58 protein-coding genes are annotated in these 57,671 nt (G+C 45.2%); 7 read left to right on the forward strand and 51 right to left on the reverse strand.

Features of this window, described 5'->3' with window-relative positions; genetic code table 11:
* Positions 1-53: 53 nt before the first annotated feature.
* The 8 genes from FC83_RS02510 to FC83_RS02545 form a co-directional block, all read right to left on the reverse strand.
* Positions 54-665, reverse strand: coding sequence for a hypothetical protein (locus FC83_RS02510; protein WP_035455728.1), 612 nt, complete (start codon positions 663-665; stop codon positions 54-56).
* Entirely contained in the window at positions 662-1,534 is an 873-nt protein-coding gene (locus tag FC83_RS02515; RefSeq protein ID WP_035455725.1) for an ATP-binding cassette domain-containing protein, read from the reverse strand. Before FC83_RS02515 ends, FC83_RS02510 begins: the two co-directional genes overlap by 4 nt.
* Before the next feature lie 106 nt (positions 1,535-1,640).
* A complete protein-coding gene (locus FC83_RS02520; RefSeq protein WP_035455722.1) occupies positions 1,641-2,513 on the reverse strand; it encodes a DUF4097 family beta strand repeat-containing protein in 873 nt (290 codons plus the stop codon).
* Positions 2,510-3,148 (reverse strand): DUF1700 domain-containing protein, encoded by a 639-nt coding sequence (locus FC83_RS02525; protein ID WP_035455720.1) that lies wholly within the window; start codon positions 3,146-3,148, stop codon positions 2,510-2,512. Before FC83_RS02525 ends, FC83_RS02520 begins: the two co-directional genes overlap by 4 nt.
* Positions 3,149-3,152: 4 nt before the next feature.
* Positions 3,153-3,479 (reverse strand): PadR family transcriptional regulator, encoded by a 327-nt coding sequence (locus FC83_RS02530; RefSeq protein ID WP_057002352.1) that lies wholly within the window; start codon positions 3,477-3,479, stop codon positions 3,153-3,155.
* A gap of 137 nt (positions 3,480-3,616) precedes the next feature.
* Entirely contained in the window at positions 3,617-3,991 is a 375-nt protein-coding gene (locus tag FC83_RS02535; RefSeq protein WP_161633823.1) for a PTS sugar transporter subunit IIA, read from the reverse strand.
* A gap of 144 nt (positions 3,992-4,135) precedes the next feature.
* On the reverse strand, positions 4,136-5,089 hold the full coding sequence (locus tag FC83_RS02540; RefSeq protein ID WP_035455716.1) for a LacI family DNA-binding transcriptional regulator: 954 nt from the start codon (positions 5,087-5,089) through the stop codon (positions 4,136-4,138).
* 157 nt (positions 5,090-5,246) lie between these two features.
* Entirely contained in the window at positions 5,247-6,329 is a 1,083-nt protein-coding gene (locus FC83_RS02545; protein WP_057002353.1) for a S66 family peptidase, read from the reverse strand.
* 156 nt (positions 6,330-6,485) lie between these two features.
* On the opposite strand from FC83_RS02545, the gene FC83_RS02550 reads away from it, so the two are divergent.
* Positions 6,486-7,262 (forward strand): CPBP family intramembrane glutamic endopeptidase, encoded by a 777-nt coding sequence (locus FC83_RS02550; protein WP_035455714.1) that lies wholly within the window; start codon positions 6,486-6,488, stop codon positions 7,260-7,262.
* Between the two features lie 80 nt (positions 7,263-7,342).
* Here FC83_RS02550 and FC83_RS02555 read toward each other — a convergent pair whose 3' ends face one another.
* Together FC83_RS02555 and FC83_RS02560 are read right to left on the reverse strand one after the other, a co-directional pair.
* Positions 7,343-7,837 (reverse strand): GNAT family N-acetyltransferase, encoded by a 495-nt coding sequence (locus FC83_RS02555; protein WP_235184382.1) that lies wholly within the window; start codon positions 7,835-7,837, stop codon positions 7,343-7,345.
* A 129-nt stretch (positions 7,838-7,966) separates the two neighbouring features.
* The gene (locus tag FC83_RS02560; protein ID WP_035455712.1) at positions 7,967-8,539 is read right to left on the reverse strand and encodes a TetR/AcrR family transcriptional regulator; all 573 of its coding nucleotides are present in this window, start codon (positions 8,537-8,539) and stop codon (positions 7,967-7,969) included.
* A 261-nt stretch (positions 8,540-8,800) separates the two neighbouring features.
* Between FC83_RS02560 and FC83_RS02565 the strand changes: the two genes are divergently transcribed.
* Positions 8,801-9,550: a sulfite exporter TauE/SafE family protein gene (locus FC83_RS02565; RefSeq protein WP_057002354.1), complete on the forward strand. Its 750-nt coding sequence runs from the start codon at positions 8,801-8,803 to the stop codon at positions 9,548-9,550.
* 86 nt (positions 9,551-9,636) lie between these two features.
* Here FC83_RS02565 and FC83_RS02570 read toward each other — a convergent pair whose 3' ends face one another.
* The 6 genes from FC83_RS02570 to FC83_RS02595 form a co-directional block, all read right to left on the reverse strand.
* Positions 9,637-10,371: a sulfite exporter TauE/SafE family protein gene (locus FC83_RS02570; RefSeq protein WP_035455708.1), complete on the reverse strand. Its 735-nt coding sequence runs from the start codon at positions 10,369-10,371 to the stop codon at positions 9,637-9,639.
* Between the two features lie 137 nt (positions 10,372-10,508).
* Entirely contained in the window at positions 10,509-11,006 is a 498-nt protein-coding gene (locus tag FC83_RS02575) for a GNAT family N-acetyltransferase (protein WP_081763206.1), read from the reverse strand.
* A 127-nt stretch (positions 11,007-11,133) separates the two neighbouring features.
* Positions 11,134-12,597 carry a glycoside hydrolase family 1 protein gene (locus FC83_RS02580; protein ID WP_035455707.1) on the reverse strand — a complete coding sequence of 488 codons (1,464 nt, stop codon included), beginning with the start codon at positions 12,595-12,597 and terminating at the stop codon, positions 11,134-11,136.
* A gap of 18 nt (positions 12,598-12,615) precedes the next feature.
* Entirely contained in the window at positions 12,616-13,554 is a 939-nt protein-coding gene (locus FC83_RS02585; protein WP_035455706.1) for an ROK family protein, read from the reverse strand.
* A gap of 38 nt (positions 13,555-13,592) precedes the next feature.
* The gene (locus tag FC83_RS02590) at positions 13,593-15,176 is read right to left on the reverse strand and encodes an alpha-L-rhamnosidase-related protein (RefSeq protein ID WP_057002355.1); all 1,584 of its coding nucleotides are present in this window, start codon (positions 15,174-15,176) and stop codon (positions 13,593-13,595) included.
* A 13-nt stretch (positions 15,177-15,189) separates the two neighbouring features.
* Positions 15,190-16,419, reverse strand: coding sequence for an MFS transporter (locus FC83_RS02595; protein WP_081763205.1), 1,230 nt, complete (start codon positions 16,417-16,419; stop codon positions 15,190-15,192).
* Between the two features lie 123 nt (positions 16,420-16,542).
* On the opposite strand from FC83_RS02595, the gene FC83_RS02600 reads away from it, so the two are divergent.
* Positions 16,543-17,676, forward strand: coding sequence for an AraC family transcriptional regulator (locus tag FC83_RS02600; RefSeq protein WP_035455705.1), 1,134 nt, complete (start codon positions 16,543-16,545; stop codon positions 17,674-17,676).
* A gap of 63 nt (positions 17,677-17,739) precedes the next feature.
* Here the strand turns inward: FC83_RS02600 and hcp are convergent, their stop codons facing one another.
* Complete coding sequence (hcp, locus tag FC83_RS02605; RefSeq protein ID WP_235184381.1) at positions 17,740-19,305, reverse strand: hydroxylamine reductase; 1,566 nt, start codon at positions 19,303-19,305, stop codon at positions 17,740-17,742.
* Between the two features lie 110 nt (positions 19,306-19,415).
* On the opposite strand from hcp, the gene FC83_RS02610 reads away from it, so the two are divergent.
* A complete protein-coding gene (locus tag FC83_RS02610; RefSeq protein WP_035455704.1) occupies positions 19,416-20,069 on the forward strand; it encodes a Crp/Fnr family transcriptional regulator in 654 nt (217 codons plus the stop codon).
* Here the strand turns inward: FC83_RS02610 and FC83_RS02615 are convergent, their stop codons facing one another.
* Positions 20,070-20,501 (reverse strand): RrF2 family transcriptional regulator, encoded by a 432-nt coding sequence (locus FC83_RS02615; protein WP_035455702.1) that lies wholly within the window; start codon positions 20,499-20,501, stop codon positions 20,070-20,072.
* A 61-nt stretch (positions 20,502-20,562) separates the two neighbouring features.
* Positions 20,563-21,936 carry an MFS transporter gene (locus FC83_RS02620; protein ID WP_052005066.1) on the reverse strand — a complete coding sequence of 458 codons (1,374 nt, stop codon included), beginning with the start codon at positions 21,934-21,936 and terminating at the stop codon, positions 20,563-20,565.
* A 255-nt stretch (positions 21,937-22,191) separates the two neighbouring features.
* On the opposite strand from FC83_RS02620, the gene FC83_RS02625 reads away from it, so the two are divergent.
* Positions 22,192-23,190: an agmatine deiminase family protein gene (locus FC83_RS02625; RefSeq protein ID WP_081763168.1), complete on the forward strand. Its 999-nt coding sequence runs from the start codon at positions 22,192-22,194 to the stop codon at positions 23,188-23,190.
* 54 nt (positions 23,191-23,244) lie between these two features.
* Positions 23,245-24,171 carry a carbon-nitrogen hydrolase family protein gene (locus FC83_RS02630; protein WP_057002356.1) on the forward strand — a complete coding sequence of 309 codons (927 nt, stop codon included), beginning with the start codon at positions 23,245-23,247 and terminating at the stop codon, positions 24,169-24,171.
* Between the two features lie 95 nt (positions 24,172-24,266).
* On the opposite strand, the gene FC83_RS02635 is transcribed toward FC83_RS02630, so the two are convergent.
* The 18 genes from FC83_RS02635 to FC83_RS02720 form a co-directional block, all read right to left on the reverse strand.
* Positions 24,267-25,544 (reverse strand): ferric reductase-like transmembrane domain-containing protein, encoded by a 1,278-nt coding sequence (locus FC83_RS02635; protein WP_057002357.1) that lies wholly within the window; start codon positions 25,542-25,544, stop codon positions 24,267-24,269.
* Positions 25,528-26,304, reverse strand: a complete 777-nt coding sequence (locus tag FC83_RS02640; RefSeq protein WP_057002358.1) for an FAD:protein FMN transferase — start codon at positions 26,302-26,304, stop codon at positions 25,528-25,530. The genes FC83_RS02635 and FC83_RS02640 overlap by 17 nt, the downstream gene beginning before the upstream one ends.
* 3 nt (positions 26,305-26,307) lie before the next feature.
* Positions 26,308-26,772: an FMN-binding protein gene (locus FC83_RS02645; RefSeq protein WP_057002359.1), complete on the reverse strand. Its 465-nt coding sequence runs from the start codon at positions 26,770-26,772 to the stop codon at positions 26,308-26,310.
* Positions 26,773-26,918: 146 nt separating this feature from the next.
* On the reverse strand, positions 26,919-27,617 hold the full coding sequence (locus FC83_RS02650) for a plasmid pRiA4b ORF-3 family protein (protein WP_035455149.1): 699 nt from the start codon (positions 27,615-27,617) through the stop codon (positions 26,919-26,921).
* Positions 27,618-27,716: 99 nt separating this feature from the next.
* Positions 27,717-28,328 (reverse strand): CadD family cadmium resistance transporter, encoded by a 612-nt coding sequence (locus tag FC83_RS02655; protein ID WP_035455151.1) that lies wholly within the window; start codon positions 28,326-28,328, stop codon positions 27,717-27,719.
* Between the two features lie 278 nt (positions 28,329-28,606).
* Positions 28,607-29,977, reverse strand: coding sequence for a 23S rRNA (uracil(1939)-C(5))-methyltransferase RlmD (gene rlmD, locus FC83_RS02660; RefSeq protein ID WP_035455154.1), 1,371 nt, complete (start codon positions 29,975-29,977; stop codon positions 28,607-28,609).
* Between the two features lie 88 nt (positions 29,978-30,065).
* Positions 30,066-31,121: a diacylglycerol kinase gene (locus tag FC83_RS02665; protein WP_081763170.1), complete on the reverse strand. Its 1,056-nt coding sequence runs from the start codon at positions 31,119-31,121 to the stop codon at positions 30,066-30,068.
* 30 nt (positions 31,122-31,151) lie between these two features.
* Entirely contained in the window at positions 31,152-32,582 is a 1,431-nt protein-coding gene (gene gatB / locus FC83_RS02670) for an Asp-tRNA(Asn)/Glu-tRNA(Gln) amidotransferase subunit GatB (protein WP_035455156.1), read from the reverse strand.
* Positions 32,582-34,051: an Asp-tRNA(Asn)/Glu-tRNA(Gln) amidotransferase subunit GatA gene (gene gatA / locus FC83_RS02675; protein ID WP_035455192.1), complete on the reverse strand. Its 1,470-nt coding sequence runs from the start codon at positions 34,049-34,051 to the stop codon at positions 32,582-32,584. Before gatA ends, gatB begins: the two co-directional genes overlap by 1 nt.
* Before the next feature lie 3 nt (positions 34,052-34,054).
* On the reverse strand, positions 34,055-34,351 hold the full coding sequence (gene gatC / locus FC83_RS02680) for an Asp-tRNA(Asn)/Glu-tRNA(Gln) amidotransferase subunit GatC (RefSeq protein ID WP_035455158.1): 297 nt from the start codon (positions 34,349-34,351) through the stop codon (positions 34,055-34,057).
* Between the two features lie 99 nt (positions 34,352-34,450).
* A complete protein-coding gene (locus FC83_RS02685; protein WP_420805616.1) occupies positions 34,451-35,629 on the reverse strand; it encodes a CamS family sex pheromone protein in 1,179 nt (392 codons plus the stop codon).
* Positions 35,630-35,643: 14 nt separating this feature from the next.
* Complete coding sequence (gene ligA / locus FC83_RS02690; protein WP_057002361.1) at positions 35,644-37,677, reverse strand: NAD-dependent DNA ligase LigA; 2,034 nt, start codon at positions 37,675-37,677, stop codon at positions 35,644-35,646.
* A 16-nt stretch (positions 37,678-37,693) separates the two neighbouring features.
* The gene (gene pcrA / locus FC83_RS02695) at positions 37,694-39,934 is read right to left on the reverse strand and encodes a DNA helicase PcrA (RefSeq protein ID WP_035455160.1); all 2,241 of its coding nucleotides are present in this window, start codon (positions 39,932-39,934) and stop codon (positions 37,694-37,696) included.
* A 469-nt stretch (positions 39,935-40,403) separates the two neighbouring features.
* On the reverse strand, positions 40,404-41,093 hold the full coding sequence (locus FC83_RS02700) for a hypothetical protein (RefSeq protein ID WP_035455162.1): 690 nt from the start codon (positions 41,091-41,093) through the stop codon (positions 40,404-40,406).
* 35 nt (positions 41,094-41,128) lie between these two features.
* Positions 41,129-41,836 (reverse strand): ABC transporter ATP-binding protein, encoded by a 708-nt coding sequence (locus tag FC83_RS02705; protein ID WP_035455164.1) that lies wholly within the window; start codon positions 41,834-41,836, stop codon positions 41,129-41,131.
* Positions 41,820-42,581: a hypothetical protein gene (locus FC83_RS02710; protein WP_035455167.1), complete on the reverse strand. Its 762-nt coding sequence runs from the start codon at positions 42,579-42,581 to the stop codon at positions 41,820-41,822. Before FC83_RS02710 ends, FC83_RS02705 begins: the two co-directional genes overlap by 17 nt.
* 30 nt (positions 42,582-42,611) lie before the next feature.
* Entirely contained in the window at positions 42,612-43,364 is a 753-nt protein-coding gene (locus FC83_RS02715; protein ID WP_035455169.1) for a hypothetical protein, read from the reverse strand.
* A gap of 77 nt (positions 43,365-43,441) precedes the next feature.
* Positions 43,442-44,008: a hypothetical protein gene (locus FC83_RS02720; protein WP_057002362.1), complete on the reverse strand. Its 567-nt coding sequence runs from the start codon at positions 44,006-44,008 to the stop codon at positions 43,442-43,444.
* Between the two features lie 138 nt (positions 44,009-44,146).
* Between FC83_RS02720 and FC83_RS02725 the strand changes: the two genes are divergently transcribed.
* Positions 44,147-44,488: a hypothetical protein gene (locus FC83_RS02725; RefSeq protein WP_057002363.1), complete on the forward strand. Its 342-nt coding sequence runs from the start codon at positions 44,147-44,149 to the stop codon at positions 44,486-44,488.
* An 82-nt stretch (positions 44,489-44,570) separates the two neighbouring features.
* Here FC83_RS02725 and FC83_RS02730 read toward each other — a convergent pair whose 3' ends face one another.
* From FC83_RS02730 to FC83_RS02795, 14 genes are all read right to left on the reverse strand, one after another.
* Positions 44,571-45,716 carry an NRAMP family divalent metal transporter gene (locus FC83_RS02730; RefSeq protein ID WP_420805617.1) on the reverse strand — a complete coding sequence of 382 codons (1,146 nt, stop codon included), beginning with the start codon at positions 45,714-45,716 and terminating at the stop codon, positions 44,571-44,573.
* A 144-nt stretch (positions 45,717-45,860) separates the two neighbouring features.
* Entirely contained in the window at positions 45,861-46,613 is a 753-nt protein-coding gene (locus FC83_RS02735; RefSeq protein ID WP_057002364.1) for a LamB/YcsF family protein, read from the reverse strand.
* Between the two features lie 24 nt (positions 46,614-46,637).
* A complete protein-coding gene (locus FC83_RS02740; RefSeq protein WP_057002365.1) occupies positions 46,638-47,432 on the reverse strand; it encodes a putative hydro-lyase in 795 nt (264 codons plus the stop codon).
* 14 nt (positions 47,433-47,446) lie between these two features.
* Entirely contained in the window at positions 47,447-48,772 is a 1,326-nt protein-coding gene (locus tag FC83_RS02745) for an acetyl-CoA carboxylase biotin carboxylase subunit (RefSeq protein ID WP_035455195.1), read from the reverse strand.
* A gap of 5 nt (positions 48,773-48,777) precedes the next feature.
* The gene (locus tag FC83_RS02750) at positions 48,778-49,794 is read right to left on the reverse strand and encodes a 5-oxoprolinase subunit C family protein (RefSeq protein ID WP_152537779.1); all 1,017 of its coding nucleotides are present in this window, start codon (positions 49,792-49,794) and stop codon (positions 48,778-48,780) included.
* 1 nt (position 49,795) lies between these two features.
* Positions 49,796-50,533, reverse strand: a complete 738-nt coding sequence (gene pxpB / locus FC83_RS02755) for a 5-oxoprolinase subunit PxpB (RefSeq protein ID WP_035455175.1) — start codon at positions 50,531-50,533, stop codon at positions 49,796-49,798.
* A 206-nt stretch (positions 50,534-50,739) separates the two neighbouring features.
* Positions 50,740-52,038: an adenylosuccinate lyase gene (purB, locus tag FC83_RS02760; RefSeq protein WP_035455177.1), complete on the reverse strand. Its 1,299-nt coding sequence runs from the start codon at positions 52,036-52,038 to the stop codon at positions 50,740-50,742.
* 39 nt (positions 52,039-52,077) lie between these two features.
* Positions 52,078-53,196 (reverse strand): ATP-grasp domain-containing protein, encoded by a 1,119-nt coding sequence (locus FC83_RS02765; protein WP_161633816.1) that lies wholly within the window; start codon positions 53,194-53,196, stop codon positions 52,078-52,080.
* 91 nt (positions 53,197-53,287) lie between these two features.
* On the reverse strand, positions 53,288-54,622 hold the full coding sequence (locus FC83_RS02770; protein WP_035455179.1) for a nucleobase:cation symporter-2 family protein: 1,335 nt from the start codon (positions 54,620-54,622) through the stop codon (positions 53,288-53,290).
* Entirely contained in the window at positions 54,609-55,211 is a 603-nt protein-coding gene (locus tag FC83_RS02775) for a xanthine phosphoribosyltransferase (protein ID WP_035455180.1), read from the reverse strand. Before FC83_RS02775 ends, FC83_RS02770 begins: the two co-directional genes overlap by 14 nt.
* A gap of 175 nt (positions 55,212-55,386) precedes the next feature.
* A complete protein-coding gene (locus FC83_RS02780) occupies positions 55,387-56,073 on the reverse strand; it encodes a beta/alpha barrel domain-containing protein (RefSeq protein WP_035455181.1) in 687 nt (228 codons plus the stop codon).
* 33 nt (positions 56,074-56,106) lie between these two features.
* A complete protein-coding gene (locus tag FC83_RS02785) occupies positions 56,107-56,760 on the reverse strand; it encodes a glycoside hydrolase family 73 protein (protein WP_035455182.1) in 654 nt (217 codons plus the stop codon).
* A 29-nt stretch (positions 56,761-56,789) separates the two neighbouring features.
* A complete protein-coding gene (locus FC83_RS02790) occupies positions 56,790-57,302 on the reverse strand; it encodes a hypothetical protein (RefSeq protein ID WP_052004941.1) in 513 nt (170 codons plus the stop codon).
* 152 nt (positions 57,303-57,454) lie between these two features.
* Positions 57,455-57,655, reverse strand: coding sequence for a cold-shock protein (locus FC83_RS02795; RefSeq protein ID WP_035455184.1), 201 nt, complete (start codon positions 57,653-57,655; stop codon positions 57,455-57,457).
* Between the last annotated feature and the right edge of the window lie 16 nt (positions 57,656-57,671).

Genomic DNA, 57,671 nt, shown 5'->3' on the forward strand with positions numbered 1-57,671 from the left:
ATTAGAATTTCTGAGATTTTTGTTTTTCATCGGTGCACTTGACAGGGACCCTATCAAACCATAAAACTGGCAGTTTTTGTTGTTGTTTCTAAAATATAAAGTGTCAGCAGTACCAGGATGCCTAACACTGTGCCCCCAGTCTTTCTAAAAATACCAATTGTATCTACTAATAGCGCAAAAGCTGCCGTTAAAAGCAGGCCCGGTATAAGCACTAGAAATGGTGTGATAAATCCGGTAAATGTTAGGCTTTGCCCGGGAAATCGTAACAGCATCATCCCCAGTGTGCCGATAATCGCCACGACCCACATACCTACTAATAATGTGACATTAGCCAAAAATTTACCTAGGGTATAATTTAAGCTTGCGAATTTACTAGTTTTAATAATACTTATGACATTTGTTTGCACATCCAGCCCTACTGCGTCTCTAACATAGGTAAACCCAATTAACGGCAGCATCATCCCAAAGATCAGTGCTGTCCCGATTGGTAGCCAAGTTGGATTGTTGGCTTGATAATACAAACCTGGTTCAATCGTTAACGTTTTAACCGCACCCTGGGCTTGGGGTGTTCCGACAACCGTCATAAATAAAGTGAAAATCAGCAATGTTATAAACGACAAACTGTTCATCTTTTCAAAGAGCCGTGCTTTTAAGATTGCCATCATCGCTGGCTCACCTGACTATCCAATAAAACCATACTGGCATCTTCTAAATGCGGTTCGATCAGTACAGCATCTGCAGTTGGCTTGCCACTGGCAATTTCTCGGACGTGGACCCCATCAGATTCTTGGATAATCCCACTGACAACAGCACCTGTTCTTGGCTGTTGACCAAAGGGTAATATATACTCCCAAACCTGTTTTTTGGCAGCTTGCATCATGTCTAATGCGGTACCTTGAAATAATAAATGACCAGCTTGTAATAACAAGATATCATTGGCAACTGCTTCCACATCTGAAATAATGTGGGTCGCCATTAAAACGATACGGTCTGATGCTAAAGAACTGAGCAAATTGCGTAGTCGAATCCGTTCAATAGGATCTAAGCCAGTCGTTGGTTCATCCACAATAATGACCTTGGGATCACCGAGTAATGTTGCCGCAATGGCCACCCGTTGGCGCATGCCGCCAGAAAAAGCCGCTAGCTTACGCTTACCCACATCTGCTAAACCTAATTGCTGCAACAACGCTATGATTTGTTGATCACCTCGCTTTGACGGCAATCCCTTAATAGCTGCAACATATTGCAAATATGCCTTTGCGCTGAGTTGCGGATAATAGGGCACAGTTTGGGGTAAATAGCCCAGAACTTGTCGCATTACATTGGGATGTCTACCAATATCTACCCCATCCAATAACACCGTCCCTTGCGTTGGTTGTAGTAACGTCGTAATCACCTTGATCAAGGTGGTCTTACCTGCCCCATTAGGCCCGATTAACCCGATAAGCCCCCCTGATTCTAAGGTCATAGATAAATCTTGTAACACATTTTTATGCCCAAAGGACACAGCTACGTCATTGATAACTAATTTCATGTTTATTATGCCTCCCACCAATAATATCCATAACAATTCCGTCGTACTAAAAAAAGCGTTGCTGTAAAAACGTTGCATACGCTCTTTTGTTAATGCTGTACTAAGACTATTCCACGTGGTTATCACCATTGGATGTCCGCAAATCTAGGCGGGTTTCAGCATCCCAATTCACGATGACTTGTTTTTCTGTGGACTTACGATTGAATAATTTATTGTCGCCACTATCTGTGGTGAGCCGATAGCCGGCATCCTTAGGGGCATTTTCAATCCGATTGTCGCCACTACTGGTATTCAAAGTTGTCGCACCTTTAAACCGCATCCCCTGAAGTGTCAAATTGCCGTTGGCGGAATTCAAGGTCCCCTGCGCCAATTGACCCCCTTCACCACGAATGTCGCCACTCTGGGTTTGAAGCTTAGCATTATTCAACTCACTGTTCACCAAACGAATATCACCAGCGCCAGTGGTTAGATTGGTCATTTTGGTTACTTGGGTCTGAGTCACTTGTAAGTTACCGCTTCGTGAGCTTAGCTTCAGGTTATCAACCGTGCCAGAAGTATAGGTTAAATCACCATTATTGCTATGAATGGTCACATCACTGAATTTAGCCGTTCTTGGCACGGTAATTTCTAGCTTGTCAGCCGGCAAGGAACCAATGCCAAAAGTGAAGGGACTGGTAGTATTGCTTTGATGGATCTGCAAGACGCCATCCACAACTTTACTGGTGATATCATCGTCGCCCATAGTGGTGACATTGACTTCATAATCATTTCCTTGTTTCACCACCACATCTTGATAGCTCACGTTCACATCCATTTTGTTAAATTTAGCCGGATGTAGGCTGCGTTTTTCCACTTGCGTAATCTGGGGTCGACCATTGACGATATTGATGCTTTGAAAGCCATGACCTAAAAAACCTACGGCGAAAATAATCAAACCAGCACCGAACAACATCGCCCCAACTTTAATTAAATTTTTCATTTATCTGACACCTCCACTGCTTGACGTCGGTTAGACAGGCGTTGATAAATCCACCGGAAGAACTTCGCGAAGCTACGGAAACTGGCTTGGGTGAACCATTTTAAGACGGGAATCAATAATAAACCTATCCCTAAACCAGCAATCCCCATGCCTAAATAGGTAATGGCGGTCATCAAGTGAGTCGTGACTAGTCCCACGGCTACATATAAAGCCATGCCACCTATGAAGAAACCAGAAATCGTGATGGCGGCAATGGTGATCCAAATACTGCCTAAGATACTTATCAAAACGATGATTGCGGCCCCAATTAGAACGAAGACAGTAATTGCCAAGGGAATGGCCATGGGTAAGGACAAAATAGCCAAAAGTACTAACCAGATCTGGCGCATAGTGGAACGGTTGTTGGTTTTAGTGCCTTGAACTTGTTGGTTCTCGGTGGCTTTGATAGAATAATCTGCCAAAATCTGCCGGGACAATTGTTTGGGCGTCCCCAATTGGGCGACCAACGCATCCCCCGTATCCAGATTGGCATCCTGGGCGTAATCTTTGAAGTATTCAATGGCTTCAAAACGTTCGTCCGGGTTTAGTGGTGCTAATAATTGTTCAACTTGTTGAAAATAGGTATCTGTGCTCATCTATTTACGCCTCCTTTTGGGGTTGGGTCGGATTTAGAAAGTAATCAATTTGCTTCTTGTAGGCCGTCCATTCCACCAATAACCCAGTGAGATGATTGCGACCAGCTTCGGTGATGCGATAATAGCGGCGATTCCGGCCTTGATAGGGTTTATCGTAAGTCTCCAGCCAATCTTGGGCTTTCAACCGCCGTAAAACTGGGTATAGAGTGGACGGCGACAAGGGAATTTTATCTTGGATCTGCTGGGTTAGATTATAACCGTAAGCATCATCATGCTTTAAAACGGCTAACACCACCCCATCTAGTAAATCGGCACTAATTGGCATGCTCATGGGATAACCTCCATTCCTTATTTTGATTTCGTTTATATTATACGTCGTATAATATATGATTACAACTAATATTAATTTTTTTGCAAAAAAATAGCAGCTACCTCCAGGGTAACTGCTGCCAAATTAAGCGGTCTGACTTATTCAAATTCTGCAATGAGTTGATCTTTCAAAGCGGTATAATCAGTGTCGGAATAATGACTTGGCACTAAAACTGTGAGAACTTGATCCACCTTAGTGGCCACACTGCCCCATAGAATTGGGGTGTCAAAAGAAGTTTGCACAATTTCGGGGGTTTTGATTTGCGTATCCGAACCGTGGGTCAATGCAATGTGACCGGCAATAATCTGTGTGCCTTGGACTTCACTGGCTAAGATACTACTTTTAAGTGTTTGGGTATCAAGTTTGAATCTACCGGCAATTGCTTGGGCCAAGTCGATAATGGCACTAAGTTCATCTTTACTATCTAATTTAAATGTTGTAACGGGTTCTCTAATCATTTCTGCACGCATCATATTGACCTCCATTTAGTATTTGATAACACGCTTTCTTAACTACAATCACAGCATACTTTGTAAAACCCGTTTCAGGTCAAGGATTAATTTCACTTTGATGGTAAAAAAAATAAGAACCCACAACGAATAGCTTCTTATCAAGGGTTAGATCCCCCGTAAAATAAATTCAGATTGAAATTTTTCCCGATCGGGGGTGGCTTCTGGATGAGTGGCCAATTCAAAAGCTGCTGCGCCGATCTGGACGAAATGATGGTCAATCGTGGGGATATTCAGTAATTTACTGGTCAACTGATTCTCTTGACCCACCAACCCAGGAATAGGTAAGTGTTGTTGAATATAGTACTGGCGCACCCCCACGGCCACGTCATCACCGTTGGAGAAGATATATTCTGGTTCAATCTGGTGTTGATGAAATTTTTCTGCGGTGTGATAGCCATCTTCATAGGTATTGATGCCGGAGATGATCCAGTCTTTGCCGGGGGTGCGGCCATAAATAGCTCGAAAAGCCCGCAACGTGGCATAGCTGGTGGCACTAATATGTTCTTGGGCCCGACTGAGCAAAAAACCAATGTGGGTCACTTGCTTTTGTTGGAGCCATCTAAAGGCCGCCCGGTAAGCCACTTCCCGGTCAGAATAAGCCGCTGGTAAATCGGTGTCTTTTGGGTCTTCACAAATCACGATGCGACCATAGCGCTGATAAGCGGCTAATTCTTTTAAAGGAATCCCGTGGGACGTGAAAATCATGGCATCAAAGGCCTTGCGCCGCAGCTGTTCTAGGTACTCTAATTCTAACGACCGCTGCCAGCCCGAAGGTAAGATGGTGATTTTATAACCACTATCAAAGGCCGCATCCATAATCCCGTTTAACAATTGGGTGAAATAAGGGTGGTTGCTGTGGGGTAAGACCACGCCAATAGTATGGGTGACCCCGGCACTTAGATCCTGAGCGATGGCGTTGGGGGCATAATCTAATTCGGCCACCACCCGCTCAATCGCTTGCTGGGCCTTGGCCGACACATAGCCACTATGATTGATAGCCCGGGACACTGTAGCAATGGAGTACCCACTGGCTTTAGCGATATCGCGAATTGTTGCCAAAATACTCACCCTTTCTAAACTTAAGAACTTGAGATCACTTGTCCCCGGTCATTGTACACGGCTTCTATCGGAGAAAATGTGCTTTATCCTTAGTTTACCATTGCTGGTAATGTTTGCTACTGCTAAGTCTAGAATGTGGAACGGGTTTCATAGCAAATTAATTTTCGGCAAAGTAAGGTTCGGTAATTTGAATACGGCCTTGGTCTAAGTCCAATAAAGCCTCAGCCCCATAAGGCAACGCAGTGCGGGGATAGGCATGGCCAAAATTCACATTGTAAATGATTGGCGTCTGATAAGCTGCGGTCACCTGCAACAATGCCACCTTGTAAGCCTCGTAGTAGCGTTCATTTTGGGGCTTGCCCACGATAATACCTGCCACAGCGGCTAATACGCCTTGTTGTGCTAACGTTTGTAACATAGCGCGATACAGCGTGGGTTTTGGCTGTTCTTCACTGGTTTCGATAAACAAAATTTTACCCTGCCAAATTTTGGCGTCAGGAAATAGTTGATACTTAGCAATAACTGCTGCTTCATCAGGATACCGATTAGTAGTCAAAATATCGTAAAAACTATCCAAACAGCCGCCTAGCAGCTCCCCTTTAATTCGCCCCCTGCCCCGCAGAACTTCGAAGCCATGGGTCTCGGGATGACTGACCCGTGGTGTACCGAGACTTTGTTCTGAAAAATCGGTCTGTTCTTCATACCAAACTGGACTGGCTGTAATGTCAGTGACAGCTGGATTTTCAAAGTAATGCTTTAATGTTTGTTGGGTAAAGGGCAATAATTTGTGATCCAATTCGGCCAAATCGTTTAAAAAATTGGGGCCATAAAAACTCCGAAGGCCCAGACGATAAAACATCAGGTGATTGATAGTCGTATCCGAAAAGTCACTGAAAATCTTAGGTTGCATCGTGACCGCCTGGATGAAATCAGTATCAGTCATTAAATACGGCAACAGCCGGTAAGTATCATCCCCGCCAATGGCACAAAAAATACCTTTAATTTCCGGATTCAAGAAAGCCGTTTTTAAATCTGCTGCCCTTGCTTCCGGATGGGCGGCTAAATAAACGATCCCTTTTAGGGCATTAGGCATAAATACAGGGTTCAAGCCAAGTTCTTCTAGCCGTTTAACGCCCAGTTGTCGCTGGTGGGCCGCAAAGTCTTCCCCCAGCGTCCCTTGGGATAAACTGACAATGCCCACTTGATCGCCGGGTTTTAAAGCAGGTGGTTTGTGTAACATTTAGAAGCCTCCTCGTCACAAAACTGGTTAATTATGGTAAGTCTAACTTTTTTCACCTTATAAAAGCATGCTATAGTATAAAAATACTCTTAAAAAACGAACTACTGCCACTTTTAGCAGTGGTTGTCATCTTAAATCAAGAAAGGGGCACTCGCTATGTTTGCCACAACACCGATACCCAAAAAGTTGGGGGCTAAACTCAGCCTTTTCTATGTACTAACCATTATTGTGCTTCTATTCGTGCCCGCGCTACTTCAAAAACTGGGTATGCATAACAGCCAACTTTCTGATGTAATTTCTGAAGCTGTTGCGGGTATTGTTATGATTGGTCTGACCATAGGCTGGTTTAATCTACCTATTTTCTCAAAACCGCGCCACTTTTGGATAGGCGTTATTGCAGTTGTCTTAATGGTTAACGTTAATCTGGTGAACAACGGTCCCTTGCCTGCCTATAGCAATCAGCGCTTAATATCTGCCCTATTATTTGGCTTAGCCGTTGGGATTTTCGAAGAACCCCTGGTACGAGGCCCACTACTCTTTTGGGTCTGGTCCAAAACACCCAAAAAACTTTCCCCCTATTGGTGGACGAGTATCATAACGGCTATTATCTTTGGCTGCTTGCATTTGTTTAACCTGCACAGCAATCCCGATCCAAAGCAAGTCTTAATTCAGATCGGCTATACCACGGCCATGGGTTTTGGCGCCGCCGCCTTGTACTTCACGACGCACAATCTTGGCTTCACCATTGTTTGGCATAGCTTACTTGACGCATCTTCTTATTATTGGTCGCCGATACCAATTTCCACCATTGGTAATTCTTTAATCGACCGCCTGAGCCTACTCTTATTGGTTGTCACCCATATCACCGTTGGCATCGTGTTATTACATCGCATCACTTCAAATCAAAAGAAAAAGGTAGCGCTAAAACATTAGCCAACTTCGCTAAAGGCAGGCCTGAAGTTTCAATGCCAGACCTGTCTTTTTGTCGGCTTATTTGTCCAATCTTATTTGAACTAAAGTTGGCGTTTGAGCACCACCATATCCCGCAACTGCACGCCATTGGCCATAATTGGTTTTGAATATTGGTCAAAGAAACGAGGCCGAATACTGTCAAAGCGAAAGCCATTTTTCAAATAAAACAATATATTTTGAACGTCTGCATCACCGGTCCCCACCAGTAACTGCCATTTTTCTGGGGACAGTGCCGCCACGACCTGGGCAATCAGCCGTGACCCCAGACCTTGATGTTGGTAAGCGGGTAAGACGGCAATGTTCTTTATTTCTGCTGTGTCAGGCTGTGCTGTGGGGGTTACTAAAACTAGACCAATCGGTTGAGCCTTGTCATAGGCCACAAATAACCGGCCGGTGTTGACGTAGGCCGCCACCATTTGCGGGTCTTCATCCCCTAGTAAAAAGAGCGATTCAAGGGTCTCTCTAGGTCTTTCATCAAACGCCTTAATCACGTAACGGTTGGCCGATGGGTTATCAGTAGTCATCTTTTTAGCCATAGTGCCATATCCCCCCTTTCAACTTATCACATTGTAGAATTCCTGTAATATCCAACTCACTAATCAATCGGTCCCACCATGATTGTTGTAGGTCTCACGTTACAAATATGAGTTTAGCCAACAACGTTATTAGCCTTGTTCGTCCTCTTGGCTGAGTATATCAAGACTACTTTGAATCATCCATTTAAAACTTGCTGCTTGAGAAATTTCTTGATTTGAAAACCAACCCGTCCCAACATTAGCCAGTTCTCCAATAATTAGATTTCTGATCATACGTCCCGCCAATATTTGCACACGTGTCTCGTGAAAGGCAGATGCCAGCAGCTTATTAAATACGGTTCCTAATGTATTGATGCTCTTTTGAGCGGCTATAGTCGCTTTATCTCGGGGTAATGTAATTAAAAATCGACTCAAGCGAAGATGCGTTAGCCCGAGCGAGCGGCAAATCAAGGCCAGTTCAAGTAACGCTGGTTCACCAGTCAACCCAAGCAATCGGCTTCTAAGTGTTGCAATGAGCCTATCTAATACTTCTTCTAAAATCGCATAGCTCAGATCAGTCTGATTGCTAAAGTATGGGTATAAAGCTTGCGATTTAGTCCCGAGTTGCCGAGCTAAATTTGAAAATGTTAAAGGTGTCTCAGCATTAATAAGTTCAATGCCAACTGCCATAATTCTTTCTCTAGATAATACTTGTTTGGGCATGACTAACCTCCAATAAATTAATTTTAAAAATTGTTGTCACATCACAGATATACTTATCAATCTGCTTTTCGTCAGAACCGCGGTTCAAGTATCCAGTTCATACTATACCGCAGCATTATTATAAAGGCGACCACGGATATGGTCACAATTTTCTAACATTTTGCGAACAGTCTTTATAAATATAGCTTGTATTTTACAACATGTAATACTATAATTACATGTTGTAAAATACAATATCATCCAAAAGGGAAGTAATCAAGTATGACCTACTTATTTCTTGGGATTTTTGGCTTAGTTATTGGTACTTTTGTCGTTTTATTTGGTGGGGGCGGGGCCGCTATTTACCTTGGCCTACTCACTGGCCTGTTAGGTCTACCAGCCGCATCCGCAGCTTCTACCTCATTAGTAACCGTTCTCCCCTCACTGATTGTTGGTGCGTGGACTTACTACCGTCAAGGTAAAGTTAAGGTAAAACTCGGTAATCAAATGTTAATCACTGCTGTTCCAGCTGTTGTAATTGGTTCATTAGTTTCCAAACTCATCCCCGATCACTTGTACAAATGGATTATTGGTATCGTGTTAATCATTTTGGGCCTTAACATGCTCTTTCAAAAATCGCAAGCTAGCGGGCCCAGTAACAAACTCTCCCGTAGTATTCAAATCAAAGCCGGTTTGTTTGGTATTGTCGGTGGTCTGATGGTTGGAGTCGCAGGTATGAGCGGCGGTGCCCCCATTATTGCCGGTTTGTTTTTGATGGGCCTACCTACGATAAATGCTGCAGCAACTTCTGCTTACGTGTTGGTCTTTATGTCCGCAATAGGCACTATTTTTCACATTGCTGGGGGTCAAGTCGACTGGTCGGTTGGAATCAGCTTAATGATTGGCTCACTCGTTGGTGCTGCAATTGCCCCAACATTGTTAAATAAGTTAACCCAAACTAAAGCCGGAAATTATTTAAAACCACTAATTGCAATTTTTCTAGCAGCTTTAGGGTTAAAAACATTGTTCTAGCCTAAATAGTGTCATTCGTAAAGCTAGGCCTTAAGGCTGCTGAACGAATGACGCTATTTGCGTATCTGAATATAGAACTTGCACAATTATCCCATTATAAATTGGAACACCGCAATAAAGATGGAAAATATTGCCACGACTCTTTTAAGCAACTTTTGATTAATTCTATGGCCATTTTGACTGCCGATATACACGCCAACACCATGGGCAATCAGGGCCACAGGAATAATAGCACCAATAATTTTTAGATCTGAATTCAGAATATAGCCCGCAGCCGAAGGGATGCCGATAAAAATTGAATTAAAAAGCGAAATTGCCACCGCTTCATGGGCTTGAATACCCAACATGATCAAAATTGGCAAAACAATAATTGGTCCACCAGCACCAGTCACGGCACAGATAAAACCAGTCACAAAACCGATGCTAATTAAAGTAGCGTTCCCCGGTGTTTTCTGCTGAACTTTAGCCGCATCTTTTCGACATAGTATCATGATACCTGATAGTAAAACGACACAATATAAAATAATCCGCATCAGATCTTCGGGAATCAGCAAATTGACTTTAACTCCAAGAAAGCTGGCTAGAAAACTGCCGATACTGAGGATACTGGCCAGTCTCAAATTTAACAATCGATGCCGATAGTAATTAAAGCTCCCCAACAATCCAGAGACAATAAAGGCCGCAAAACTTAAAGCCAAAGCTTCAACTGTGCCCAAATGCAACACACTGACGTAAAAGATGGGCAACAAAAAACCAGCGATGCCACTAATGCCTACTAACAACCCGATTATTAAATTCACAATAGCGATTAAAATCATCATTATAAACCTCGTTATCTCTATTCTAACAATCAAACTTGGCATTATCACCTCAGTTTTCCACTAACAACTATAAAAAGGCGGATATCCCTTCAAAACTCCAAGATATCTACCTAAATTGTGCTATTTTTAAAATAAGCTCACAGTAACTTGCGCATGTAATACTCATCATAATAATGATTGTCCATATAAATAGAATCCTTGCGCATGCCTTCAATGGCAAAGCCATTTTTTTCATAAAGTTGCCGGGCGATTTTATTATTGCTGATGACGGTTAATTCCAAGCGATGGATGGCGTTGGCCTGACTCCAGGCAATGGCCCGTTGAATCAAACTAGTGCCGATGCCATGACCAGCATATTGGGCTAAAACCCCCAAAACAATGTAGCCACAATGCTTAACTTTAGCCAAATTAGACCGATTAATTTGAATGTAACCAATGATTTGATCCGCTACGAAAGCCCCGATGATAACACCAGCACCATCTATCCGCTGGGCTAGTTTCGCCTCATCATAGACGCGCTCCTCAGGCTGGTAGAGCATAAACTGGGTTTCTAAATCCAATTGCTTCATGCAGGTATATAAAGCTTCGGTTTGTTGGTCCGTGATGGTTTGATATTTGATGGATGTGGTTGTCATGATAAAAACTTAGCCTCCCTAGACGTCAATTCTTTATTATCACCATAACGAAAAACTGCAACCAATTCAATAGGCTGCAGTTTTTCACTATGTTTATTACATCTGCGGTGTTAAGATCCGGGCCAAATCAGCTTTTATTTTGATTAGGCCAATCTAGATTTTCACCATTTGTTTTAATTACTTCTTGATACCAGTCAAAAGACTTCTTTTTATAACGTTTCAAAGTACCCTCGCCATTGTCATCCAAATCGACGTAAATAAAACCGTATCGTTTTGACATTTCACCCGTTGAGGCACTTACAAGATCAATACATCCCCACGGGGTATAACCCATCAAATATACGCCATCGTCAATCGCTGCCGCCATTGCTTCAATATGCTGCCGCAAAAAGTCGATGCGGTAATCATCTGCAATCATGAAATGCTCATCTGGCTTATCAATGGCACCTAGGCCATTTTCAACTACAAATAAAGGTTTTTCATAACGACCATAAAGTTCGTTCAAAGCAATCCGTAAGCCCACGGGGTCAATTTGCCAGCCCCATTCACTTTCTGCTAAATGGGTGTTACGAACACCGCCGTTTAAATTACCCTGGGCTTTTTCCTGATGCACATGGGTCACATCAACAACTGAGGAGTTATAGTAACTAAAGCCAATGTAATCAACGGGATACTTTGCTAGAAGCTTGAAATCCGCATCTGTTTGAATTAATTTCGACTGATCCACGTTATAGTCATGATAAATACGCTGGGTAGAAGCTGGGTAGTGCCCGCGAACCTGGACATCCGTACAGAAGAAATTAAAATCTTGTTTTTGCTTCAAGTTAGCCAACTGATTGATAGGATCATCATCAACTGCGTATGACGTAATGTATAACGTCATGCAGCCAATCTTTAAGTTAGGATCAATTTCATGCCCCACCTTAACAGCCAGTGCACTGGCCACGAATTGATTATGCCAAGCTTGAAAAACATTTGTATAGTCCTTAGAACCAGTACTAGGAATCATGCCTTGGCCTAACGCAGGAAAATGAAAAGCTGAATTAATTTCATTGAAAGTCATCCAATATTGAACCCGGTCACCGTACCGTTTGAGCACTGTTTCTGCAAATCTTTCGTAAAACGTAATTAATTGCCGATTTTTCCAACCACCATATTTAACTGCTAAATTTAGTGGTAATTCATAGTGAGAGATTGTGATCACTGGTTGAATATTGTATTTCAGACATTCATCAATAACTGCATCATAGAACTTTAAACCTTGTTCATTTGGCCGAATATCATCCCCATTAGGATAGATTCTAGACCAAGCTATAGAAAATCGATAACACTTAAAACCCATTTGCGCGAATAATTGGATATCTTCTTTAAAGTGATGATAGTAATCAATACCGCGATGATTGGGATAACGATATCTTGAGTTATCAATTTGCCAGTCAAACGTGTCGCTATCAATAATTTTCAACCGATCTTTACCGCCAGGTAGCGCATCATTAGTTGAAGGTTGTTTGCCATCTACATCCCAAGCACCTTCTAGCTGATTGGCAGCTGTCGCCCCACCCCATAAAAAACTTTTAGGAAAATTATACATAAACTTGAGTATCCTTTCTTAACTAATGTTTTTCTCCGCCATTCCAGTATGATCCTGGGCCATGAATAAGCTATATAAGGCGCCAAACAGATTCGCATCATTGCCAAAGGCAGCTTGTTTAATTTTTGGTCTGCTTAAACTCTCTTTCACAATCATATTTTCGTTTAATAATGCATCATACTGGGCATTGATTGTCTCCGTAACTATCCCTTGGCGACTTATCCCACCACCAATTGCAAAAGTTGTTAAATCAACAACGGTTTGTATATTTAAAATTAGATAGGCAACATTTCGACAATATTGCTGAAATGGTATGACCGCCCTTGAATCGCCATTTTGAATATGCTGAAATACTGCCAACCCATTATCTTGATTTTTGGGAAGACCTATTTTATCAGCAATCGTCTTAACCATGCCTACTGCGGAAGCATTAATACCCACGATGCCGCGATTCATACTTTGACTAGTATCTGTGAACATAAAACTTAATTCGCCGGCTTGAAAATGGGACCCGTAAAATAATTGGCCATTTAAGATTAAACCACCGCCAACACCTGTTCCTAAAATGATTGCAGCACCATTTTGGACATCCTTCAATGACCCTAACCAAAGCTCTGCTAATGCGCCCGCTTTACCATCATTTTCCACATGCACGCTGATTTCTAGTCCATAGCGCTTATGGATCAACTCTGGGAAATTGATTTTATCCAGAAATGGTAAGGACCCACCATGGTATACAATGCCAGTTGCTGGATCAACTTGTCCTGGCACACTAATGGCAATACCAGAAATATGCTGACTATGTTGGTCTAATATACGATAAATGACGGCCATAAAAGTCCCCAAATCTTGAGCTGGGGTCTTAACTTTATCATGTATAATCATTTCACCAGCATGATTGATCACCGCATATTTCAAATTGGTACCACCAATATCGATACATAAGAAATCATGCATCCTTGCCACCCCCCCTTGTATTTCCTTGATTAATAACTTCAATCATTGCCCAGAAGATACTTTCTAATTAAATATGTGGGCGTACAACTCCAGGCATGGCAAAAACTATTGATCGCCAAACTATTGTAAGGTGAAAAATCAGGTTGTTCTGGTTTAAAAGCTTCCCAAAATGTATCCGCCCCATAATGAACCATTGCACCCCAATAATCCTTTAGTAACTTGACAGCTTCTTCCTTGTGGCCAGATTTAAATAAGGCTTCATCAATATGATGATACATATACGGTGTAGCAACCCCCTTAACAGGAAATAACTCAGCAATCGTTTTAGTCATTAGTTGGTAATTCCCTGCATCAGGCAAAACGCCTGCAAGGACCATCCAACATTGACTGGCAATATTGACTTGCCTTTCAGGGCCACTGACAAATAATCGAGTTGCTTTGTCAAAAAGTTGTTCTTGACTCGCTGAAACTAGCAGCGTTAATTGGGCTTGATATTTCGAAATATCTGGATCCGTCTTAATTTGGGCGAGTTCAATAAATTGTTTCAAGGCATAAATTAGTACAGCTTGAGCACTAGTCGTTTTATCAAAATCTTGAGCCCAATCGATAAATACAGGCCAGCCCTTATCTAAATGAAGTAATCCCTGGGAATCAACTAACGTTAAGGCCAAATCGATACTAGTCTTGGCAACTGGATATAAGTCAATTAACGTTTCTTGGTCCTGATATTGCTGATAGTAATCAAACAATATCGACGTAAAGAACAAGCTATAATCATACAAGAAAGTATTGTCTGGAATATCATGCGGTTTCGTGAATACATTGGCGGATATTTTCCCATCAACAGTTGGCATCCCCCCAAATAGATACAAACAACGCTTAACCAGCTGTTGATTATCAAAAGACGCATAATTTGCTAAAGCTTGCAATCTCAAGTCGCCCAACCATAATCTGCGATCTCGTTTTGGACCATCTTCAAAAACATCTTGCATGCAGTCATGCAGTGTTTTTAAACTGACTGCGTCAATCTTATCCAATTCCAAATCTCCAGTTTTGACCGGCTTCACTTGAGTCATCGTAACTGAACTCTCTGCAATAAATTTTGGATTTGAAAATTGAACTTGCCATTTTGGTGACGTATCAATAACTTTGATAGCAACATATCTACAGGCATAGCGGCGGTCTAATTCTAATTTTGCTGGTAGTGTGTCAAGATGAATGTATTCCTCTTGAAGCCATGACTGGCTCAATAACCCAGTATATGGCTTATTCACATCACCAATTTCCACAGGTTGTTCGGCGAAAATCAGCTGGATATATAGCGGTGCATCCATGGGTGCACCTACTGAAGTTAGATCAACACTGAATTTCCCCACATAATGGGTTCCTAGGTCAAAGACGAGTTGTTCATTGCGCCCAAAACTATAAGTTGTTAAATCCTGCATAGCTTTGTCGTCCGTAACTGCTTCATACCCAAATAGCTTTGCTTCATCTTTAACGATTTTGACCAATCTATTAGGCACTATTGTGTCGTACTGTAATTTGGGCTTACTTGCGGTGGCTTTATCCAAAAATTTTTGGTTGCGTTCAAATTGAATGGCCGTATCATTTTGAAACTCCATGTATCTTTTCCCCCTATTGATTTGTGTCAAGATCACGATTTATTTTATGGCCTTTTCTCACAATTGCGAAAAATGAAATAACAGCGAGCACTAATAATAAGAATCCTGCGTTCAAAATTGAGATGCCACTGGTACTTCCCAAAATCTTGCCGGCATAAGGTGATAGAAAAGATCCAAGATTTGAACCAACTAAAACAATCGACGTATACAATGGCGCTTTGTTAGGTGATGACGTTTCACTAATGCGATTGAAGATATAGGGGATAATCATTGATCCCACAATACCCATTAATATACAAATACCGTAAATTAAGCTCGCCACTCGGACCATGCTCACTAGAATTGTCAAAGCGCCCAGTAGAATTAAGCCAAGGGGCAAAATATATTGCTTGAGATATTTATAGCAGTAGCCAAACATAATACCCCCGATAACGCTTGCAAAATTATAGATACTCCAAGCCGTACTTGCTTGTGTGGCCGTCCCAATATGACTCTCAACAAAGTGTGTGGGTAATTTGATGGCGAAGACCATAATAGCGATTAAGACAAAGAATGTAAGTACTGCTAAGGCCGCGATTAGCGGCACAGAATTTTGCTGTAGTTTGTTGCCTTGTTGTTCTGCTTGAGCTTCAGCCTTTTTCTGTTCTTCTTCTTGATGCTGAACAGCCCCACTTTTTAACGGATCTGGTACAAAGAAAATGAATAGAAATAGTGTTGGCACGAATAACAGGTATACCCAATAAGCAGCATGCCAGTTGATATTTAGTAATTGACCGGCAAAATAGGTCATTAGTGATGTCCCAACCCCAGCAATTGCTGAACGCCAGCCCATCAGCTTAGCCCGTTGATCCCCTGAGAAGAAAACACCAATTAAACTGATGGCCAATGGATTGGCTAACCCAATCCCAATACCTAAAACAGCCCTTGATACTAAAATAACAGTGAAATTGGATGAGAATGCCGGAATAATGGAGCTTACGGTTGCAATTGCCAGCCCAATTACGGCTGTTTGCTTTTGACCAATCTTTCTAACAATAATGCCACTGACTAAAACGAATACGGTTACAAAAATTGATACAACTGTGGTCACCAATTCAATATTGACCAGTGACTCATTGGAAAACGTCTTAGCCATACCTGGAATCGTTGCATTAATAACACTAGCAGCTTGTTCAACAATATTTAACGATAATAATGCAATGATAATTAAGGCGTTTCTAAAGCTATGCGTTTTTGTTGCCATTGTGAATCCCCCTCTAAGTTCAGTGCGTCATCTATATCTTATATTTTATATTTATGAAGCGCTTACGTTTGTGTTATATTATCATTATTGGTAGAATATTAGCTTCTTGAGAGGACAATCTAAATGGATAATATCGCTAAGCTGTTGCGCGAATTTCATCGAGCTTCTAAAGTTTCAGTTTTTACATTTAATCAGTCTTTAACACCACTTAAAGCGTTCAAACTACCTGTAACACCTGAATTTCCAACGAAATATTTAAAAATTTTCAAAAACTTAAACCAGCCCGTTTCTCTTTTCAATACTGGTGGTGAAGAATGTTTTAGCGTTATTAAGCTTGACGATGCCAAGAAGACAACCTACATTATTTTATGGGTTAATACGGCAACGCTTGAAATCACCGGCTATTATGAAGATCGCTTCCCTAGCATCGGCCTACAACGTTTAACAGCTTACACCCGTTTGTTGTACTTTAGCTTATTTCAAAGTTTCCCCGTTATCTCTGAGCCGACAGAGATTAGCGATATCGCCTTCACTTCAGATAAGAAACACGATTCATCCATCCAATTAAGACGACAGGAGAAAATATTCCATAACAGTTACGCCAAGGAACAGAAAATGCTTGAAGCACTTGAAAAGGGCAATCAAGTCCAATTTGATAAATGTTTTACGGACTTTATCCAAAGCGGCAGTTATGGGCAAATGTCTCTTGAAAGTGATTTGCGCAACAAAAAAAACATCGCTATTGCTGCTACAACGCTCATGACCCGCAGTGCCATTAGGGGCGGTGTTCACCCTGAGGCGGCTTTTGCTTTAAGTGATCAGTGCGTTCAAAGAATTGAGCAACAAAGTGATGTGATTAGTGTAAGTGACTTGGTTCAAGAAATTGGCACCCTTTTTATTAATCGAATCAAGTCTTCTAAAAAATATTCTAATGACGCAGTGGTCTATATGATTCAAGACTACATCTTTAAAAATTTAGATAAAAAAATTAGTTTAGATGAAATTGCAAAAACTGTTGGTTATTCTAAAAATTATCTCTGTCGTATCTTCAAGAAAGATGTTGGCATCACGATTTTTGAGTATATTAACATTCAAAGAATTCATGAGGCCAAGAGCCAGATTATCTTCTCAAATCAATCCATTTTTGAAATCGCTAACAATCTTGGCTTTAGTGATCAAAGTTATCTGACTAAACTTTTCTTGAAATATGAACATACCACGCCAAGCCAATTTCGAAGTAAGTATTTTGTAAGTTAAAATTCGACCTCGTATAAAAAACTGCAGCCGATTTAGCTTGGCTGCAGTTTTTCACTATGTTTATTACATCTGCGGTGTTAAGATCCGGGCCAAATCAGCTTTGGCGGTAGTGGTTGGGGTTAATTCAAAGTTTTCCACTAAGTAGTTCAACACGTTTGGTGAAACAAAGGCTGGTAATGTTGGGCCTAAGTGGATATTCTTAATGCCTAGAGACAGCAAGGTCAATAAGACGCTGACGGCTTTTTGTTCGTACCAAGATAAGACTAGGGTTAGCGGGAGGTCATTGACGCCACAGTCTAGAGCTTCAGCTAAGGCTAAAGCCACTTTGATAGCGGCATAGGAATCATTACATTGGCCCATGTCCATCATGCGGGGCAAGCCGTCGATATTGCCTAATTGCAAATCATTGAAGCGGTATTTCCCGCAGGCTAAGGTTAAGATCAAGGTGTTTTCAGGCGCTTCTTCCACGAATTCAGTGTAGTAGTTCCGACCAACCCGGGCACCATCGCAACCGCCCACTAAGATAATGTGCTTCAAATCACCCTTTTGAATGGCGCCGATAACTTTGTCGGCATTGGATAAGACGAAATTATGACCAAAGCCAGTGGTTACCGTATGGCCGCCATTGATTCCAGTGAGGGCTTGGGGTTCATCATAGCCGCCAAGTTCCAGGGCTTTTTCAATCATTGGGGTGAAGTCTTTGTCGGCGCCAATGTGGGTCATTTCTGGATAACCCACGACGGATGTGGTGAAGACTCGGTCATGATAACTCTTGCGTACGGGCATGATACAATTGGTGGTGAATAAAATTGGGGCAGGAATATCTTTGAATTCCTTTTGTTGGTTCTGCCAAGCGGTCCCAAAATTCCCCCTTAAATGAGGGTAAGCTTTTAATTCGGGATAACCGTGGGCGGGCAGCATTTCCCCGTGGGTATAAATGTTGATGCCTTTGCCGGCAGTTTGATCCAACAGCATCTTTAAATCATACAAATCATGGCCAGAAATTACGATGAATGGCCCGGGTTCAATGGTCAATGGCACTTCCGTTGGCACGGGATTGCCGTAGGTTTCGGTGTTAGCTTGGTCCAATAACTTCATGGCTTCAAAGTTAACGTGGCCCACTTCCATGGTCAATGGTAATAATTCATCCATCCCCAGGGTGTCATCGCCAAGAGCCCGCAGTGCCTTTAAGAAGAACTTATTCACGGTTTCGCTGGTATAGCCTAAAACCCCAGCTTGGTGGGCATAAGCGGCCATACCTTTGATACCTAACAAAATTAGGGCTTTCAGGGAGCGAATATCTTCATTAGCTTGCCAAATTTGGTCCATATCATAAACAGCTACGTCTTTTGCAGCAGCTTTAATTTGATTAATTGTATTTTGAATCACGGGATCATCGAAGTTCACGTTGGTCAAGGTGGTAAATAACCCATCCAAAATTAATTGGGCCTGGTCACTATTGAAATCAGCTTCTGGTACAACTTTCGCCAGACCCACCAAAGCACCGATCACATCATCTTGTAAGTTGGCTGTGGCAATATTTTTACCACAAACGCCCCCCTTCAGGCAGGCTACGCCGCCTTGGGTTTGTTCACATTGAAAACAAAACATATTTTTATCGTCAGTCAATTGGGGTCATCCTTTCACAGAACAGTTCTTTAAACAGTTATTTGCTTGAGTATAGGATACCGCTTTCAGTCATAAAATATCGGTTGGAATTCCAACGGAAAGGTCAAATTATGCAACAATTTTACCCTGTACTTTTAAAATCAACTTTATTTCGCCAAATCACGGCGGTCAATTTAGCCCCCTTGCTGGCAGCAGCCCAGCCTATCCTGAAGACTTTCACCGCCAATACCCGTATTTGGCAGGCCGGCGAACAAGCCGCCAGCTTCGGATTAGTGGGGGCTGGGACGGTGCAGATCCTCAAAGAAGATGCCCAGGGTAACCGCACCATTGTGGCCACCGTGGCGGAGGCCGGTATCTTTGGGGAAGCCTACGCCTATGCCAGCACCGGGCCTTTACCGGTTTCCGTGGACGCCAGTACCGACACCACCGTGCTCTTTTTTGAGCCCCAGCGCCTGTTGAATTTGGCCCACTTGCCCCAAGGGGAACAATTACTCAGCAATCTGTTGCAAATTCTGGCCCGGAAAAGTTTGTTATTAAATCAAAAAGTCGAGATCCTGTCCCAACGCAAAATTGCGGATAAGGTCTTAACCTTTCTGCAACTGGAAGCTAAGCGTCAAGCTCGCCAACCGATGTTCCTGCCTTACAACCGCCAAGAAATGGCTGACTTTTTAGGCGTGGAGCGTTCCGCTTTATCGGCAGCTTTGAGCAGTATGAAAAAAGCGGGGTTGATTGATTATCGGAAGAATGAATTTACTTTATTTTAGTTATTGGCCGGCCATATCCGCCAAACTGGTTTGCTTTAAAACCTGCAGCATAGCTGCTTGCGCTTCGGTCAGTACAGCGGTACTTTTCCCCAGCCAGTTTTGAACTTTTTCGGGATTTAAAAATGCTGTGGTATCAAAATCTTGATGGACTTTAAAAATAGGATTGGTTCCTTCCATGGCCACAAATATGTCATAGATAGTGATTGCTTGTGGGGCTTTGGCCAGTCTGAGCCCTCCGTTAATACCGGTCTTGGAGCTGAGAATGCCATTTTTCTTTAAAATAGTGGAAATTTTTTTGATACTGGGAATGGGAATATTTAATTTTTCAGATATTTTTTGAATCGATAAGTAGTCATAATGCTGAGTATCTGACTTGATGCCCACATACGCCGCAATTTCGAGGGCTTGGGAAAAGGCGATAGAAAAGGCCATGCTATACCTCCAATTAATCTATTTAGTATATGCTATTATACCAAATCTACCGCCAATAACATTATTTTTCCTTAACCGGCACGATCAAGGCTAAAACTAGGCCTAACCCCACTGCGGTCAGGGCTACGCCAATGAACATGGCTTGGCTGAAAACAGCGGCAATCTTAGTAACTTGGCTAGTAAAAGCCGCAAAGATGGCTAATCCCAAGGCGCCGCCAAATTGCCGGGCGGTATTGTACACCCCAGATGCAGCCCCGGAAACTGCCGGCCGAATCCGGACTAGCCCGGAATTGGCTAGGGTGGCAAAGGCTAAGGCAAAGCCCACGGCAAAACCTAGGGTCCCAATCAACAGGAGCCAATAATTGGCGAAGAGGGCCACCGCGCCTAATTCCGCCAGAGACAACAAAACAATCACAAAACCACTGACCATCACCTTGGCATTGCCCAAGCGCGCCACTAGATTACGGGCCCGGACAGCGACCACAAATAATAAAATGGCCATGGGGACCATACCTAACGCGGTGACAAAAGCACTCAGACCAAGGGCGCCTTGCATATATTGGGGCGTATAAAACCAAAAACCAATTCCGGCGGCACTAAATAATAAGGAACTGAGATATGAGGCCATGCGTTCCCTATCCTTGAAGATTTCTAAGGGCATCGTAGGCTGGGCCACCCGAGCTTGACTGAAGATGAAGGCCACCCAAAGTAATAAGGATAAAATGATCGTGGGGATGGGCCAAGGACTGCCATCAAGCCCATAAGAAATTGAGGTCATGGCTAGGATAGATAATACCGTCCCCAACCAATCAATGTGGCCAGTATGTGTTTGGGCGCTGACTAAAACCCGACTGGCAATGACCACCATGATTAGCGCAATGGGGCCATTGATATAAAAGCCCACCCGCCAGGAGGCAAATGTGGCAAAGAAGCCGCCAATCACCAAGCCCACCGCAGCGCCAGCGCCAATGACCGAGGCGTAGTAACCAATGACTTTCTGGCGCGTGGGGCCTTTAAACGTATCGGTCAAAAGCGCTAAGCAATTGGGGGCTAAGATTGCCGCGCCGATGCCCTGAAAGGCCCGAAAGCTGATGATCATCGTGGCATTGGTGGCCGCCCCAACGGCTAAACTGCCCAGCCCAAAAATAATCAAGCTGGTAATAAAAAGTACTTTACGGCCGTAAATATCTCCTAGTTTGCCGCCAACTAACATAAAGCCCGCATAGGTCAAGGCATAAGCCACCTGCACCCAAGATAAGGCTCCGGCATTTAGCTGAAGCTGCGCCGCCATTTTAACAGTACCGGTATAGACAATCGAGGTGTCCAACACCCCTAGAAAAGCCCCAATCAGTGCCAAAGCTAACACAATTTTTTGGACCCGGGTCATGGTGTCTTGATTTTGAGTCGAGATAACGTCTTTGATTTGTTTGTCCATATTTTTTCTCCTTACTTTTATTAGTTCACTTAGTATATTCTTTATATACTAATTAGACAAGCTTAAATTTTAAACACTCGTTAAATCGGGAAACTTGTCTATTCATTAAAATTAGGATTTAATTTAAATAAATATATAACCGACCCCTGTCAATAGGCAGTTTTCGCTGTCGCCCCGGTAATAATATTTTTTATAAAATTAATAAGAAAATCCCATGGTATCCTAAGGCCAACAAAGCAATTGGAGGAAAATATCATGTCTAAGAAAACTGGCTTTTTAGCCGCTATTATCTGTGCTGGCTGCTTGTTAGTTGGTGGTTCCAAAACCACTGTAGCCCGGGCGGCGACTGAAAGTGCCCCAACCATTTATACAGCCCTACCCAGCCTCAACAACACTTATTACCGACCTTTCAACAAATCTTTGCAAAGTTTTGGCAACCAATTAGCCCAGAATGACCCCGCCAACGTGGTGACCATTACCAAACAATCTCTGACCCACAAAACCAGCGGCTTCACTTATGACGACATTTGGTTGCGAGATGTGGCCCCGGTGATCACCACTAAGATGGTGAAATTCCGCTACGATCCCAGTTACCTGAAAAAAGCCGATCGTCAGTATTTAGACCAACGTTTTCGGACTTGGTTGAACCAAGAAAATTTCAACTATGACACCAGCGACTTGGTCTTAGATGGGGGCAACTTGATTTGGAATAACAGCGATACGGTCATTTTGACCAGCCATGTTTTCAAAGATAATCCGGATTGGTCTAAAGCCGACATCGTAGCTGAGTTAAAAGGCAAATTAGCCGTCGACCATGTGATCATCATCCCCTCAGAGCCTGGAGATGTATTGGGCCACGCTGATGGCATGGTGAAATTCATCTCAGCCCGAAAACTGTATGTGAGTGATTTCTCCGGAGATACAAAGTTGGTGAAAAAAGTTCAGCAAAAAATCAAAGCTGAACTGCCGAATGCCAAGTTCGTGGTGCTGCCGTCAGCCTACACTGAAAAAGGCCAATATGACCCTAAAATCGCCTCGGCTAAGGGTTTGTATATCAATATGCTAGAAACACCAGACACCATTTACGTCCCCCATTATGGCCTGAAAGCGGATACCAAAGTATTGAAGATCGTCAAACAACATACCACTAAAAAAGTCGTCCCCATTGATGTGGCCAAAATTTCCACCACGGGTGGGTCAGTGCATTGTTTGACCTGGGATGTGCCCCAAGCATTTATGCCCAGTCATAATTAAGAATCGAATTGTGCTACAATATGAGCATTATGTATCCCAATTGGAGGCCCTGATATGAAAGATTTGCAACCAACTTGCCGCATTGCCCTGGTTCAAGCTGCCCCGGTGATGTTTGATAAGACTAAAACCCTTGAAAAAGTTGCCCAACTCGTGGCGCAGACCCGGCCACAACACCCAGAACTTATTGTCTTTCCGGAATTATTTATCCCTGGCTATCCTTTGGGCCTTTCCTTTGGCTTCACCGTGGGCCAGCGGGATGAAAAGGGCCGCCAAGATTGGCAGCTGTACTATAACAACTCGATTATTGTCCCCGGTCCTGAAACTGATCAACTGGGAGAACTGGCTAAGGCTAGTCAGGCTTATCTCAGCATCGGCGTGTCAGAAAGAGACCAGACGACCAATACCCTGTACAATAGCAACTTGATTTTTGCCCCCACCGGTAAATTGGTGGCCATCCATCGGAAGTTGAAACCCACTGGCTCTGAGCGGGTGGTCTGGGGGGATGCCGACCGCCACTTTTTCCCAGTGGTGGATACGCCTTGGGGCCCCGCTGGTAGCTTGATTTGTTGGGAAAGTTACATGCCTCTAGCCCGGGTGGCGTTATATGAAAAGGGCATCAGCCTCTACATTGCTCCTAATACCAATGACAATCCCGAATGGCAGGCCACGATCCAACACATTGCCATTGAAGGTCACTGTTATTTTATCAACGCCGATATGTTTTTTGAAAAGTCTGATTACCCCGTTGACCAGTTAGCTTATCCCGAAGAAGTAGCCAAATTACCGGACATCGTGTGCCGCGGTGGCAGCAGTATCGTGGATCCTTATGGCCATTTTGTCACTGAACCATTATGGGATAAAGCGGGCATTATTTACGCCGACTTAGATATGGCCAAAGTCCCGGCCAGTCACATGGAATTTGACGTGGTGGGACATTATGCTCGACCGGATATTTTCGATTTGACTATTAAAGATCAGTAATTCAAAACTGACTTATGTTGCAATAATAAAGCCCTCAGAACGATGACCAAATGGCCAGTTCTGAGGGCTTTGTGTGTTTTTTTAAGTTCAACAGCTTACCAGGTGAATTCTTCATAATAGATTTGATCAGCGGCCACGCCATGTTGTTGCAAGCGGGTGCGCCAATATTGACCCAAGGCTTGGGGACCGCCGATCATCACCGCAAGATTTTCCAGATTTTGAGGCAATGTCTGTAAAATGGTGTCGGCTTCAAAGTGCCCCACTTGTAGGTGGCCTTTGAAATTCGGTCGTTGTTCCCAAGTGGCAAATTCCTGGGGATATAACAACGCCCTTTGGGAATGGGCACTGTAAAAGAAATCCGTAGTCAGTTCAGGATGTTGTTGGACCACCGCTAGCAAAGGCACCACCCCCATGCCCCCGCCAATGAGCAGCAATTGCTGGGGTTGGCGCCGGGTCAATAATTGCTCGTATTGGCCAAACCCGGTGGTGATAGTCACTGCTATGGGTGGTTTGAGTTTTTGGAGTTGGCGGGTGAAATCCCCATCCCCACGAATGGTCAAGGTCAATTGGCGCCGCTTCATATCAAACTTGGTAATTGAAAAGGGATGGGGTTCTTGTAGGCCTGGTTGCTGGGGAATGGCTAAAAACAAAAAGTCCCCGGGTAAATATTGGCGCATCAGTTGTTTGGGGACGGATAGCGTCAATTCTAAGACATTAGGGGCAATCAGTTGAGTCTGTTGCAACTGCGCCAGACGTTGACTGCTAAATTTTTGCCAGATGTAACTGAGGGCTACTAGTAAAGTCGCCCCATCAAACCAAATCATAAAGGGTATGATGGCTCGGATATAGTCGATCAACTGCACGTGGATAAAGACCAAAGCCACCGCTACTAAATTCAAGCGGTGCAGCCACACCGTTAATTCGTGTTTTAATAAGTGGGTCTCCAGCCACCGTTTGCTGACTTGAATGACTTTAAAATGACTGGTGAACCAACCTGCCATGAAAACTAGGGCGAACACCAATAACCCTAAAAACAAATCAAAGGCCCAGTCCCCGGTGGTTTTGATCCAACCGGCAGAGGGACTACTCTGTTTGTGAAAATAAGCTAAGGCCACCGCGGCTAAGGCCATGATGCCGTGGATCATGTACATCTTAGGCAGGCCAATGAGCCGATCCAACCAGTGGGGTCGAGTGCTCAAGTAGATGCTGGCCAGCATCCAGGCATAGGCCACCGCGCCCCAGATAATGGCCAAACGCTGGTCATTGTATAGGGCGGGCAACCCCGTGGTCAGGGTTTGAATAAAGGGCAGTGGCACTAAGAACAACACCACCAGCCACACCAGGCCCAATATATACTTATAGGTTTTCAGCATTGGCCAAAACCCCCTTGTCAAAATCATAGCGTTGCCCATGGTACACCAATACGCCGCTGAGCTGGTGCTGTAAAATGAGTGCCTTGACGTCAGCAAACGGGGCCGCCATCAAGGCAGTGGCCCACACATCGGCCGTAGTGATTTCTGCAGCAATGACCGTGACCTGGGTCAAATCAGCATCAGTTCCGCGCTGAATATGCTGGCCCCGTTTACTGGTACTCGACGTGGCCATGGCCCCATTGGCCAAGGCATAACTGGCCAATAATTGCTGTAAATCTGCCGGTTGCTCCACCCCCACGTGCCAAGTGAACTGAGCCGGGTCTTTGCTGGCCAATTGCAGATCACCACCACCATTGACCCCCACGGCCATGACTTGGGGATCGGCCAACAAGGGTTGTAAATACTGCTTAAAAATCTGGGCAATCGCCCAGCCTTTCACATAGCCGGTGGGATTATAAGCCCCGTCAAAAAAGGGGTCGAAAAAGCTGCCAGTGACTTTTTGGGCCTGTTGCGTGGCTGCATAAAGCTGTTGAAACTCCGGTTCTGTGACCAAAATTGCCGGCTTACCCTGGCGATAGCGACTGACCTGAGAGGTTTTGATAAAGGGCGAATAGGTCTGTTCAATCCGTTGTAATAATCCTTGAATCAAAGGTGTGCTAGTGGTCAAATATTGCTGACTCACCTGGGGGTCAATGCTGGCAATACTAATAGTAAAAGGTAAATTCATGGCCGCTAGGACCTGGGCTTTCACTTCAATCATAAGCTAAACCTCCGCTTTGGTAATGGCTGACTGCAGTGACCCGGTAAAGCCTTTATAGGTTTCAGTGGCCCCAGAAATTTGTTGGATCTTGGCGCTTTGGGCAGATAGAGCTTCTTTTTTATAAACCGGTAAGGCCTGGGCATTGATCCGATCGGAGCGGCTGCCGCTGGGCTGTTCTAGTACATTTATCGTCGCGATTTTACCCGTACGCACCACAATTTGCACTTGAACATCCCCCCACTGGGTACTGGTGGCTCTCCCGGTATAGGTGCCATCCTTGATTTGGCTGTTGCCTGCGCTAGCTGAACTGGCACCACTGGTCGTCGTTGTCGTTTTAGCAGCCGGTTTGGCCGCTGTTGTCGCAGTCGTTGTCGAGTTGGGTTTCTTAAAAAATAACAGATAGCCATCAATGATGATGGCGCAAGTAACACAAAGCGTGACCAATAATGCAATCGTCTTCTTATACATCAGGGTTCGTCATCCTTTGCAATTTTTGATTATAATAACAGCAAAGTATGATTTAAATATGAATTTTGTCGGGTGATATCAAGACTCATCACCATAATTGAATGCAAAAAAATAACGATTGTCTAGACAATCGTTAAATTGATTGATCACTGCTCGTAGCCTTTTTTCAACTGGCGCAGCTCATCTCTTAAGTATTCATTGGTGGTTACCAAATCAAACTGGGACAAATCAAAATCCGGTTCCCCTAACCATTCCGAAAATTGGTCGTAATCATCGCCACTGCCCTTCTTAAAAGCGGCGGCCATGGCTGCCAGGCCACCAGGACCACCCACATCTTCGATGATGCCATAGCCTTTGCCTTCTAAAACCTTCGGCAAAGTTGTTAGAGAAACCTCCCGCTTATCGATACTTTCGATTTTCAGCTCAATCTCCCAACCGTCCCCAAAATCATAGGTCATTAGAAACTTAGCCCCGATATTAGTGGCCACCTGATTTAGTTTTGTGGCAGTAGCATCCTTATAAATAATCGGACCGCCTATGGGCCGATCGTCATCCACATTAGGCAATTCATAGACGGTATCTTTAAATAAAGCGGCATTTTTTTGTCCAGCCATGAATTTCTGAATTTGGTCTTCGCTAAAACTGGTGGATAATTCAGTCCGGATATTTTCTTGGGCCAAGGCCTTAATGTTAAATAAGTGCTCCCCGGCCATTTCAAACATGGCCATCACCGTGTATCCTAATTCCGCCAGCGTCTTTTCCCCATTGATCTCAAAACGCCGCCAAATTTTAGGCTCAAAATATTTCAATTCCGCATAAAAACGAATCACTTTATGTTCTGCCATGCTAATTCCTCCATTCTCAATATGATATGTTCAAGTTGAGATAAAAACTAACTAACCCTATTAAACCACTAATCATGCATATTCTTAAGCAAAATCATCTTAAAACAGGCGCAATACATGACCAATGGTCCCACTTTCCAGGATGATCATAATCCCTAAACCGATGTAAATAATGGCCATGATCCAATTGCCAAAACGGTCCAGGAATTTCTTGACTGGGGCCATTTGTGAGAACTTGTCCCCCAGCAAAACTAAGAAGTAAATACAAATTGTAAAAATAATCAAGGTAACTATCAATGGGCCCGTGGTTAATGAGACAAAGTAAGGCACAAACAGACCAATATTGTCCGCCCCACACGACGCAATCGTGATCAAGGCCACGGTACCAATTAAATTCTTATTTTGCCGGGCTTTAATTGTCTCATCGGCTTCAGCCGCTTCATCTTCGTCGCTAACCAGGTACTTGATTCCAAAGGCAATTGGTATCAAACCCAGAAAGCCCAACAACCATTTGGCCGGCACATAATGAAGAATAAAGGCAAAAAATAAACTGGCTAAAATTAAGATACCCGACCCTAAAAACTGGCCAATATAAATTTGCTGGCGTTGTTTGGCGGAACGGTACTTTGAGAAAATCAGCATTAAAATAACTAACAAATCAATCGCAGTTGAAGCATAGAGAATAATGGCCGTTATAATCGTTTCAATCATTTTACGTTTCCTCCGTTGCTGATTTTACCAGTTGCTTTGGCCCAGTAGTACATCCGCCCCAGCCAGTCCCATGGTCAGCTTTAATAATCAATCTATTATACTATATCATGCCAGCCGCTACCTTCCTAGCCTTAGGGCATACTCGAATGTGGTGGGGTTTGTTGCCAAACATCAAACTTAGCAAATCAAAAAAAGACTCAACGCAAAGCTGTGTCATAACAGTTTTGCGTTGAATCTTATAATTGGAAGCCCTTTTTCAGCAACACCAAGACCAACGCTTAATCCTTGGTCAAAGCCGTCACACTTTCAATATGCGTGGTCATAGGGAACATGTCCACGGGTTGGGTACTTTTAGCACTGTAACCCAGTTCTTGGAACAATTGTAAGTCCCGGGCCAAGGTGGCTGGGTTACAACTGATATAAATCACTTTGCTAGGGCCAACTTTGCCCACTGCGTTGATAAATTCCGGGGTCAAGCCTTTACGGGGTGGATCTACCACCACGATGTCGGCACTTAAACCTTCTTCTTGCCATTTTGGCATAACGACTTCGGCCTTGCCAGTGACGAACTTGGCGTTGGTAGTGTTATTTAACTTAGCGTTGTGATTGGCATCTTTTACAGCGGTTTCCACCATTTCCACGCCCTGCACACTTTTAACGTGTTCGGCCATGGACAACCCGATGGTCCCAATCCCAGAATAGGCATCGATGACGGTTTCGTCGCCCGTTAAATCGGCGGCGTCAATGGCCGTTTGATAGAGAACTTGGGTTTGTTGGGGGTTGACTTGGTAGAAAGATTGGGCGGAAATATCGAATTTCAAACCTAATACTTCATCCCGCAATTGGGCGTTGCCATACAATAATTTATCGGTCTTGCCTAAAATAGCATTCCCCTTGGTGGGGTTGATATTTTGAATCACACTGACCACATCGGGAATTTCTTCGGTGATCATTTCCACCAAGGTCTTCTTAGACGCGATTTTTTCAGAACGGGTCACAAAAACAACCATCAATTCATTGGTGTAATAACCCCGACGAACCATGATATTCCGTAACACGCCACTGTGTTTGAATTCATTATAAGGTTCAATTTGCAACCGGCGCACGATGTCTTGCAAAGTGGCCAAAGCCGCATCAATTTTACGATCTTGAATGAAGAAATCCGTCATGGGTACCAAATCATGGCTGTGCTTGCGGAAGAAGCCAATGGTAGCTTTGCCGTTGATTAAGCGCACCGGCACAGAAGCTTTATTGCGATAATGGGTGGGATCAGTCATCCCCAATGTGGGTTTTACCGCAATATCTAATTTAGCTTTGGCATACAAATTTTCGATTTGTTGTTGTTTGAAACGTAATTGGGCCCCGTAAGCCAAATGTTGCAGGGGGGCAATGCCGGTTTGGGTATATTGGCGGTCTTTGACCTCCACCCGATCAGCACTGGCGGTAATGATCCGGGTAGTTTTGGCAAAGCCAAAGCTCTTCCCTACTTTGGTAATCAAAGCTTCTACAGTTTCCCCAGGTAAGGCATTGTCCACAAAAATAGGATAGCCCTCAACTTTAGCCACCCCTAAGCCATCATAGGATAAGTCTTGGATAGTCAGCTCTTTTTTCTCATTTTTAGTAATTGGTGCTTGCATTTTTACTTTCATCGAATACCTCTTTTTCTTAGTCGTGCTCCATCATATAAGAAAACGGCCCAAAAGGCAAGCTGTCAACTTACTTTTGGACCGTGATTTATCATTTATCCTCAGATTCAGCCGCCGACTTTTCAGCGTCCTTTGGCGCCTCTAAGGTATGGGCCGCATCTATTTTAGGTGTCACTGGGTCAGATGTTTCAGGGGCGTTTAGCGCTGCGGGCATATCATAGGTGATGGCCGCATTGGGAATCGCGTCCACATCGGCAAAAAACTCAATATGCTGCTTTAAATTCACAAAGCGCATCGGTGCATCGCCACCGTATTCCCCATCCAAATTGATCATCATCCGCTGACCGCCCTTGGATTTGGCATAAAGCTTGCGGGTCTTCACATAGATAATATTGTCATTATCTATATGGCGCCCCCCGTTTAAAACCAAGGCCATCAACTTGAGCATTTCCCCCAAGTTAGAGGTTTTCACCACAATCAAAGAGAAATACCCATCATCTAAAGACGCATCAGGTACCAGGGATTCCATGCCGCCAACGGAATTGGTCATGGCGAGGAAAAACATGGAAGCCGGCCCATCATAAACCCCCTGGTCGTATTCCAAATGCATCTGGGTGGCCCGCATCCGGGGCAGCATTTCCGCACCTTTTAAGACATAGGCCAAGTAACCTAAAATCGACTTAAATTGCGAAGGTACTTCATAGGTCAATTCAGTCATGAAGCCCCCGCCGGCGATGTTGATAAAGTACTTATCGTTAGCTTTACCCACGTCCATTTTAACAGATTGATGCTTTAAAATGATTTTAGCGGCTTCGACGGGGTCTTCCCGAGGAATCTTCAAGGCGCGGGCATAGTCATTGGTGGTGCCAGCGGGAATGATGGCCATTTTAGGCCGCTTCTTCAAACCAGCGATGCCATTGACCACTTCATTGATCGTGCCATCCCCACCAGCGGCCACGATCAATCCAAATCCCTCTTTAGCAACACGTTGGGCTTCCTTGGCGGCTGATTCAGGCTCTCTGGTGGTTTGATAGGCACTGGCTTCGTAGCCAGCCTTCTCAAGAATATTCAAAATTTGGCCCACACTGCGTAACAGTGTTTCATGGCCTGCCGTGGGATTATAAATTAATCTTGCCCGGACGCGCATGCTATTCTCCTCCTCGAGATAATTTTTAGATTAACGTTTCTTTAATTCAGTCATTAAAATTTGATTGACCACTTTCGGATTGGCTTTGCCCCGGGTTTGTTTCATGATTTGACCAATCAAGAAACCAACGGCCCGGTCTTTACCGTTCTTGAAATCATCAATCGATTGTTGGTTGCTGTCTAAGATACCGTCCACAATTGGCGTTAACTTCGCCGGATCAGATAATTGTACCATACCCTTATCTTCAACGTACTTTTTAGGTTCGGTGCCGTTAGTGATGGTTTCTTGAAAGACCTTCTTGGCAATCTTAGAACTAATGGTGCCATCTTTGATCAAGTTGATCATGGCCGCCAAGTTCTCAGGAGTCAATTTGGTTTGGGGTAAGTCCACTTTATTTTCGTTCAAATAAGCATTTACTTCACCCATCAGCCAGTTGGAAACCTGCTTCGGATCAGCGTTGTGATTCACGGCAGCGTCAAAGAAATCAGACATTTCCTTGGTATTGGTGATAACTTGGGCATCATATTCAGGTAGGCCAAAGTCATTCACATAGCGATCCCGGCGTTTGTCCGGCATTTCAGGAATGCTGGCTTTGATTTCATTGATCCAGTCATCGCTAAGATGGAATGGGGGAATATCAGGTTCTGGGAAATAACGATAATCGTCAGACCCTTCCTTGACCCGCATCAAATAAGTTTGGCCAGTGGCATCATCATAACGTCGGGTTTCTTGGCGAATGCTGCCCCCAGACATCAAGATTCGAGATTGCCGTTTTTCTTCATAGGCCAAGCCTTGGCGGACGAAGTTAAAGGAGTTCAAGTTCTTTAATTCCGTCTTTGTCCCATATTCGCTTTGGCCAATGGGGCGAATGGAGATATTGGTGTCCACCCGCATGGAACCTTCTTCCATCTTCACGTCAGAAGCCCCGGTAAATTGCACGATTTGCCGTAATTTTTCCAAATAAGCATAAGCTTCGTCTGGGGAAGCAATATCTGGCTTGGAGACAATTTCAATCAAAGGTGTCCCCTGCCGGTTTAAATCCACATAAGAATAGCCGTCTTCAGAATGGGTATTCTTCCCAGCATCTTCTTCCACGTGGAGTTCGGCGATCCCGATTTTCTTCTTTTGGCCGTCAACTTCAATTTCAACCCAGCCATCGGTACCTAAAGGTTTTTCAAATTGGGTAATTTGATAGGCTTTAGGATTATCTGGATAGAAGTAGTTTTTCCGGTCAAAGTGGGTATCTTTGGTGACATTGGCGTTTAGCGCCAACGCCACCATGATGCCGTAGCGGTAAGCTTGCTTGTTGACCTTTGGCAAAACGCCCGGGAAACCAAAATCAATGACGTTGGTATTGGTATTGGGTTCATCCCCAAATTCAACGGGCGATGGACTAAACATTTTTGTCTTTGTCTTTAACTCAACATGGACTTCAAGACCAATTGTTGTTTCAAAATTCATTAATTTTGACCTCCTTTAAATGCTGGAACTTGGTTGTGGAAATCAGTATGCCGTTCAAAGGCATCGGCTGCTTTGAAGATGGTAGCTTCATCTAAAGCCTTAGCCATCAATTGCACACCGATTGGTAAGCCATCTTTGGAGAAACCAGCAGGTACAGAGGCGGCTGGAATCCCAGCTAAGTTGGCGGGAATCGTCAAAATATCATTTAAGTACATGGTGACGGGATCTGTGATCTTTTCACCCAAACCAAAGGCTGACGTTGGGGCGGTTGGGCCTAGCACCAGGTCATATTTTTCAAATAATTGGTCAAAGTCTCGCTTCACTAAAGTCCGCACTTGGGCAGCTTTCTTGAAGTAAGCGTCATAATAACCGGCGGATAAAGAGAAGGACCCTAACATGATCCGACGTTTAACTTCATCGCCAAACCCTTCAGAACGGGAACGGACATAAACACTCTTCAAAGAGTTCACATCTTTAGCCCGGAAGCCATAACGAATACCATCATAACGTTGCAAGTTAGAAGACGCTTCAGAAGAGGCAATGATGTAATAAGCGGGTACAGCATATTTGGTATAAGGTAACGTGACTTCTTCAACGGTAGCCCCTAATTTTTCAAAGGTAGCAATGGCCGCTTTAATAGCGCTGACCACGTCGTCATCCACACCCTCATCCATATATTCCTTAGGTACAGCAATCTTTAAACCCTTAATATCTTGGTTTAAAGCAGCGGTAAAGTCTGGCACATCAGCAGCTGCACTGGTGCCATCGTGTTCATCATGGCCACTAATGGCATTTAAGACCAAAGCACTGTCTTTAATAGTCCGCGACATGACCCCAATTTGATCCAAACTAGATCCAAAGGCCATCAAGCCCCACCGGGAAACTCGACCGTATGTAGGTTTGATCCCAAAGATCCCATTGAAAGCGGCAGGTTGGCGGATGGAACCCCCGGTATCTGTCCCTAAAGCAGCGATGACTTCCCCAGCAGCGACTGCGGCTGCGGAGCCACCTGAAGAGCCCCCAGGTACTTTATCCAAGTTCCAAGGGTTATGGGTCTTGCCGAAGTAACTGGTTTCTGTAGACCCACCCATGGCGAATTCATCCATGTTGGTCTTCCCAACGGTGATGGTATCTAAGGCGTCTAATTTATCCATGACTGTGGCGTTATAAACCGGCATGAAATTGTCCAAAATGTGGCTGGCAGCAGTTGTTTTCAAGCCTTTGGTCACGATATTGTCTTTGATACCTAAAGGAATCCCACTTAATAAGTTATCTGGGTCAACGCCCTTTTCGTCTAAGGCATCGGCTTGTTTTAAAGCAGCTTCCTTATTCAAAGTGATGAAAGCATTGACCTTACCTTCAGTTTTGTCAATGTAGTCATAAGTTGCTTCGACTAATTGTCGAACGGAAATCTCTTTACGAACAAGTTTGTCATGTAGGCTGGTAATATCTTCGTTAAAATAATCCACCAACTAGTCCTCCTCTTTGTCGATAATTGCCGGCACGCGAATCAAGCCGTCCCGTTCTTCTGGCACATTCTTCAATAAGGCCGCCCGACCTTCGCCTTTTTGCGGTACATCGTCTCTAAAGACATTCACGGCACTGGTCACATGGGTCGTGGGTTCGATGCCGGTGGTATCGACTTCATTTAATTGATCCACGAAGTCCACAATTTTGTCTAATTGCGTTGTAAAATTATTTAATTGCGCCTCATCAAATTCTAAGCGCGCTAAATCAGCAACGTGAGTAACTTGTTCCTTTGAAATCATTGGCGACTCTCTCCTCTTTCTTGCTAAATTCTTAGATAACCAATTATTAACTCATATATTGTACCATAGCCCCATTAAACTGGGGGCTAAGTTTTATAACTAATAGGAACCGAAAACGTGCGTTGAAAAGTCTTTGCCACCACGACTCCGGGCCACATAGGCTTGCATGCCTTGGGTGGACATAATGTTGATATTGATCGGCACGTTCCTTGGCAAATAACGACCCGCCGCTTGGGCAATGTATTGGGTGAAACTAGTGATTTCCGTTTCCCCATAAAATTGCGTATTCACAGTGATATTCATCCCCGTCAACTGGTTGTTATCATAATGAGCTTGGGCCACGACCCCGGAGAGGTTCGGGAAGAAGCTTTGAATCTGGGTCTTAAAGTTGGAAAAAGCATCACTGTCCCCAGAATTGACCGCTTTTTCATCATTGATCGTTGGTAAAACCTGGTTCTTCTGATTCACGGTCGTCCACTTAGCGACTTTTTGACTGCCCCCTTTATTGGTAGAGGTGGCCACAAAAGTCCCACCCACTAAGCTATCCTTAGGGGCTTGTTTATAAATACCAATAATAATGGGCACATTCTTTAAATCCGCCCGTTGCCGCAGGCGGGCCAAAACCGTATTGGCCATCTGCTTACCCTGTTCCAGTAACTGGGCATCGGAAATTTCGGTCTTAAATTCAGCACCGTATGTTTCCTTTTGGTAATAATCCACACTGTTCATCCCCAGGGCAATGCTGACACCACCCAATGTTAAACTTTTATTGTTGGTTTGACTCACATAATCCTGTTCCACGATTTGTTGTAAGTACAGGGGATTTCGGGTGTTGGGTTCCTTTTTATTATTATCTTCTGGATTTAACCCCTCGGGATTTTCCTTGGACTTCCGAGCCAACCAACCGGTGGACGGCGTACTGTTATCAGAGGATTGCACCAAGAGTGTGGACTTCTTCAAGTATTGGCCTTCTTGGAGTAAGTACTTATCCGTGGGAAATTCGGTCTTGGATAAATTGGTCAAACCAGTCTCAATACTTTGGACATTTAACATATTATCGGTTTGGGTCACGGTCAACCCCCGGGCAGCACTGGTCTTATAACGGCCATTTTCAATGACGCCGGTGTAGTTATCCTCACCGGTTTGCCCAGTGGTCTGGACACCTTTACTGTTGGCGGTATTAGCGGTGGTGCCGGTGCCAGAACCCTTTAAGTTCCCACAGCCAGCCAGTACCAATAAAGCCGCCAGGGCTAAAACTAATTTTGTACGTTTCAAAATGATCCTCCTGAATGCTACTCAGTTGCTGCCAAATATTGATCTAATGCTTGTTCGTTGATGATGGTAATGCCAAGGTTTTGGGCCTTGGTCAGTTTGCTACCAGCAGCCTCACCGGCAATTAACACATCGGTCTTTTTAGACACCGAACTGGTAACGTGGGCCCCCAGGTCGGTCAGTTGCTGGGTCAAGGCCGGCCGGGTATAATCCTGCAATTTCCCGGTAAGTACCACCGTTTTACCATTGAAATAACTGTTAGTGGTTGCCGCCACGCTGGTATCAATGAAGCTTAAATTGACCCCAACGTCGGCAAACTCTTGAATCAAGGCCTGCACGCCATCATTGTCAAAATAAGTCACCACACTGTCCGCCATAATTTGGCCCACATTATCAATGGTGGTCATATCTTCAGCGTCCGCTTTAGCTAAGTGCCAGATATCCCCATAATGCTGGGCTAAAATATGGGCAGCTTTGGCCCCCACATGGCGAATGCCTAAGCCAAACAATAACCGTTCCAAAGAATTTTGCCGGGAACGATCCAAGGCACCTAACAAGTTATTAATAGACTTTTCTTTGAATTTGTCAAGTTGGGCTAAATCGGCGGCGGTCAACCGGTAGAGATCCGCCGCGTCATGGATCAACTTTTTATCATACAATTGGGCGATCACTCTAGGGCCCAGGCCGTCAATGTTCATGGCATTGCGACTGGCAAAGTGGGTCAAGCCCTCTTTGACTTGGGCCGGGCACATGGGATTGATACAGCGCAGAGCCACTTCGTCTTCCAAATGGACCAGTTCAGAGCCACAGGATGGACACTTGGTGGGAATCACATATTTTTGCGAATCTTTAGGCCGTTTGGCTAAAATCACGGTACTGACTTCTGGGATAATATCCCCAGCTTTGTATAAGGCCACGGTGTCGCCAATGCGAATATCCTTATCTTGGAGCATGTCCACATTGTGCAGGGTCGCCCGGGCCACCGTGGTGCCGGCTAATTGCACTGGATCCATCACTGCCGTGGGGGTAACCACGCCGGTGCGGCCCACGGTCCATTCAATATCTCGCACAACGGTATGGGCTTCTTCCGGTGGGAACTTGTAAGCAATTTCCCAGCGGGGGACTTTAACGGTATTGCCCAATTGTTGTTGTAAGGCCAAATCATTGACCTTTAAAACCACCCCGTCAATACCGTAGGCTAAATTATCCCGCAACGGGGTCTTCTCTTCAATATAAGCAATCACATCATCCACCGTGGCACACAGGCGACTGTTGGGATTCACCGCAAAGCCCAGGTCGGCCAAAGTGGCCAAAGCCTGGGTCTGGGTGGTGACCGTCAAGGTGTCCGGTTTGGTAATGAAATACATAAACACCGCTAATTGCCGGGATTTAGTCACCTGGGTGTCCAACTGACGCAAACTGCCGGCCGCCGCATTTCGGGGATTGGCAAAAACGGGTTGCCCCGCCAATTCCCGCTTTTGATTTAACGCTTCAAAGGCGGCTTTTGGCATGTAACATTCCCCCCGAACTTCAATATTCAAGGGTTCTTTTAAGGTTTTGGGAATACCCGCCACGGTCAATAGGTTCTTGGTGATATCCTCGCCAATATTCCCATCTCCCCGGGTAGAGCCCAGGACGAACTGCCCCTTTTCATAAACTAAATCAATGGCCAAACCATCAATTTTTAACTCAGTGCTGTAAGCCACTTCTGCGTCGGTATTCCCCCGCAGCCGGGTATCCCATTCTCGTAATTCATCGAAGGAAAACACATCTCCCATGGATAACATGGGAATGCTGTGGGTCACTTTGGTAAAGCCCGGTAACACGTCGCCTCCGACTTTTTGGGTGGGGGAATCCGGGGTAATGATATCTGGAAAAGCCCCCTCCAGATCTTGGAGATCCCGGTATAAGGCATCATAGGTGCTGTCTTCCACTAAAGGGGCATCTTTGGTATAGTAAGCGGCGCTGTATTTGCTTAAAGTTTGCCGCAATTCCTTGGCTTTTTCACTGGCTTCCGTGGCACTATAGGCACTAACGGGTTTTTCAAGGGTCATCTAATCACCTGCTTCTTTACTCATGGACTTTTTCAATGGGGGCAAAGGCGGCTAACAGCCGCTTGACGCCCTCTGCTTTAAAGGCAATGTCTAATTCCGCATTTTCACCACTGCCACTGACCTTCACCACGGTCCCAGTGCCCCACTTCTTATGGGTCACTTTATCCCCAGCTTGCCAGCTTTCTTTGCCAGCCCCACTGGTTTTGGCCACAGGTCCCGCGGCTCGGGCTTGGCTGTAAGTCCCCGCGGTGGCCCGTTGGAATTGATTGTCTGCGCGACTGTTGCCACTGCGTTTTCTAAAGGGAATGGCGGCGACATTTTGATTGGCGTAATCGATTTGATCATCATCGATTTCTGAAATAAAGCGAGAAGCCGGGTTACTTTGGGTCCGGCCGTACAAGACCCGGGCGTAGGCATTGGTCAAATACAGTTTCTTTTGGGCGCGGGTAATGCCCACATAGGCCAAGCGCCGTTCTTCTTCCAATTGGTCCTCGTCTTGGGCTGCCCGGGCCAAGGGGAAGATACCTTCTTCCATCCCGATCAAAAATACCACGGGGAATTCCAAGCCCTTGGCTGCATGGAGGGTCATCAAGGTAACTTCACTGGCTTCTTCTAAATCATCTTGATCAGAGACTAGGGCTAAGTCTGCTAAGAAATCCACGAACTTGTCACTGTCTTCATTTTCGGGTTCATAAGTTTCATCAAATTTTTGGGTCACGGAGAGTAATTCTTCAATATTTTCAATCCGGGTGTTGGCTTCCAAGTTATTTTGCTTCTTCAAAGCCTCCAAATAACCAGTCTTGTCCAACATAGCCTGGGTCAAATCCGTCAGACTTAAATTAGCCACTTGTTGGCGCAGGTCATAGATGATATTGCCAAAGTCCCCCAAGTTGCCCCGGGCCCGGCCGCCAATGTTTGAGGTGTCGATATTCAAACAAGCTTCTAACAGCGACGCATTTTGTTCGTCGGCAAAATCTCGTAGTTTTTCAAGGGTGCCCGGGCCAATGCCCCGCTTAGGTACATTGATCACTCGGTTAAAGCTCATGTCATCTTTAGGATTGGCAATCAGGCGCAAATAGGCCAGCACATCTTTAATTTCCCGCCGGTCGTAGAACTTATGACCGCCGACAATTTTATAAGGGACGTTGGCCTTGATGAGATTTTCTTCAATCACCCGAGATTGGGCATTGGTCCGGTACAAAATCGCAAAGTCTCCGTAGTGATAGTGGGCTTCGGTCATTTGTTGTTGGATCTGGTTGATTACGTATAAGGATTCATCTTGTTCACTTTGGCCCCGGTAATAAGTGATTTTAGGGCCTTCTTGATTATCCGTCCAAAGGTTCTTAGGCTTACGAACTTGGTTGTTTTGAATCACGTCGTTAGCCGCCTTTAAAATATGCTTGGTGGAGCGGTAATTTTGTTCCAGCATCACAGTTTTGGCATCGGTATAATCTTTTTCAAAGTTCAAGATGTTATTCATGTTGGCACCCCGCCAACCATAAATACTCTGGTCCGCATCCCCCACCACGCATAAGTTGTGGTATTGAGCCGCCAGCATCTTCACCAGCATGTATTGAGCTTCATTGGTATCCTGATACTCATCCACATGGATATATTGGAACTTATTTTGGTAAAAGCTCAAGGTTGGCCGGTCAGCTTGGAACAATTGAATGGTCAACATGATCAAGTCATCAAAATCCATGGCTTGGTCTGCTTGTAAACTCCGTTGATATTGGCTGTAAACCTTTTGGACCACTTCTTCAAATAAAGTCTCGGCATGATAGTCTTCAGGGGTGATCAATTCGTTTTTGGCGTTGCTGATATTATTTAAGATACTTCTAGGATCAAATTGCTTGGGATCTATATTGAGACGCCGTAAAATTTGTTTCACTAAGGTTAATTGTTCAGAAGGATCGGCGATGGTAAAGGAGCGGCTGTAGCCGATTTTTTCACTTTCCCGGCGTAAAATCCGGACACATAACGCATGGAACGTGGATACCCAAACGGCTTCGGCATCTTCTTGGTCCAATAATTGGCCCACCCGTTCTTTCATTTCCTTGGCCGCTTTATTGGTAAAGGTGATGGCCAAAATATGCCAGGGCGTCACACCTTTTTCTTCGATCAAATAGGCCACCCGGTGTGTGAGAACACGGGTCTTACCACTACCGGCGCCGGCCATAATCAACAAAGGTCCCTCCGTGGTTTGGACGGCCTCTTTTTGTTTGTCATTTAATTTTGCTAATAAATCCGTATCCATAGTCCATTCCTTTCTGAGTTGAAAAGTACCCTTCATTATAACAAACTTACAGGGGATTTTCACCATCACCCCTAGGGGAAGTGCGCCCTAAAAAAGCCCAGTATCTGGGCAACTTGGTACCCCAATGCTGAGCTAAATAGCTGTTGGCTTGAACAAACTAAAGGTTATCAATTGATTGGCCCTGTTCCCTTTCAGTTCGTTGTCAATTTTGCTAAGCTGGATAACAAGGTGGTGGTAACGTGTCCATACTTTACGTTGGCCTATACGTCATAAGCATGGCCGTCTTGATTTTCAGAAAAACACTCATGACCAAATATAAACCGGTGCTGACCCTATATTTGGTATTAATCAATATATTTTTCATCTTGAAAATGACGCGATTTATATAATCCTTACTTTAACTCTGGAACAGTTAATCAACGCTGGCAACCAGGCACAGTGGATTAACTGTTTTTATGCTGTTCAGTATTTACTGAAAGGCCAGGAAATACCCCGATTTAGCTAAGAGCTTGGTGGTAAAACCTAATGCCACAACCACAGCTAAGAATAAGACACTGGCTACAATAGCTAATGCTAAGCCATTAAAATGAAAGCGCTGTAATACAAATATACCAAGCACCAGATAGCTAATTCCTAATGTAAGCATTTCCGTCACCGTGGCACCGATTCGCTGGCTTAGGGCTTTAAAGGCTAACAAGCTACAGGCCTTTAGATACAGGCCCACCAGCAGTGTTCCTAGAAATATCAAGGTATTTCCAATGAAGTTATACGGCATGGCCGCGATCAAAAAGCCATAGCTTAACCCAAAGGTGTACCCGTTTAAAGCCGCTCCCACCGTGGCTTCTTTAGTTAAAACAAAGGCCAGATTTGAAAAGCGATACATATACGCAAATTTTTTATCCTGGGCTTTTTCTAAATTGGTATAGGCATTCGAAATACTGGACAGCGTGATCGCCATGCCAGCTATCCCTAAATTCGTGGCAATTTGTAAACCTTGATTTGTGCGCATACCCCGGCCAAGCAGTAAACCCAACAAAAAGGCAACAATCAGGCCGCCGCCCACCACCAAGAGTGCCAAGGAAACAGACCGGCCAATCACTTGATAATAGTGTATTTTCTGTTTGAAGTAGAAATAACTGGCAATATAAATCTTCTTCATTTTTATCAGTCCTCTACTGGTGCGGCGGTCTGTGCCTAGTCCTTAGTGGTGTCCTGATTATTCGCGGCAAAATGTGCTTCATAGGTGGCCAGGTCCCAAGGATTTTCGGCCACATCCTGAATTTCTTGAATGGTCCCATCTGTCAAAAAAATCACATCCGTGGCGATTTTATCAATCAAAGCAAACACATGGGTGGAGATTAAAATCGCCGTATTCTGGGCCATGGCCGTTATCAATTGCTGCAACTTCAGGGTTTCATCCGGATCTTGCCCGGAAAAAGGTTCATCTAATAACAGTACCGCTGGCTGGTGCAAGGTAGCCACCACAAAACTCAGGCGCTGGCGCATACCGCCGGACAAAGTGGAAATCAAGGCATCTTTTTTGCCGTCAAGATTGACTGTGGCCAAGTAGTTCAAAATCTGGGTATCCGTCCGGGGCAATTCTCGAATATCGCGGATATATTGCAAGAACTCAAGAACGGTCAAATATTCGTAGAAAAATGGTTTGGTTTCCATATAACCAAAGTATTGATGGGCTATATCTCCCGTTACCGGTTGATCATTGAATCGCATGGTCCCACTGCTAGGCTGCAACATGGTCATCATCGCTTCCATTAGTGTCGTTTTCCCCGACCCATTCTTCCCTAGCAGCGCATAGATATGCCCGGATGCTAAGGTGAAAGTCACATTTTGAATCGCAGCTACACCGTCATAAAGCACTGTTAAATCATTGATCTGTAACATGTTTTCGTCCACCTTTCTTTGGTTTGTGGGGAACATTGAGGTAGAGTTTCTTGGCTAAGATCACTGGGCTGACTTTGATTAAGCCATAAGCCAAAACTAGTGCAATAACCCAAAAAAACAAACCCACGGTGATGCGTAAATATTGCTGCGGCAAAAAGGCCACAACCATCGCAACTACTACAAATAATGAAGATGTCGATTCCAAATGGTAACTTTTCCGGGTTGGCATTTCGCTAAAATCAATCCAATAAAAATTAGGGAAGACAATGGTTGAAAAAACCGTCATTACTGATAGCACACAAGTCAGGGGTACAATACAGATTACAAAATCTAATAATTGCGCGCCACCGTTAAAGATGGCGTAAGTGATGATCAGTACAACGGTCTCTGTAAACATTAAAATTGCCGCAATCAAGTATTTAACTAAAATCTTAGTTTTAATAAAATTGTGGATCTGCTGTTGATGCAACATGATGGTGCCCTCGTTGTCAATTGCCACGCAAGTTATGATAAACTCACTGCTAAGGAACAAAAACATTGCAAAAAAGGCTACTTTGATATAGAAAAGTTGGACATCGCTACCATGAATCTGTTGGCGATTTAGCACAAAAGTATACCAATATGACACGAGGAAAGACCCGTAACCAAGTGCGACGATGCCGGCAAAGGTCCCAGGTTTATAACTGCCCCTTGAGTTCAGCACAATTTTGAGCTCTGTGGGTAAAATCCGCCATAATTTTGCCATATCCGTCTCCCCCTTAGCAGGTATATCTACTCAATCAGCAGCTTTCTTTTTCACTTTGGTTTGCACTTTGTTTAACAACACCTTATTGCCGACTATCGTGGGACTGACCTTCAGCAACAGAAAAGCTAGTAACAGCGCTAGACCTAAAAGCAGCAGGCTAACACTGATAAAACTGCGAAAGTTTTTTATCTGAGCTAACCCATAAGCGGCACTGACAAAAATAGACGAAACTGTAGCGGCTAGTGCATAGCTTTTTCGTGTGGGTATTTCCGTATTTTCAATCCAATCGAAGTTGGGAAAAACAATGGTGGCAAAGACAAACATGATTGATAATACAACAGATAGTGGCAATAAGCAGATACCAAATTTCAATAACCCTGCACCCCCATTTGTCAGCCCGAAGATAATTATCAATAATAGCGTATTGGCAAAGACAAAAAGTGTTGAGATTAAATACTTCAGCTGGATTTTCGTTTGAATAAAGTTACGAATAACTTGATTATGTTCGAATATGGCACCTTCATTGTCAATCGACACATAGGACATCACCGCTTCACCAATGAATAGCAGATACATTGCGAAAAAGAGTACTTTGACGTTGAATATTTGTTGGGAATTCAAATGTAAGTCTTGTAAATTAGCCACAAAGACATACCAATACAAAGCCAAAAAAGCGCCATAAGCCAGCGCCAATAGGGCCGCAAACGTCCCTGGTAAAAAGCCGCCACCAGAGCGCATCATAATTTTTATTTCTGTGGGTAAAATCCGCCATAGTCTTGCCACGATCCACCTCCAGCCATCAGCCCTTAGATGGGGTTGACCGGTGTCCAATCACTATCATATCCCTCAATTTGCTGCAGTTACGCTCTGAAAACGACTTTAAAAGCTATCGAAATAATAAGATAAAAGCTGATATTTGCCAGGGCAAAGCGGCGTACTTTGGCCTGCCCCTGGGCTGAATACAACTTGGTTACTTGCTGGGTTAAAAAGCCGATATAAACAATGGTATCTAAACTCAATACACTCAATATGGCCACTTGCCAAGGCCCACTGACAAAACCGGCCAAGGAGAAGGAAATAACGCGGCCAAATGCGAATAGCATGCCTAATTTAATGCCATTTAGCAGAACTACCAGCCAATAGACTTGAATCGCCCGGCTAAAGATTGGGCTAAAATAGGCTGTTTGGAAAAAGAACAGGGCCAATAGCCAAGTGATCCCCGCAGTGATCACTATCGTCCCTAGAGGCAGCAACAACCCGATGCTGAGGGTTATGCTGTTAAAAAGAACTTGATGGTCGGTCACATACGTTAGTTGGGCCGAAGTCAGGGCACTAGTGGTTAACAAGCGCTGGTTCGTTGCTAAGGCAAAGGCCAGTAACGCGCTGATACAACAGATAAATCCTAAATTCAGCTTGTAATTTTTCATAAAACCACCCACTTGACTGAAAAATTGAGTAATTTCTGATACATTTATTATACAGCCTGGCTTAAAAATGATAAATCAATAACACTCTACTAATATAAGTATTGGTAATATCTAACCATTTTGAAAGGTGGCCATTAAATGTCTGATAAAAACTACATCGCCCTAACTTTGCAGAACCATTTAACCATCCGCCACATCGATCCCGCTCGAATTCGCACTGAATTGCGCTCAGATCTTTTCGTGATCAGTTTGACCCACTTGCCCAAAGATACCCCAGGATTAAGTTTTGAAGAGGTGCAAATCCTAGACTGTGTCTATAACACCATTGGCATGTTCGGGGTCCAATTTACCCAGCAATTGATTTTGTACGATACCATTTCAAATCATATTGATGAAATTCAGATTCAACTGAAACTACCCGCCTACCAGCTGGTTAATCAAGGCTTAGCTAAGTTTTTCAATGCTGGCCCAACGCCTTGAATGCCGACCACCAAAAAAAAGACCGCACCTGTCGCCCTGCCAAAAACGGCGGGGTATCAGTTGCGGTCTTATTTTAATGTCTTTATTTAAACAACCCGATAAAGGTTTCCAAACTGGCAAAGGCCATGAAGGCTACTACCAACCAACCGGTGTAAATCAAAATTTTGGGATGTTTGTAATCACCGATGATTTTTTTATTCCGGGCGGCCAGCAATAGGATCGCCAAGGCGATTGGTAAAATGAAACCATTTAAGGCCCCCACAAAGACTAATACCTTGGCGGGACTGCCGATGAAATAAAAGATGGCCGTGGACACTACGATGAAACCAATGACCAACCAGCGCCGATATTTTTCATAATTATGCTGTTGTTTGGTGCTGACGGCATAATCCAAAAATGACGTGGAGGTGAAGGTCGACCCCAGCGTGGAGGTCATCCCCGCGGCAAACAGCAATAGGCCGAAGAACTTATAGCCAAAATTACCCGCCGCAAATTGAAAAATCGAAGCCGCTGGGTTGGCTGGGTCTAACTTGTGGCCTAAAACTACCACAGACAGGCCCGCTAAGAATAGCAACACCCGAATTACGGAGGCGATGCCGATACCGGTCAAAGCCCCTTCATTCACGTACTTGATATTTTCTTTCCCCTTCAAGCCACCTTCAATTAAGCGATGGCCCCCGGCAAAGGAAATGTATCCGCCTACGGTGCCTCCAACAATGGTGACAATGGCGTAGAAATTAATGGACGTGGGCATGAAAGTGTGGGTGATGGCGGATTGATAAGGGACAGCCATGACGGACATGATGTACACCAAAATCGCGACTTTCACCACCGCCAAAACTTGCACGGTGCGATCCATGACGGTCAGGGCGTTTTTCACCACGAACACGGCGATGGCTAAGCAGGCGGCGATAACCGCCCCGTTTTCAGGGCTGATGCCAAATAACACGTTTAAACCTAAGCCGGCACCACCCACGTTCCCAATGTTAAAGAATAAGCCCCCGACGGCCACTAAAAAGGACAGCACGTAGCCTAAACCAGGGAAAATATCATTGGCGATGACTTGGGCCCGCTTACCGCTGACCACGATGATGCGCCAAATGTTCATCTGGACCACAATATCCACGATGATACAGATCAAAATGGCGAAGCCAAAGTTCGCCCCCATTTGGCCGGTAAACATGGCCGTTTGGGTCAAAAATCCCGGGCCCACAGCCGCCATGGCCATTAGAAAAGCGGCACCCATGGCAATACTGCGGGCAGAATGTTTCTTAGCAGCGGCCTTGGCATCGGTCTCTAAACCCGTTGGTTGGGTTAAATCTTTACTTTCTTTTGCCATTCAAAACGGCCTCCTTGTCTATGCTGTGTCAATTTAAAATGCCTTTAAGCCCACGTGGTCGGTTTGTAGCTCCTGTACCAGCCGAGCCACGATGGCTAAGGCGGCTTGATTGTCCCCATGGACACACACCGTATCGGTGGTCAAGGCCACCGTTGAGCCATCAATGGCGGTGACCGCTTGATTTTGAATCATGGCCACGGTGCGTTTGGCAATCACTTCGGGGTCAGTGATCACGGCGTTGGCTTGGCTTCTAGGCACTAGAGAGCCATCGGCTAAGTAATTCCGGTCCCCAAAGACTTCTTGGGCATAGGGCAAGCCCACTTCTTTGGCCGCCACAATCAGTTGGCTGTGGGCCAGGCCATAAATAGGAATGGTGGGATCCACCACTTGAATCCCCCGACAAATGGCCAGGGCTAGGTCATGATCCTTGGCCGCGGCGTTATACAAAGCCCCATGGGGTTTCACATGGTGCAGGTGATGACCGGCCCCTAAAAAGGCTTGTAAGGCCCCCACTTGATAGGTAATCATGTGTTGCACTTCTGCTGGGGGCAAGGCCATGTAGCGCCGGCCAAAATCCTGCAGGTCGTGGTAGCCAGGATGGGCCCCCACGGCTACCCCAGCAGCGTTAGCTTCCGCCACGGTTTTAGCCATGACATCGGGATCCCCGGCATGAAAGCCACAAGCTACATTCACCGAGGTCACTAATTTAATAATTTCCGCATCTTTGCCTAAGGTATAACGGCCGTAGCTTTCCCCTAGATCAGAATTTAAATCAATCGTCGTCACATTAATTCCTCCGTTCTAAGCCTGTTACGAATACTTCAAAGTGGCGTTTAATACGTCGGTCACCAACATATGCCCTGGGGCATGGGTGATGACAAAGTCGGGTTTGACCTGCATGATGGCGTTTTGCGGGGTCACCCCACAAGGCCAAAACACCGGCACTTCCCCAGGTTTGATGGTCACCGCATCCCCATAATCTGGGTGAGCTAGGTCAGTGATGCCAATGGTGGCTGGTTGACCAATTTGAATGGGGGCCCCGTGAACTTTAGGCATGGCTGCAGTGACTTGGACGGCTTTAGGCACATCTTGTTGGGCAATGGGCCGCATACTGACCACCATATGGCCCTGGAATTTCCCCGCGGGCACCAGGGGAATATTGGTATTGTACATAGGGACGTTCACCTTTTCGGTGATATTGCGCACCTCAATGCCCGCGGCCAGGAGTTCGGCTTCAAAGGAAAAACTGCAGCCAATGATGAAGCTGACGAAATCTGCTTGCCACACATCCGCCACACTGGTGACTTCTTTTGTCATTTTTCCGTGGCGATAAAGGCGATACTTGGGAAAATCATTAGCCAGATCCACATCCTGGGCGAATTGGTGCAGGGTGCGGCTGCCCACATCGCTGATCTCTAACACCGGACAGGGTCTAGGGTTGCGCTGGGTAAACAGCAAAAAATCATAAGCCAAATCCCGGGGCAAAATCACCAAGTTTGCCTGGGTATAACCCGCTGCCAAACCACTGGTGGGCTGGGTAAATTTCCCCTGGCGAATCAAATGCCGCAAAGCCACCGGACTTAAACTAGCAACATCTACAGTCATAACGCATCTTCCTTTCAAGCAGTGGGCGCCGGTTCAACCAAGTGATCCACCCAGTTGATATCGGTGGTGTTGTCTAAGAATTTAGATTCTTGTAATAATTGCATTAAAAAGTCTAAGTTAGTGCTGATACCCGCGATGACCGTCTCGTCAATGGCGCTTTGCATCTGGCGAATCACCGTCGGCCGATCCGGGCCGTAAGCGATGATTTTGGCAATCATGGCATCATAATAAGGGGGTACTTGATAACCCTGATAAAGGGCCGTATCCGTGCGAATCCCATGGCCATCGGGTAAATGTAAGGCCGTGATGGTGCCGGCGGTGTTGGCCGTGATCCGGCACTCTAAGGCAAAATTAGCCGGGGCTTGGGGGGTGGTCAACGTCAAGGGCTTGCCCTGGGCAATTTTCAGCTGGGCGGCCACTAAATCCGTGTGGCTGGTCAATTCGGTGACGGGGTGTTCTACTTGAATCCGGGTATTCATTTCCATGAAGTAAAACTGATTTGGCCCGTCGTACAAAAACTCCACCGTCCCCGCGCCTTCGTAGTGAATGCTGGCAGCGGCTTGAACGGCAACGCGGTGCATTTTAGCCCGGGTGGGTTCATCCACGATCACTGCTGGGGCTTCTTCTAACACCTTTTGATGATGGTGTTGAATGGTGCAATCCCGATCGCCCACGGCGATAGTGTGGCCAGCTTGATCCGCTAAAATTTGAACTTCAATGTGTCTAGGATGAGTCAAATATTTTTCCAAATACATATGCCCATCCCCAAAGGCATTTTGGGCTTCACCTTGGGCTAAGTTAAAGGCCTCCGGGAAGTCAGCGGCGTTGGTGATGACCCGCATCCCCTTGCCGCCACCGCCGGCACTGGCTTTGAGCATGACGGGATAGCCAATGCGGTCGGCCCAAGTTTGCCCCACAGCCACCGCCGTAAAATCCCCGTCACTGCCTGGGGCCACGGGGACCCCAGCGGCGACCATGGTGGCCCGGGCTTGGGCCTTTTCTCCCATGAGGGCAATGACTTTGGCACTGGGGCCAATGAATTTCAACTGGTTGGCTTCACAAAGCTTGGCAAAGCTGGCATTCTCCGATAAAAAACCATAGCCAGGGTGCACAGCATCACAATGGGTGCCTAAAGCGGCCGCCACGATATTGCGTTGATTCAAATAACTGGCCTCGGGACTGGCACTGCCAATGCAAACGGCCTCATCGGCTAAGCCCACATGCAAAGCAAATTTATCAGCCGTGGCGTACACGGCCACGGTTTTTAAATGTAACAGGCGACAGGCCCGAATAATCCGCAGGGCAATTTCACCCCGATTGGCAATTAATACTTTTTTCACCAATGTCATCCCCTATGTGTGATAATTTGTGCTAATTTTTGGGCACCGGTGCGGGCCGGCCCCACTGGTGCTTGATATTTCTGAGCTGCAAAACTGGCCGCTAAAGTCGTTAGTACCTGTTGTTGGGCGGCTAATAAGGCCCGGGCCGTGTTTAAAGCCGTTAGTTCAAACTGAAAATCTTCACCGGCAGACATTTGCACAAAACTGGCCAAATCTGCCCCGATCACCGTGGCAATCATGGGATAACCTCCGGCGGTTTGCCGGTCCGCTAACAAAACAATGGGCTGGCCATTACGGGTAATTTGGATATTCCCCAGGACAGTCCCCTCAGAAATCAAGTTTTCAGTAGGCACGGGCAAGGGCTCACCCTGTAATTGATAACCCATGCGGTCAGCTTGTTGGGAAATTTGGTAAGTTTGCTGCAGAAATTGGCTTTGGGCGGCCGGGGTAAATAAATCCCACTGCGGCCCCTTTAACACCCGAATGTGCCCTGGGGCTTTCACCGCCGGCACAGGGGCATGACGATGGGCCAAACTAGGCAGCACATAACAAGGCTCAAAGGGTAAGGCATCCCCCACGGCCAGCGTTCGCCCGAACAGCCCCCCTAATTGAATCTTCAAGGTGGTGGCCCGGCTGCCTAAGACCATGGGCACCTGCAAGCCCCCGTTAGCCACGGCCAAATAGCCATATCGGCCCGTGGCCATGGGCGCAAACTGCACCTGATCGCCAGCTTGAATAGCAATAGCCTGGTTCAAAGCAATGGGTTGCCCATTTAAGCTGGGGCTAGAAGCTGCCCCGGTGATGGCGATAAAAGTGGGCGCCTGAAATTGTAACGTGGGGCCCGCTAAGATAAATTCCAAAGCTGCGGCATTGGCATCATTATTCACCAACAAATTCGCCAGCTTTAAGCTTGCCTGGTCCATGGCCCCCGAGACGGGAAAACCAGCACTCTGGTATTGATAACGGCCTAAATCTTGGACGGTGGCCGCAAAGCCGCTGTTGAGCACCTCAATGGTTGCCACGTTATGCATCTCCTAATATGGTTTGTTTGATTTGATACTTTCCCGCCAGATCCAGCGCTTGAATCCGCCGATAGTCGGTTTTTGAAATCGCGGTAAATTGGATATAGTCCCCGGCTTGATAGCGCAATTGGGGATGTTGGGCATTGAATAATTGTAACGGCGTGCGGCCCAATAGGCGCCAGCCCCCAGGCGAAGCCACAGGATACATCCCCGTTTGGGCCCCGGCAATGCCCACACTGCCCGGCTCTAAGCGGGCTCGAGGTTTATCCAAGCGGGGCATGGCGATTTGTTTGGGAACCGTCCCCATATAAGCAAAACCGGGTAAAAAGCCCATCATATAAATGAAATATTTCGTTTGGGTGTGCATTTGAATCAAATCGGCCACGGATAAATGGCCATAAGCGGCCACCGCGGCTAAATCCGGGCCAAATTCCCCATCATAACACACGGGAATGGCTAAGACCCGACTATTGGCCGCCGCTTGTTGAGGATCAAAAGCGGCAATCAGGCGATCCAGCACCTGGGTGAGTTGGCCATAGGTGACCAAACTGGCCACGAAGTTCACCGTCAACGTATGGTAGGCCGGAATAATCGCGGTCACCCCGGCTATTTTTTGGGCCAGTAATTGTTGGCCCACGGTCTGGATCAGTTGATTTTGTCCCACATCTATTTTATTGGGCAACACCAGGTCTAAAGCCGACTCGCCCATGGGCACGTAATGATAGTGGTAAGCATTCATAACATCATCTCAAATCATTAAATAATCATTAGATTTTCTAAGGAGTATTCTAATATATCGACCCTAGTTTTGTCAAAATTGTGCATTTTTATTCAGGTCAAAAAAAACAGCAATTGTTTTAGAGATAGCCTCTAAAACAATTGCTGTTCACTTTTTAAATTTATAAAATAATTTTTTCCCGAGGATCATTTCACATGTTCCCCAGATTAATCCAAGCCCACCCGTTTGAAGATCAAGTCGATATTCTTCAAATGCCAATGATAATCAAAGGCATCATCTAAATCCGCTTTGGTCAAAACGGCAGTAACTTTGGGATCAGCCTCTAATAATTGGCGGAAATCCTTTTGTTCATCCCAAGCTTGGGCGGTTTTAGGTTGGACCAAATCATAAGCTGCTTCGCGACTCAAGCCGCCTTTATCCACCAGCTTTAATAAGACCCGTTGGGAATAAATCAAGCCATGGGTGATGCCCATATCTTGGAGCATCTTGTCTGGAAAGACCGTTAATGTCTCTAAGATATGGCTGAAGCGATGCAAGATATAATCTAACAATTCGGTGCTATCTGGTAAAATGACCCGTTCAGCGGAACTATGGGAGATATCGCGTTCATGCCATAATGGCACGTCCTCCAGGGCAGTTACCGCATAACCTCTAATAACCCGAGCTAAGCCAGTAACGTTCTCAGAACCGATAGGATTGCGCTTGTGAGGCATTGCCGAGGATCCCTTTTGCCCGGCGGCGAAATATTCTTCAGCTTCTCGGACTTCGGTCCGTTGTAAATGCCGCACTTCTAAAGCGAAGCGTTCAATGGACGTGGCAATCAAGGCCATGGTTTGCACGTATTCGGCATGGAGGTCTCTAGGCAAGACTTGCGTGGAGATATCTTGGGCCCGGGTGCCTAAGTGTTCGGTGACATAGGCTTCAACTTCTGGGGGAATATTGGCAAAAGTACCCACGGCCCCACTGATTTTACCGGCTTCTACACCCTTGGCTGCATGTTCAAAGCGTTCTTTGTTGCGCTTCATTTCCGCATACCAGTTGGCTAAAACTAAACCAAAGGTGGTGGGTTCGGCGTGAACCCCATGGGTACGGCCCATCATTGGGGTGAATTTGTATGCCTCAGCCTTTTTAGCGATCACCGCTAAGAAATGATCGATGTCTTGCCGAATAATGTCATTGGCTTGTTTTAACAAATAACCATAAGCCGTATCCACCACGTCGGTGGAAGTAAGGCCAAAGTGGATCCATTTCTTCTCAGCCCCTAAACTTTCAGAAACCGTCCGGGTGAAAGCCACCACATCATGATGGGTAATGGCTTCTAGCCGCTTGATTTCAGCCACATCAAAGGTGGCCTTGGCCCGAATTGCCTTGACATCAGCTTCGGGGATTTCCCCCAGCTTTGCCCAAGCTTCATCAGCTAAAATCTCCACTTCAAGCCAAGCTTTATACTTGTTTTCATCAGTCCAAATTGCACCCATCTCAGGCCGTACATAACGTGGAATCATTTCAGTTACGCTCCTTTTATTGTCAGTGTCCGTATTTCCTTATAAATGCCACAATTCAGTGGCGTTAATATGGTTCAATAAACTGGTTTTAGAATCATCAGTGACAAAAATCTGGCCAATCGGCGTGGCATCTGAATTGGCCGCCACCGGATAATAATTAAATTGCCACTGGGGCTTAATTTTAATTTGGGTATAACTCTCATCGGCGATTTGTTTCAAAATCATCAACATCGCCCCGTTGGTCTTGGCTTGCACCGTTGGCATCGGCCAACCTAATAACGCCCGCAACTGCAACTCGTATTGGGAAATCCCCGTGACTTGTTGGTAAATATCCGCTGCCACATGCAGACCAGGGAAAATCCGTTGGGTGTACAAATTCCCAGAAGCAGTCATTAAAAAGGAAACCCCAAAAACGCCGCAATAATCGATGTTTTCGGCGATTTTTTTAGTGATCCGCTGCATTTCTGCCGCCGCATCTGCAGATATCTGTGGGGTAACTAAGGCAGCAATCAATTGATGACTATCGTAGTATATTTCAATCAAGGGTAGCAATTGTACATTTTTATCCTGATCCTTCACGGCCATTAATAGGAATTCTTGATCCGCTGGGATCCAAGACTCTAAAATAGCCGAACCTGCATTTAAAAATTGGGCGCTGTAATCCGCATCCCGCCGCCAATAAAGCACTTGTTGGCGGTTGTGGGCCAAGCCCTTTTGAATAGGTTTGATCACGGCTGGGTAGCCGATGGACTCTAACCCATCTAAAACGTCAGCTTGGTTGACCACCGTCATATAAGGGGCAATGTTCACATTTAAGTCATCTAAGAACGTCTTCTCCAAATACCGGTCCTGGGTGATGGCTAAAATGTCCGTCCCCTGGGGCAAGTAAGTTTGCTCAGAAAGTGCTTCTAAAATGTCCGTATTAATGTGTTCATCTTGATAAATCAGCGCACTTAACCCCGCCGTGAAATCCAAGATTTCCTTAGGATCATCTAAATTCCCCACTGCGGGGAAATCCACGATGTTCAAAACGGGTTCTTGTTGCCCCGCTAATAAAGCCACGTTAAAACCCATGGTTTTCGCAGCTAGCGCCAAGTGGTAGCTTTGCATGCCCCCACCGATGATACCGATTGTTTGCATTGGATAGATAAAAGCCATTTGCATGTTCCTGCCTTTTATGAAGTATGTTTATGCAATAACCCTACCACATGAAGTCCCCCAGTGCCAAAGAATTCTTTAAGCTGAGGCGTCAATCTGCCTCGTTTAAGCCAGTATCTTCTTCATCCACAGTGCCCAACCCATTGAAAATCAGGTTCAACAAGACCGCTGATAAACTGGCCATGACGATGCCGTTGCCAAAGAGCAACTGCGCTGTTTTCGGTAAGAATTGATAAATTCCTGGTTGGACGGTGACCCCTAAGCCCAACCCAATGGCCACAGCAACGACTAATAAATTCTTGTCACTTTGGAAATTGACATTTTGTAACATGCGAATCCCTTGGACGGCCACCATGCCAAACATGACTAACATAGCGCCCCCCAGTACTGGCGCCGGAATAATCGTAGCCATGGCCCCAACTTTGGGTAACAACCCCAGTAATACTAAGAAGCCGGCTGCAAAATAAATAGGTTTGCGGGTCTTGATCCCGGATAATTGCACCAAGCCCACATTTTGCGAGAACGTGGTGTAAGGAAAGGTGTTAAACAAACCGCCAAAGATAATGGCCAAGCCTTCCGCCCGATAACCGCGCTTTAAATCATCACTCGTTAATTTACGTTTGGTAATATCGCCCAAGGCAAAGTAAACCCCGGTGGATTCCACCATAGAAACCATGGAAATCAAGATCATGGTCACAATAGACGACCATTCAAACTTGGGGACCCCAAAGTAAAAAAATTGGGGAAAGTGGAACCAACTAGCTTCTATAACTGGTTTTAAAGAAACCATGCCAAAGCCAGAAGCCACAAAGGTCCCGACGACTAAGCCCACCAACACGGCAATGGAACGGAAAAAACCCCGACCCCAAAAACTGATGGCCAAAATAATCACGACGGTTAAAAAGCCCACGCCAATATTGGTCAACGACCCAAAACTAGCGGCTTTAGTATCACCACCGCCCAGATTTTGAAAGGCCACGGGGATCAAGGTCAAACCAATGACCGTGATCAAGGTCCCGGTGACAAGTGGGGGAAATAAGGCTTTGATTTTCGAAAACCAACCGGCGATCAAGACCACAAAGATCCCGGCGGCGATGATCGAACCATACATGGCCCCAATAGAATACCGGGCCCCAATCATCTTCAAAGGTTCCACGGCCTGAACGGCACAGCCTAACACTACCGGCAGGCCGATGCCCATGAAACGATTACTGCGTAATTGAAAAAAAGTGGCTAACCCACACATGAAAATATCAATGGAAACTAAATAAGTCATTTGTAAGGCGCTAAAGTGCAGCGCCCCACCAATCAATAGCGGCACTAACACCGACCCAGAATACATAGCCAATAAATGTTGCAGGCCTAAAACAGCCGCTTTGATGTTAGAAACTGGGAGCGGTGTGACTGGTGATTTAGTGGACTGCATGGGTTGTTGCCTCCTGGTCATCTAGAAAAATAACTTTGCCGTCTTCAAAGGCTTTGATCCGGGCTAAGGATTCAACGCGGATCCCCTTTTCGTCCATTAAGTGCCGGCCCTTTTGGAAGGTCTTTTCGATCACAATACCCACACCGGCTAATTTGGCGCCGGCTTGGCCGACGATGTCCATTAAGCCTTCCACCGCTTGGCCGTTGGCTAAGAAGTCATCAATGACTAAACAAACATCGTCTGCTTTAAGGAACTTTTTAGAAATAGAAATATGATTACTGACTTTCTTTGTATATGAATAGACTGTAGAAGTATATAGTTCGTCTTTTAGGGTCAGGCTTTTATGCTTGCGCGCAAAGATCACCGGCACATTAAAAGCCAAACCAGTGAAGATAGCCGGGGCGATCCCCGAAGATTCCACCGTCAAAACTTTGGTGATGGGTTGGTCTTTGAATAAACGGTGAAACTCCTGGCCTATCTGTTGCATCAGCATGGGATCAACTTGATGATTCAAGAAATTATCCACCTTTAACACGTCTTTACCCAGCACTTGGCCGTCCTTTAATATGCGCTCTTCTAAAATCTTCAAAATGAACTTCCTTTCTTGAAACCTGCGTTATGATCAATATTCGTATTTAAGGCGATGATTTAAATTATACCAGTTTCTTTTAATATAATCGATGTAAAATGCGAATTAAGATTAAAATAAAGATTACCATAAAAAAATTGCGTACTCAACCGGTGAGCCGCAATTTCATTGAAATCTAACCTTCGTGTTTTAGTCGTTCTGCTTCCCGATACTGGGCCATTTTTTTGGCAAATAATTCGCCATTTGTTGGGGGCGTATAGGTGATGGCGTTTGCACCAGCGGCGATGGTGGCCAAAATTTGGGCGTCATTTTTACCGCCGGTGGCCATAATTGGGACCCGGGGAAATTCATTTCTAATCTTTCTCACAATTGCGGCGGTGTCACTGCCCCCGGAAACATTCAAAATTTGTACCCCGGCAGCTAACAAGGCGGTCACATCAGTTTGATCATGGACCACTGTGGCGATAATCGGGATATCCACCACCATATCAATATCGCGAATCGTTTCTAGCGGTGTGGGGGCGTTGACCACCACGCCCAAAGCCCCCTGGGCTTCGGCAAACACAGCCATCATTTCGGCCCGCTGGCCCTGGGTGGTCCCGCCGCCAATCCCGGAAAACACCGGCACATCTGCCACCATGCTGATGGCCTGCATGATAGTGGGATGGGGCGTGAAAGGGTAAACGGCAATCACCGCATCGGCATTGGTGTTTTTAATAATGGCAATGTCGGTGGTGAAAATCACGGAACGAATCTTCTTTTTAAAGATCTTAATGCCGCTGACCCGGGCAATGACCCGGGGGATCTTAACCAAGCCAGCGCGCAGATCTGTCATAATTTCAGGCACATATTTTTCTGGCATCGCAACATCTTCCTTTCGCAAACAGAAGCGTCTTTAGCGGTCATAACGCGTTAAACGATATTTTTCAACAATATTAATAATTTTTTGGGCGTATGCCGGATCGGTGGCATAACCATCCGTCTGTAAAGCCTGAGCGGCGTCTTGGTAATTGCCAGCTTGTAAGACGTGCTGGTACTGATTGGGATTCCAAGACGTCCCTTGAGCCAGCAGCTGGGCATGGTCTAATAAAGACGCATCAAAGCTGGGATAGACCCGAAAGCGGGCCTTGACGGTCTGCCAAGAACCGTTGGTGTATTCTTGGGTTTCTAAAACTTGGCTGTTGGCTGGGTCGGTGCCCTTCACCCCAAATAAATTCTTATAGTCTGCGGCCAAGCGACTGGTACCCCAATTGCTTTCTAAAATAGCCTGGGCAATGGTGATGCTGGGCAGCACTTGGTATTGGGCATGCAGGGTTTGGGCATAGGGGGCAATGCTGTCAATAAAGGCCTGCTTTTTCTTAGCTTCTTCATCTTGGGCTGCAATGGAGGAATCAATGGCCGCCTGGCGAATTTGATCACCCCGATAGGCCAAGCCCTTGATTACGCCAAAAATCCCAATGGCCAAAATCGCTAAGGTGATGATAATGGGAACCAAACCACTGCTGGCCTGGGTTTTACGTCTAGTTGAACTTTTTCTTCTTTTAGTCAAAAGATACCTACCTAATTTATAATGGACTGCTATTTCGCTGAGCGATCGCTAACTTGTAAGTTATCTGCCCAGGTCAATAGATCTAATTCTTGGGTCTCAATGGCCCGCTGAATACGAGCCGGTACAATAAAGTCTAACACATCGTTGAAGCCCCATAAATCATAATTCAAGGTCAAGCGTAAATGGATCACGGGGCGTTTTAACACGAGCTCATCTTTAAAGGCACTCTTACAATTATCTGCCTTGACCCAGTGCTGGGCCACGTGCTTTTTGGCCTGGTTGTAAATATAAGCGGCTTTATTATCTAATTCAGGAATTGTTTGGGCTTGAAAAATTGCTTTTTGGCACAACATCCATTCATAATCGGTAAATAATTTCCGGATCTCTTGTAATTGTTTCCCGGACAACTGAATATCACCGCTCACCCAATCGGCTATCAGGTGACTGTCGCCGCCTAAAATAGCCGTGCTGAATCTTTGCGTATCACCATATTTTTCTAAAATCACATCTTGTGCGATCATTGCTAAATCTGTATATGCCATTATATTCACCTTCCCAAAAAAATTACAGTTATTATATATCTATTATACAAGATTAATTCTTGTAAGGGTTGATTTGGGATCAATAATTCATTTCAGAATACAAAAAGAGCTCAGGTAATTTTACCTGAGCTCCGATTAATTTTAATTTAAAATTAGTCTTTTACAACGTTAACAGCTTGAGGGCCGCGGTCGCTTTCTTCGATGTCAAAAGTAACACTTTGACCTTCTTCAAGTGTCTTGTAGCCGTCACCTTGGATTGCAGAGAAATGTACGAATACATCGCTACCGTCTTCACGAGTGATAAAGCCATAACCTTTTTCAGCGTTAAACCATTTTACAGTTCCATGTTCCATAAGAGCATTTCCTCCT

The organism is Agrilactobacillus composti DSM 18527 = JCM 14202 (assembly GCF_001436375.1).
GTDB classification, from domain to species: domain Bacteria; phylum Bacillota; class Bacilli; order Lactobacillales; family Lactobacillaceae; genus Agrilactobacillus; species Agrilactobacillus composti.

What these genes read in the sequence shown, in the direction of transcription:
- FC83_RS02780 (WP_035455181.1), bottom strand. Translation starts at nt 56,073, where the DNA reads ATGCCAGAAAAATATGTGCCTGAAATTATGACAGATCTGCGCGCTGGC.
- FC83_RS02515 (WP_035455725.1), bottom strand. Translation starts at nt 1,534, where the DNA reads ATGAAATTAGTTATCAATGACGTAGCTGTGTCCTTTGGGCATAAAAAT.
- purB (WP_035455177.1), bottom strand. Translation starts at nt 52,038, where the DNA reads ATGATTCCACGTTATGTACGGCCTGAGATGGGTGCAATTTGGACTGAT.
- FC83_RS02520 (WP_035455722.1), bottom strand. Translation starts at nt 2,513, where the DNA reads ATGAAAAATTTAATTAAAGTTGGGGCGATGTTGTTCGGTGCTGGTTTG.
- FC83_RS02740 (WP_057002365.1), bottom strand. Translation starts at nt 47,432, where the DNA reads ATGACTGTAGATGTTGCTAGTTTAAGTCCGGTGGCTTTGCGGCATTTG.
- FC83_RS02665 (WP_081763170.1), bottom strand. Translation starts at nt 31,121, where the DNA reads ATGCGCGTCCGGGCAAGATTAATTTATAATCCCACGGCAGGCCATGAA.
- FC83_RS02530 (WP_057002352.1), bottom strand. Translation starts at nt 3,479, where the DNA reads ATGAGCATGCCAATTAGTGCCGATTTACTAGATGGGGTGGTGTTAGCC.
- FC83_RS02725 (WP_057002363.1), top strand. Translation starts at nt 44,147, where the DNA reads ATGTCTGATAAAAACTACATCGCCCTAACTTTGCAGAACCATTTAACC.
- FC83_RS02765 (WP_161633816.1), bottom strand. Translation starts at nt 53,196, where the DNA reads ATGGCTTTTATCTATCCAATGCAAACAATCGGTATCATCGGTGGGGGC.
- FC83_RS02730 (WP_420805617.1), bottom strand. Translation starts at nt 45,716, where the DNA reads ATGGCCATGGCGGCTGTGGGCCCGGGATTTTTGACCCAAACGGCCATG.
- FC83_RS02655 (WP_035455151.1), bottom strand. Translation starts at nt 28,328, where the DNA reads ATGATTGAAACGATTATAACGGCCATTATTCTCTATGCTTCAACTGCG.
- pxpB (WP_035455175.1), bottom strand. Translation starts at nt 50,533, where the DNA reads ATGAATGCTTACCACTATCATTACGTGCCCATGGGCGAGTCGGCTTTA.
- FC83_RS02640 (WP_057002358.1), bottom strand. Translation starts at nt 26,304, where the DNA reads ATGATTGAAGTGAAAGCCCAGGTCCTAGCGGCCATGAATTTACCTTTT.
- FC83_RS02570 (WP_035455708.1), bottom strand. Translation starts at nt 10,371, where the DNA reads ATGATGATTTTAATCGCTATTGTGAATTTAATAATCGGGTTGTTAGTA.
- FC83_RS02705 (WP_035455164.1), bottom strand. Translation starts at nt 41,836, where the DNA reads ATGTTACAGATCAATGATTTAACAGTGCTTTATGACGGTGTAGCTGCG.
- FC83_RS02720 (WP_057002362.1), bottom strand. Translation starts at nt 44,008, where the DNA reads ATGAAAAATTACAAGCTGAATTTAGGATTTATCTGTTGTATCAGCGCG.
- FC83_RS02585 (WP_035455706.1), bottom strand. Translation starts at nt 13,554, where the DNA reads ATGCATGATTTCTTATGTATCGATATTGGTGGTACCAATTTGAAATAT.
- FC83_RS02645 (WP_057002359.1), bottom strand. Translation starts at nt 26,772, where the DNA reads ATGTATAAGAAGACGATTGCATTATTGGTCACGCTTTGTGTTACTTGC.
- FC83_RS02710 (WP_035455167.1), bottom strand. Translation starts at nt 42,581, where the DNA reads ATGGCAAAATTATGGCGGATTTTACCCACAGAGCTCAAAATTGTGCTG.
- FC83_RS02615 (WP_035455702.1), bottom strand. Translation starts at nt 20,501, where the DNA reads ATGGCCTTTTCTATCGCCTTTTCCCAAGCCCTCGAAATTGCGGCGTAT.
- FC83_RS02560 (WP_035455712.1), bottom strand. Translation starts at nt 8,539, where the DNA reads ATGCCCAAACAAGTATTATCTAGAGAAAGAATTATGGCAGTTGGCATT.
- FC83_RS02550 (WP_035455714.1), top strand. Translation starts at nt 6,486, where the DNA reads ATGTTTGCCACAACACCGATACCCAAAAAGTTGGGGGCTAAACTCAGC.
- FC83_RS02650 (WP_035455149.1), bottom strand. Translation starts at nt 27,617, where the DNA reads ATGGCAGAACATAAAGTGATTCGTTTTTATGCGGAATTGAAATATTTT.
- FC83_RS02595 (WP_081763205.1), bottom strand. Translation starts at nt 16,419, where the DNA reads ATGGCAACAAAAACGCATAGCTTTAGAAACGCCTTAATTATCATTGCA.
- FC83_RS02545 (WP_057002353.1), bottom strand. Translation starts at nt 6,329, where the DNA reads ATGTTACACAAACCACCTGCTTTAAAACCCGGCGATCAAGTGGGCATT.
- ligA (WP_057002361.1), bottom strand. Translation starts at nt 37,677, where the DNA reads ATGACCCTTGAAAAACCCGTTAGTGCCTATAGTGCCACGGAAGCCAGT.
- FC83_RS02635 (WP_057002357.1), bottom strand. Translation starts at nt 25,544, where the DNA reads ATGCTGAAAACCTATAAGTATATATTGGGCCTGGTGTGGCTGGTGGTG.
- FC83_RS02590 (WP_057002355.1), bottom strand. Translation starts at nt 15,176, where the DNA reads ATGGAGTTTCAAAATGATACGGCCATTCAATTTGAACGCAACCAAAAA.
- gatB (WP_035455156.1), bottom strand. Translation starts at nt 32,582, where the DNA reads ATGAATTTTGAAACAACAATTGGTCTTGAAGTCCATGTTGAGTTAAAG.
- FC83_RS02770 (WP_035455179.1), bottom strand. Translation starts at nt 54,622, where the DNA reads ATGCAGTCCACTAAATCACCAGTCACACCGCTCCCAGTTTCTAACATC.
- FC83_RS02610 (WP_035455704.1), top strand. Translation starts at nt 19,416, where the DNA reads ATGCAACAATTTTACCCTGTACTTTTAAAATCAACTTTATTTCGCCAA.
- FC83_RS02700 (WP_035455162.1), bottom strand. Translation starts at nt 41,093, where the DNA reads ATGAAGAAGATTTATATTGCCAGTTATTTCTACTTCAAACAGAAAATA.
- FC83_RS02620 (WP_052005066.1), bottom strand. Translation starts at nt 21,936, where the DNA reads ATGGACAAACAAATCAAAGACGTTATCTCGACTCAAAATCAAGACACC.
- FC83_RS02555 (WP_235184382.1), bottom strand. Translation starts at nt 7,837, where the DNA reads ATGGCTAAAAAGATGACTACTGATAACCCATCGGCCAACCGTTACGTG.
- FC83_RS02795 (WP_035455184.1), bottom strand. Translation starts at nt 57,655, where the DNA reads ATGGAACATGGAACTGTAAAATGGTTTAACGCTGAAAAAGGTTATGGC.
- FC83_RS02510 (WP_035455728.1), bottom strand. Translation starts at nt 665, where the DNA reads ATGATGGCAATCTTAAAAGCACGGCTCTTTGAAAAGATGAACAGTTTG.
- FC83_RS02565 (WP_057002354.1), top strand. Translation starts at nt 8,801, where the DNA reads ATGACCTACTTATTTCTTGGGATTTTTGGCTTAGTTATTGGTACTTTT.
- FC83_RS02790 (WP_052004941.1), bottom strand. Translation starts at nt 57,302, where the DNA reads ATGGCATATACAGATTTAGCAATGATCGCACAAGATGTGATTTTAGAA.
- FC83_RS02580 (WP_035455707.1), bottom strand. Translation starts at nt 12,597, where the DNA reads ATGTATAATTTTCCTAAAAGTTTTTTATGGGGTGGGGCGACAGCTGCC.
- FC83_RS02535 (WP_161633823.1), bottom strand. Translation starts at nt 3,991, where the DNA reads ATGATGCGTGCAGAAATGATTAGAGAACCCGTTACAACATTTAAATTA.
- FC83_RS02630 (WP_057002356.1), top strand. Translation starts at nt 23,245, where the DNA reads ATGAAAGATTTGCAACCAACTTGCCGCATTGCCCTGGTTCAAGCTGCC.
- FC83_RS02625 (WP_081763168.1), top strand. Translation starts at nt 22,192, where the DNA reads ATGTCTAAGAAAACTGGCTTTTTAGCCGCTATTATCTGTGCTGGCTGC.
- rlmD (WP_035455154.1), bottom strand. Translation starts at nt 29,977, where the DNA reads ATGAAAGTAAAAATGCAAGCACCAATTACTAAAAATGAGAAAAAAGAG.
- FC83_RS02575 (WP_081763206.1), bottom strand. Translation starts at nt 11,006, where the DNA reads ATGACAACCACATCCATCAAATATCAAACCATCACGGACCAACAAACC.
- FC83_RS02525 (WP_035455720.1), bottom strand. Translation starts at nt 3,148, where the DNA reads ATGAGCACAGATACCTATTTTCAACAAGTTGAACAATTATTAGCACCA.
- pcrA (WP_035455160.1), bottom strand. Translation starts at nt 39,934, where the DNA reads ATGGATACGGATTTATTAGCAAAATTAAATGACAAACAAAAAGAGGCC.
- FC83_RS02600 (WP_035455705.1), top strand. Translation starts at nt 16,543, where the DNA reads ATGGATAATATCGCTAAGCTGTTGCGCGAATTTCATCGAGCTTCTAAA.
- gatC (WP_035455158.1), bottom strand. Translation starts at nt 34,351, where the DNA reads ATGATTTCAAAGGAACAAGTTACTCACGTTGCTGATTTAGCGCGCTTA.